Below are 57,671 nucleotides of genomic sequence, written 5' to 3' on the forward strand. Positions count from 1 at the left end.
ATTCGCACCTAGCGTACAATAACACATTTTTTCTTCTCGCATACGCGCGCGCGAAGCGTGCCGTAACCCCTGTAAACAAAGGACTTTCAAGAGTTTCCTTTGTTCGCTTTTTTATGCCCTTTTGTGAACCCCGTTTTAAGCAAAATAAGAACGAAATAACAGCTATTTTAATCAATGAAGTAATGAGAAAAAAGCAAGTAAAGAAGAGTTATTCTGTACCAGAGTGCATGATAATTCAAGTAAGCGAAACCACTAATTTGATGGACACGTCTTTCCCCAGTCAGCACAGAAAGGCAAACCATGCTACTGGTCCAGCTGCAGCTAAGGCAAGTCAATGGAATGATGAAGACTTAGAAGATGAAAACACATCTTCATGGGAAGACTAATAGAGAGTTATTAACAAAGAGAACAAAGAAAATGAAGAAAACAATGAAACAACACTCATTCACATCACAATTAAAGTCCTTGGCTGTTGTATTTGGCATCGCCTTGGCTTTTGCATCCTGCGCTAATGAGGATGTAGCACAGAACCCAACCAACCCAAATGATGATAACGACAAGAACCTAACGACTTTCGTAGCAGGCGACGAGGCAAAAACCCGCACGTCAATGGATTACAACAGCGGTGACTTCTTTTGGGGAGCAGGCGACTATATCTATGTAAAGGATGATAATAACGTATTACAGAAGAGTAGCAATGCCCCAACCAATAAGGTAGCTTCTTTTAAGTATAAAGTTCCAGGTAAATTTACAGACCATAGTAGCTATAAGGTTTATTACTTGGGTAAGAATAGCAACGGCAGCCAAGTGACAATCTCCAATCAACAAACTCAGACAGCCCCAGACAATACAGAACACTTTGGCACCGTAGGCGACTATGGTACTGCAACGGCAAACAAGGTAACAGGCAAGCAACAATTTGCTTTTGAATTAGAGCATCAAGCAGCTTACTTAGTCTTCCAGCCTTACACAAGTAATACAATTCTCCATAATTGTTATTTAACTAAGGTAGAGGTAACTTCTGACAATGATATTGCCGAAACATACAGTGTCAATACAACTACAGGTGCTTTGGATGCTTCTGCAGGTACAGGCAGCAAACAAATCGTCTTGACCACAAGGGGCAGTAGTAGTAATCCAAACGGCTTCCCACTGACTAACAGCGCAGCTAACGTAACAATTAACGGTGCATACATGGTGATTAAGCCAGGCACTCATACCTTAAGGATACGTTATCGGGTAAAAGACGTAGCTACCAACGTAGAGGGTACTATCACGAAGACTCTTCCTGCTACTGCATACGCTTCCAACACCTACTACGATATGACCGCACAACTTGACGTAAAGAACTACGACGGCGACAAATACTATATGTGGGATGCACAGGAACAGTACTGGAAGGGGCATGAAGGCAGTCAGCCAACGCTGACGACTCAGCCTGCCAGCAGCGACTACCCTCAGAATAGTAGCGATCCAAACAATCGTTACTACCACGAGGGCGGTGGTTTAGGTCGCTTCGATGCTACTCAGAGTTGCGCTACTCTCCCCAACGTCAACGAGATGACGTGGTACGCAAAGTTCGGCGATCCTCGTTGGGACTCAGACGAATTATGGACTACTATGGGTCATTTATATAAAGGTGGTATGTGGTTTAAGAAGAAGTCAGTCTTACTGGCAGAAGGTAATTATAACGCCGAGAAATCTGTCGACGGCAGTGATTGGCGTACAAATGAAAACGATGGTAGCTGGCTTGTATCTCAGACTCTTCCTTCCGCAGCCGATGCAAACAAATACTTCTACCTGCCCATCTTGGGTCGCTACTACTCTGGTCAGCTGTACGCCGTTGGCGCCGAAGCCTACTATTGGTCGTCAAGTGCTTACCCATTGTTCAGCCACCTCGCGTACTACCTGAGGTTCAACAATATTAGCGTCAACGTGTCCTACTACCGCCGCTACGGCGGTTACAGGGTCGGGGTATTCGAGTAGTCTTTGCGATTGCCCCTTTACAGGTATCGCCCTCTAAGAAGCCTCACCCCAGCCCTCTCCTGCAGAGAGGGAGTGCCTAACAGGTAGAACTTCTGCAGGATGCGTATTCCGCCGCTGCGCTCACCGTATCTACGTGTTGGCGGATGCGTATCTACGGACTGCTAGATACGCATTGAGCAGCTGCTAGATACGTATCTAACGGCAACGTTCACCGCATCTGTCAGAACGTGGATGCGTATTCAGCAGCAAGGTAATACGCATCTGGCAGGAGGAGGATGCTGAAAGGGTGAGAAAATGAAGCGGTGAGAGGAGGAAAATTAATTAAGAAAATAGAATAGGGCAGTATGAAGATGCAAGAAGAAAGATGCGGAAGCGTACTGCCCTACGCTATGATAAACAATAGTTATTTAATAATTTAAAAACCTAAGAATCATGAGATTTAAATTAGTTCAGAAGAAGAATCCGCAGAAGCGGGAGGAAGTGAAGTTTTATGCTAACCCTGTAAACGTTGGGCATAAGTCGCTGGATGATATTGCACGTGACATTGCAGGGCGTTCATCCTTGACTCGTGGTGATGTATCGAACGTGTTGTATAACTTCATTGATTGTTTGCCACATTACCTCCGTGACGGTTTTAGCATTCAACTGGGTAATTTCGGCTCAATGCGTGTCACTCTGTCGAGCAAAGGAGCGGAAACAGAAAAAGCTTTTAAGACCGAGACAATTAAGCCTCGTGTGGTCTTCACACCAGGAACAGAATTGAAGCGCGAGTTGGCTGCAAACTCCTATGAATCGTTGAGGAAGAAAGAAGAAGAGACAGATAATAAAAAGGAGAAAAAGAAAGAGGAAGAAAGTGGACCACAGGCAGGGTAGGTGAGGCTTCCTATACCACGGGAGCATTTTCAAAGATTGATTCAGGGTATCAATCGTTCTGTAATAAGACAATCGATTATATTAATTGTGAAATTAATGTCTTTCAAAACTAGTGTATTAATTTGGTTCTCTCGCTTCCGTGGTACGGCCTCACCCCCAGCCCCTCTCCTACAGAGAGGGGGGCGCCTAACGGGGTGGGGCTTTTGTATGAGACAGAGGTACATAGGATTTTGAGACATAGTAACATACGAACATAGTGACTTTTCCTGATTTGACTAGACACTTGGTCTTTATTGGATACGCAGATCTTGTGGCTTGGCTTGTGTGGTAAAACTGGATGCCCCTCGATGGAGATTTCCCTCCAAAGATGATGGACAATCAGAAAGATGTAACAGCCGCCACGCTGAAGAAACCGAAGATTGTCTTTACTCCTAAGAATAGGATGCGTGAGGCTGCAAATGCTGTGGAGGTGTCAGTGGATAATCCAGCTAGGAAGAAAAGCCTCACCCCCAGCCCCTATCTGAAAGGAGAGGGGAGTGAAGAAGAAGGAAGACCAGTGGCAGGATAAGATGCCTCCCCAAGCCCCTCCGGAGGAGGGGATGTGCCTACGGGGGCTAGTTAGGATAGGCTGGTGAGAAACCACAAAGTAGGGACAGATGCCTTCGTCTGTTCGCATAAGAGGATGTATTTCACTAAGAAGTAGAGATGTTAGAGCGGACAGACGAGGGCGTCTGTCCCTACTTTAGTACGATAAGGGGCTATGAAGAATAGAGTCATTCTCTCAAGACTTTGAATCTTATACAAGCAAAAGGTTCTGTGTATTCTCTTGTACCTTTAGGTACTCTGTACTAATTTTGTGTAATCGATTTATTCTGTGCGCTCTGTGTTGAGGATGGTTCCTAGAAGAACATGTTATTGATGATATGTCGTTATCTTATGTCTTTAAAAACACATTGTATAATATGTCTCTAGGGTCTTCTTTAAGGCTCTTTACTTTGTCTCTCAGAAACGGAAATCGGGTAAGAACGTTGGAGATACATCTCCTGTTGTTCTTACCCGATTATTAAATTCAGAGAAGGTATAGATTATGTGATTTACTTAATGAACTTCTGTTTGTTCTGAATGTAGATGCCATGTGGTAAGGCATTTCTGTCTGTTCCAACATAACGACCATCAAGCGTGTAGATGCGGTTATCAGATATTGTTAGCTCTGTAACTGTTGTGTTATAGATGCCTGTTGTTATTCTATCTCTAAAGTCGAAACTAACATACCTATTTTCGGTATTTGCACCATCTGTTTCTACAATATTAAATATAGATCTGTCAAGTGTTGCCTCATTAAACATCTTGAAACCTTTAATTGAATCCACACCATTATATGGATAGAGGTCTTCATTATGTTGTGTTATATATGTATCCCAAGAACCTCCTGCATTCTGAGCTGATAATACCTTTCCATCTGCAGGAACTACAATTACACGTGGTTTGCCTTTGACATTATTAGGGAAATCAAATACGTTTACTTTGTTAAATGCGTATGATATTCGATAAACAAGTAATCCCTTTGGATAAGAACCATTCCCCCAACCTTGGTACCATCCTCCCTTTTGAATACTTTGTAATACTATATATTCATTTGATGCTGAAGGATTAAGGATTTTGTAAGCCTTGCCACCATTATCTATCGTCTTTAAATTAGCTATGTGGCAATCAGTTGTTAATGTATCTATGCTCATCCAACCCATAGCCTCACGTTCCCAAGCAAGATAAGGTGAAGGGACTCTGCCACCTTGCACTTCTGTACCACCATCCATAAGGTCCCATAGTTCCATACCTTGATCATTTTGGTCTTCTGCATTAGTCTTGTATGCATAGATATCTGGTAGCCCAAGTGTATGAGAGAACTCATGGCAGAAGAGCCCTATACCATTAATTGTTTCCTTTTCTTTCTTTTTGTTCTCTCTTCCTGCAAGTTCATTACTTACGCCATAACGACGAATACTTTTACCATCAAAAGTCTTAGATAATATTGTCGTTCCTGATTTAGGCCAAATGTCTGTAGAGGCATTCCCTCTATAGTTGGCAGAGTGACCTGCGTAAATGATATAAACTAGATCAACCAATCCATCGCCGTTTGCATCGTATTGTGAGAAGTCTACTTCATTATCAACAGCATTACAAGCATCAGTCATCAAGTCTGTTATATTATCATTCCCAGCTCCATAATAAGTCTGTGGTTTTGGTAACTTTATAGGACCAACAACATCAAATGTAGGGGTGAATTGTCCATAACTACAATCCTTAAAGTATCCACGTACACCTTTATAGTTCCTGTTTTGTGCATAGGCAGCCTCTGTAAAATGACCTTCGTTCATCAAGTAATTAGTAAATACTTGCTTTGTATTTTGAATCGTGAAGGTTGTATCAGCAAACTCTGCGAGGATAACAAGAGCTTTAGGGCTTCCTGTGTGAGGAAAGTAAGGTACACCACCATAACCTGAATCTACTGTTACTCGTGTTAATGGTCTGTTATTGTATGAGTTTTCTGACAGCTCTGCAACCTTAGATACATAAGAGTAGAACTTATCCTTATCTTGCTTACGAATGAGATTAGTCTCTGTGCTAGAACGCCATGCTGCTTCGTGTGCGAGTTGTTGAGTCGCAATGAGACGCCCATCCTTAGTTACCTTTCCTACGTAATAGCTATTGTCAGCTGCCTGCACAAGCAATACACCATCAAGCGTGGTGTACCAGTTGATGTGTTCATCACCACGTAGTATCACGGTGATAGTTGTTCTATCCGCTTGTCTGACTTGTATTGGAATTGAATTTGCCTTAGCCCCCCAAACGCCTATGGAACTTAAACATAGGCATGCACTGAGACATATTCGTTTAAAGTTGAATGTCATATTCGTTATTAATTAATTTAAATATTCTCTTTTACTTTGTATCTATTATAGAAGTACTGCCCCTTCTTCACTGTACGCTTGCCATATTCTATAGCATGATGTGGACAATGATGGTAACAGGCGAAGCAAGTGAGGCACTTCTTGTTGTGCAACCATTCGGGTTCGTAACCTAAGCCGCCTTTTATATCAGCAACAGGACAGACGTTAGCACAGATACCGCATTTGACACAACGTTGATGATCCACATGAAAGGGTTTGTCTGTGATGAGGAACCGCTCAAAGAAACCACCTACAGGGACAGAGAAGAACCACGGTAGTGGACCAACCATGAGTTCCTTCCAACCATAAGGCTTATAATCATCCTCTTTCTGTTTCTGAATGATCTTCTTTCCGAAATCTCTTAGATAGACTTCTGCTGCTTGCTTCTTTTCGAGTTCTTTCTCCTTTGTGTCAACATCCATACCTGGTAAGCCCACATACGACTCTGGCATGATGACGGAACCAACAAGGTCAAGGTCTAACATCTTCCCAATAGGGACTTCATACAGGTGCTGTTGGAATCGCTCCATAGCTTTGGCTATTGTGTCTCCTGCGGTCATTAAGCAGAAACAATGATGCTTTAGTGGTTGATCCTCTTCATCTGTAAGTTTAAGCTTCTGTAGGAATACCCTAACGATGCGTGGCACTCTCCATCCATGTACAGGAAAGACAAAACCAACTTGCTCGCCCTTCTTTAATCGAAACGTGCAATCGGTTTTAATGATTTTAGCGATAGAATATAACTCATCCTGGGTTTGTAAAGCTAACGTCTTCGCTGCCCATTGACTATTACCTGTACCAGAGAAATAGAAAATCATGTGGCAAAGGTAGTCATTATTTATAAATCTAACAAGATTAATAATAGCTAACTAGCACATTTACTTTGTTTTTTCATAATAATTGCCTATATTTGTGAGCAATACATGAAGTAGCACACTATGAAGGAGAAAGTAGACTTAAAGATGTATCCCTTTGTTAAGTTGCTTATACCATTTGGATTCGGAATCTTTATGGGACAGTTTGCGAGCAATTCTATCACACTATATTATTGGTGTGGTTTCCTATTGTTTGCAATCATTTTGACAATGCTATCATGGCGTTGGAAATACATTCAAAGTGCATTGCTTCTGCTTTCTATCTTCCTATTGGGGGCTACCTTCTTCACGGCGAAAGAACGAGTTAATCATGTCAGTTTACCACAAAGCGAGATAACCTTTGAGGCTGTTTTACTAACAGAGCCTGTTGTGGTGGGGAAGGTTATCCAGGCAGACTTGTTAGTAGTTAGTCAGTCAAAGCCCATGAAGATAAAAGCAAGAATATTACGTGATAGTTTGACAAATAATTATAAGCATTTACATGTAGGTGATGGTATTATTGCTTCCGCCCGTCTTACCGAGCCAACGAATCTTTTAGGTGGGAGTTTTGATTATGCTAGATGGTTAAGACTGCATGATTATATTGCCGAGACATTCATTTACTATAACCAATGGCAAAAGAAACAAATTCGCCTTGATAAACTCAATTTGTCCCAGCGACTTTCTATTGCTTTCCGACACTATCAACATAAGGTGTTAAGCCAATTAAAGAAGAATCTTAAAGGTGATAATTTGGCTATAGTTACGGCAATGACTGTCGGAGATAAAACGCTATTAAACAAGAACTTAAAATATGATTACTCAATAACTGGCACAAGTCATGTGTTAGCCTTGTCGGGCTTACATCTAACAATTATCTATGGCATGCTTGTTCTTATAATGAGTTGGTGTAGTAGGTTGTTTTCCTTCTTGCGTAGTAAGTTTACAACGGAGCCTATCATCCTTTTTGGCGTTTGGCTCTTCGTTATGTTAGTGGGTGCTTCTCCCTCCGTTGTACGTTCTGCAATTATGCTATCTATCTATTCGTTTGTCACCCTCTTAAATAGGGAGCGTCTATCAGTGAATGCCCTGTCATTGACAGCCTTTATCATGCTTGTTATCAATCCTTATAATTTGTTTGACATAGGTTTTCAGTTATCTTTTGCTTCAGTTTGGAGTATCATGCTATTCTATCCACTCATGATAGCAACGTTCCGAAAAGGAAAACTTCTGCGCTTTACTATCATGCGATGGCTATGCTCAATGATAGCATTATCCGTAGCAGCCCAGTTAGGAAGCCTACCTTTAATTGCCTATTACTTTGACAGAGTGTCACTCGTCTCACTTCCTTGTAGTTTGATAGCAGTGCCCTGTACAACTCTAATCATTTACATGACAGGTTTATTGTTCTTATTTGCTCCATTATCCTCTTTATCTTTGTTTATTAGCAAGTGCCTTTCCATAACTATCGAATGGTTGAACAACACTCTACATTGGATTGCCTGTCTGCCAGGTGCGAGTATGGAGCAAATTCATATTTCCACTCTTCATATTATTCTTTATTATGTGGCATTGTTGACAGCTTGGAGATTATGGAGTTTTTATATTGGCAAGACAGAGTTTAGCTAATTTTTGTGTACCTTTGCACGCAATTATGCAGCGATATTTTATAACACTATCCTATGATGGGACAGCCTATCATGGTTGGCAAATACAACCTAATGGTATATCTGTCCAAGAAGTACTGGAACGTTCTCTGTCAACTCTTTTGCGTGAAGAGGTTAGTATAACTGGGGCAGGGCGTACTGATGCGGGTGTACATGGACGGATGATGGTTGCTCACTTTGATACAGATAAGACTATAGATTGCCAGCAACTGGTTTATAAACTCAATCGATTGTTACCCCGTGATGTCTCTGTTAGTCAGATTGTGCCTGTGAGTGAAGACTTACATGCACGATTCTCCGCAACATCCCGTACCTATCATTATTATGTACATACAACGAAGCAGCCCTTCTCACGCCAATATTCATGTGAGATTCACTATCCGTTGGACTTTGATAAAATGAATGAGGCAGCTGACTATCTGATAGGAGAAAAAGACTTCAAATGTTTTTGCAAGACAGGTGCGGATGTAAAGACAACCATCTGTAATCTGACAGAAGCACGTTGGATACCATGTAAGGCGGAACAAGCATTAGTAACTTCTGATAAGGTCACTAATTGGTGTTTCGTTATATCGGCTAATCGCTTCTTACGCAATATGGTACGTTCTGTGGTTGGAACTTTAGTTGATGTTGGAAGAGGAAGGTTATCCTTAGAGGAGTTTCAAGCTATTGTAAATAATGGGTCAAGAAGTGATGCGGGTGAGAGCATGCCAGGCAATGCCCTTTTCTTGTGGGATATAAAATATTAAAGTAGACTTTTATGTGGATTATCTTAGCATTTGTCTCTGCAACTTTGCTCGGATTGTACGATACCTCAAAGAAGTATTCTTTGAAAGGTAATGATGTCATCCCCGTCTTATTTCTTAACACATTATTTTGTTCCCTCATCTTCATCCCACTTATATTGCTCTCACTATATACGAACTTATTAGAAGGGAGTGTTCTGCAAGTTGGTGTAGGAGGATGGGGAATGCATAAGTGGATCATACTAAAGAGTGTAATCGTTTTGTTGTCTTGGGTATTCGGTTATTTTGCCATAGCCCATCTCCCCTTAACGATTGTAGGTCCTATTAATGCCACACGTCCGGTTATGACATTAGTGGGAGCTATGGTTGTGTTTGGTGAACGTTTAAATGTATGGCAATGGATAGGTGTGATATTTGCTATTATCTCCTTATTCCTTTTGGCTCGAAGTGGTAAGAAAGAAGGTATAGACTTCAAGCATAATAAGTGGATACTTTTCTTATTATTAGCTGCTTTAATGGGTACTTGTAGTGGCTTGTTAGACAAATACTTAATGGAAAGTCCAGAGAGTGGTGGAGTGGGGATGGATCGTATGTTGGCACAAAGTTGGTACAATATTTACCAATGCTTGATGATGGCAATCGTACTCCTTATCTACTTATACAAGCGCAAGGGCGGGACTGATACTCAAGTTAAGTTCTCTTGGAAATGGAGCATCTTACTCATCTCTATCTTTTTGTCGATGGCAGACTTTGCTTATTTCTATGCCCTCTCCTTACCAGGCGCAATGATTTCGATCGTATCTATGGTTCGTCGTGGTTCCGTTATAGTGTCGTTCCTGTGTGGAGCATTACTCTTTAGAGAGAAGAACTTGAAGGCAAAAGCACTTGATCTTTGCCTTGTCATTCTCGGTATGATCTTCCTCTGGATAGGTTCTTATTAGTATGCTTTTGACGTTTAAGTTAAAGTACGATTGAGGTTTAAGTTAAAGTACAATCGACGTTTAAGTTAAAGTACGTTCATCGTTTAAGTTAAAGTACAAACATGGTCTAAGTCACCTATAAAAGGGCAATTCATTTCAGTAACAAAGGTAAGATAAAAAGGGAAATCCTTTGAAGAATGGTAATTAATTATTATATTTGCAACAACATTGAAATTATCTCTTAGACCATATATAGGATATAAGCTACAATATACTTAGCATTGGCGGGTAATTGTAGAAGGTCTCTTTAAGACAGTTTTACTATGCAGAATGTTTTTCATGGATTAGGTATAGCCTTAATTACTCCCTTCAAAGAAGATGGTAGTATAGATTATGACGCACTTGTGAGTCTAGTTGAATATCAATTAGCTAATGGTGCTGATTTCTTTTGTATTTTAGCGACAACAGGCGAGGCTCCTTGCTTGACTCGTGAGGAAAAGGATGAGTTGACACGTGTTGTAAAGAAGGTGGTTAATGGTCGTGTACCTATCTTGAAGTATTGCGGTGGGAATAACACTGCAGCTGTTGTAGATGAGATAAAGACGACAGACTGGCAGGGGATTGATGGTATTTTAAGTATCTGTCCTTATTACAACAAACCAAGTCAAGAGGGGCTTTATCAGCACTTCAAGGCTATTGCGCAAGCCAGTCCTTTACCCATCGTCATGTATAATGTGCCAGGTAGAGTAGGTGTGAATATGACGGCAGAGACAACTGTACGTATTGCGTCAGAGTTTGATAACGTGGTTGCTATTAAAGAAGCGTCAGGGAATTTAGAGCAGGTTGATGAGATTATCAAGAATAAGCCTAAGCACTTCGAGGTTATTAGTGGCGATGATGCTTTGACATTCCCAATGATTGCCAGTGGTGCTGTTGGTGTTATCTCGGTTATTGGCAATGCACTTCCTAAGGAGTTCTCTCGTATGATTCGTCTTGAGTTTAATGGAGAGTATGAGCCAGCAAGAAAGATACATCATCAGTTCACAGAGTTATATAAACTTCTCTTTGTAGATGGTAATCCTGCTGGTTGTAAGGCTCTGTTGAATGATATGGGAATGATAGAGAATGTGCTCCGTCTTCCTTTGGTTCCAACGCGCATAGAGACAAAGCAGAAGATGAATGAAATTTTGAAGGGATTGAGAATATAAGTTGATCGACTTAACGATAAAAAGTAAAAAAGAGATAGAACATTATCGTTCTATCTCTTTTTTATTATACTATCAAAGTGAGTAGGGATTGAAGTCTGTAACAAGCTACTTGATAGTATGTTTGTAAATGTTATTCAACTTGCTATTGAAAGTTCGTTAGCTTTTTTGTTGAATCCTTTTGGTCTTTATGCTAGCTTATTTAATAGCTTCTAACTCGATAGCCATTTCTTGTTGCAACTCCTTTGCTTTCTGGGCTGCCATCTCAGCAAAGTCTTTGTCCTTGCCAGCGTAAATGATACCACGAGAAGAATTGACAAGTAAACCGCAATCCTTTGTCATTCCATATTTACATACCTCTTGCAGGCTACCACCTTGTGCACCGACGCCTGGTACTAAGAGGAAGTGGTTAGGAGCTATACGACGAATGTCCTCAAACATTTTGCCTTGTGTTGCACCAACTACATACATGAGGTTCTCTGTAGTTCCCCATTCTTGCGACTTCTTTAATACCTTCTCAAAGAGTCGTTCGCCTTGTTGATCTTCTGTTAATTGGAAGTCGTGACTACCTTTATTGCTAGTGAGTGCGAGAAGGATAACCCACTTACCATCATACTCAAGGAAGGGCTTCACACTGTCTTCACCCATGTAAGGGGCAACCGTGACGGAATCAAGGTTATACTCCTCAAAGAAGGTCTGGGCATACATCTTAGAGGTGTTGCCAATGTCACCACGCTTTGCATCGGCAATGATAAAGTGATTAGGGTGATTCTCCTTTAAATACTTGATCGTCTTTTCGAAAGCAACCATACCTTTGAGGCCGTAGCACTCATAGAAAGCAAGGTTAGGCTTATAGGCAACGCAATAAGGTGCTGTTGCATCGATGATTGCCTTGTTGAAAGCAAAGATAGGATCCTCCTCCTTTTTCAAGTGTTCAGGGATTTTATTGATGTCAGTGTCCAGTCCGACACACAAAAAAGTCTTCTTAGAGAAGATCTCGTTGATTAGTTGTTGTCTGTTCATATTAGGTGTTTAATTAATTATCATGAGGAAAGAAAAGAAACCCTCGTTAGTCCCACACAATTTATCGTGTTTCGGACAAACGAGGGTGTCTGTCCCTACCTTTATCTCTTCTTATCTTGTTTGATTCACTATTTACTCTTGTTCTAATGGCTTAGAAGTAGAAGTGGAAACATGCCATACGCCAAACAATATACCAAGTAAAGATGCAACGACTGTAGATATCATCATCGTTTGGTTTATACTATCTGCAAAATGAACCACAAGGAATGTTGAACCACATAAGATGATTGCAGCAATAATTGCACATATAATTGATGCAAGTTTCTTCTTAGCTCTTGCTACTGGTGTTGTTGCAGTCATTGCCACGACAAGCATAGCATACTTTGCTAATAAGAAGAAGCAATTAACGATGATACTAACAGTACTTGCTTCATCGAAGTTTGATAAGATACGGCGAACAATGAACCCATAAGCAAGCTGGATGATGAGCATAGCTATAAGTCCTGCTGGCAATGTGAGTAGCCATCTAAGTGCAGGGTTCCATGTTTTGACCAATCTTAAATCATAGTTTTCATCAACGTCTAACTTACCTGGCTTTTTTTGTTTTGTCTCCATTCTGTAATGTTTTAAAGTGTTTTATAATTCGTTCTCTTTTAACTTCTCTGCGTTCTCTGCAACAGTCAGTGCATCGATCATCTCTTGAATCTCACCATTCATGAATCCTTGTAAGTCGTGAGTCGTGAAACCTATACGATGATCGGTGACACGTCCTTGTGGGAAGTTATAAGTACGTATCTTGGCACTACGATCACCAGTAGAAACGAGAGTCTTGCGACGTGAAGCAATATCGTCAATATATTTTTGGTGTTCGTGATCATATATATAGGTATAAAGGCGACTCAAAGCACGCTCTTTATTCTTTGGCTGGTCGCGGGTCTCAGTACATTCAATAAGAATCTCCTCAACCTCACCAGTATTAGGATTCTTCCATGGGTAACGCAAGCGCACACCAGACTCAACCTTATTGACATTCTGACCACCAGCACCACTCGAACGGAAGGTATCCCACTTGATATCTCCTTCGTTAATATTAACTTCAAACTTATCAGCTTCAGGTAACACAGCTACTGTAGCTGCTGATGTGTGCATACGTCCTTGTGTCTCTGTCGCTGGTACACGTTGTACACGGTGCACACCTGACTCATACTTCAGTGTTCCGTAAACGTTCTCACCTTCTACAGCGAAATCTATCTCCTTAAAACCACCTACAGCACCTTCGGATACAGATGTTATTGATAGTTTCCAACCTTTCTTATCGCAATAACGTTTGTACATATTGAAGAGGTCGCCTGCGAAGAGTGCTGCCTCATCACCACCAGCTCCACCACGAATCTCCATCTGGACATTCTTTGCGTCTTCTGGATCTTTTGGTACAAGTAGAATCTTGATTTCTTCTTCAAGTCTTGGCTGCAGTTCCTCATTCTCTGCGAGTTCCTCACGTGCCATCTCTTTCATCTCTGTATCACTCTCGTTAGCGATGATATCCTTTGCCTCCTTAATGGTTGTAAGGCAAGTGATGTAACGCTTGCGAGCATCCATAATGTCGCCAAGATCCTTATATTCCTTTGTCAGCTTAACGTAGCGTGACTGGTCTGCTATAACACTCGGGTCAGTAATGAGTGTTGATACCTCTTCATAACGGGCTTCTAGTCCGTCAAGTTTCTGTAATATGTTGTTGTTATCGATCATAATCTTTATGGGGAATGTTAATGTAGGTTGAGCGGTTAAGAGAATTAAGTTAATGTTTGTTTGTCGCTCTTTCCTCTAAAAGATAAAGGTGTAAAGTTTAGATGTTTTAATATTCAAATGTTCCAAACTCGCTCTTAATAGTTAGGCTACGTTTCCCTTCTTCTATGTGTCCAATTACTTGTGCATCAATATTAAAGGACTTACTAATAGCAATAACCTGTTCTGCAACTTCCGGGCGAACATAGATCTCCATACGATGACCCATATTGAACACCTGATACATCTCCTTCCAATCAGTACCGCTACAATCTTTGATAGCACGGAAGAGAGGAGGAACTGGGAACATATTATCCTTGATGACACGGCAATTATCATTTACGAAGTGCAGAACCTTTGTTTGTGCACCACCAGTACAATGTACCATACCATGTACTTCAGGGCGCAACTCATCAAGTAATCTCTTGATAACAGGAGCGTAGGTACGAGTAGGAGAGAGTACTAACTCACCTGCATTAACAGGGCTTCCTTCAACAGAATCAGTCAGTTTGTATTTACCACTATAAACTAATTCCTCTGGTACTGCATGGTCATAACTCTCGGGATAATTCTCTGCTAGGTATTTAGCAAAAACATCATGACGTGCTGATGTTAAACCATTGCTTCCCATACCGCCATTATAACGTGTCTCATAGGTTGCCTGACCTGTAGATGAAAGACCAACAATGACGTCACCTGGACGAATATTCGCATTGTCGATAACATCCTTACGACGCATACGACAAGTAACTGTTGAATCAACGATAATTGTACGAACAAGGTCGCCTACATCTGCTGTTTCGCCACCAGTAGGGTAGATGCCTATACCCATCTTACGCATATCAGCAAGTAACTCATCGGTTCCGTTAATGATAGCAGAAATAACCTCACCTGGTACAAGCATCTTATTACGACCAATCGTTGAACTAACAAGGATATTATCTACAGCACCTACACAGAGCAAGTCATCTGTGTTCATGACGATAGCATCTTGTGCTATACCACGCCATACACTCAAATCACCTGTCTCTTTCCAGTACATATAAGCCAGAGAAGACTTTGTGCCAGCTCCATCAGCATGCATAATGTTACAATACTCAGGATCACCACCAAGGATATCTGGAATAATCTTACAAAAAGCTTGTGGGTAGAGTCCTTTATCAATGTTCTTGATGGCATTATGCACATCTTCTTTGGCAGCACTTACGCCGCGCATCATGTATCTGTTGTCCATATCTAAGGAATTGTCGTGTTGAGATTTATCAGTATCTTATTGTTTATAATTTGTGTAAGCTAACGTTGTTCATCACCATTCCAGAACTCCCAACTAGCAAATGCTTGTAGTAGGAGCATTTCTAGACCATTCTTTACAACTGCACCTTGTTCACGTCCTTTCGTCATGAATAGTGTCTCATCTGGATTGTAAAGTAGATCATATAATAAGGTGTGACTATCCATTGCTTCGTAGGGAAGTTTAGGGCATGAATCAACGTTTGGATACATACCGAGTGGAGTGCAATTCACAATAACATTGTACTCCTGAATAATGTCAGCTGTTATATCTTCATAACATAAGATGCCATCACGTTTCGTACGAGAGACAAATTTTGTTTCTAGTCCAAGAGATCTTAGACCATAGTCTATAGCTTTTGAAGCGCCACCAGTTCCCAGTATTAAGGCTTTCTTATGATGACGCTCTAATAAAGGTTCTATACTACGTGTGAAGCCAATCACATCACTATTAAAACCTTTCAGTTGTGTCTTCTTCCCTTTGTGGGTGACACGAATAACATTAACGGCTCCAATGGCTGTTGCTTCAGGACTAAGACTATCGAGATAAGGTATAACTTGTTCCTTATATGGGATAGTCACATTCAATCCACGTAGTTCTGGATTGGAGTCTATAACCTCAATAAAGTCTTCTATAGATGGAATTTCAAAGTTTATGTAACGAGCATTTATATTCTCATTATCAAACTTCTCATTAAAGTACCCTATAGAAAAGGAATGTCCCAAAGGATAACCTATAAGTCCGTACTTATCCATGTTTTAAACTTGTTCTATGAGTTTGTATTTTGTGAGAGAAAGCTCTATCTTCCTATTGTCTCATTTATTTTTCGGCTAAATACATCGTGCATATTCCGAATGTCAATCGTCTAAACGAGCTTTTGGCAAATCCTGCTTTGTGAAATATCTCCATCATCCGTTCACCTTGTGGGAATGCCTCAACTGTTTTGTTGAGATACTCGTAAGCACTCTTGTCTTTTGAGATAAACTTTGCATAATTGAGTAAGATGGTGTTGGAGTATATACGGAAGAGTTGTTTTATAGGGAAGCCAACGGGCGTTGTTAGTTCTACAATGCTCAAATGTCCACCTTTCTTTAATACACGACAGATCTCGGTGAGTCCTTTGTCGAGATTTTGAAAGTTACGGATGCCAAAGGCTGCAGTAACAGCATCAAATGTGTCATCAGGGAAAGATAGGTTGAGACAATCCTCCTTTTGGAAAGAGATGACATCATTAAGTCCTGCCTTTTTGACCTTCTCACGACCGATAGCCATCATACCTTCTGATATGTCTGCTCCGATAAGATGACTTGGAGAGAGTTCCTTTGCTGCAAGGATGGCAAAGTCTCCAGTACCAGTTGCAATATCAAGCATTAATTGTGGATGATAAGGCTGTAGTTGCTTAATAGCTTTCTTTCGCCACCCTTTATCAATATCCCATGAGAGTCTATGATTTAAAGTGTCGTAAGTTGGTGCAATCTTATCAAACATCTCTTCGACAAGTTTGCTTTTCTCACCTTTACCATTATAGGGTATTATCTTCTCCTGTTCGTACATGTTTTATTTGGAGGTTAAGGAATTTGGAAGGAGTTAAGGGAGTTGAAAAGGTTAATGCCATATGCTTTATTGATAGGCATAGGAAGTGTTAGAGATTATCTTTTCCTTTCTTAACTACCTTAACTCCTTTCTTTCCTCAATTAGTTACTTTCTAGAAGCTAGATATTCTTTAACGTTCTTCTCGATACGTGCAGCAATATCACCTTCTTCAGCTGCTTTATCAAACTTCTCACCAGTGATATGCTCGTAAAGCTCAATGTAACGTTCGCTGACGCTCTCGGCATATTCGTCTGTAATCTCTGGCATAGTTTGACCTGGTTCATTCATGAAGTTGTGTTCGATAAGCCACTGGCGTACAAATTCCTTTGAAAGCTGCTTTTGAGGTTCGCCCTTCTCAAACTTCTCTTCGTAACCTTCTGCGTAGAAGTAGCGGCTTGAGTCTGGTGTGTGAATCTCATCAATGAGGTAGCACTGACCATCACGCTTGCCGAACTCATACTTTGTATCAACGAGTATCAAGCCCTGCTTTGCAGCAATCTCCTGACCACGTGCAAAGAGTTTGCGTGTCCAGTCTTCGATGATTGCATAGTCTTCTGCTGATACAATACCCTGCTCAATAATCTCTTCCTTAGAGATGTTCATGTCGTGACCTTCGTCAGCCTTGGTAGTTGGAGTTACGATTGGTTCTGGGAAACGCTCATTCTCACGCATACCATCAGGTAACTTTACACCACAAATCTCACGGCATCCATCTTTATAGGCACGCCATGCAGAACCAGTAAGGATGGAGCGGATAATCATTTCAACACGAAAGCCTTCACACTTCAGACCAACGGTTACCATTGGATCAGGTGTTGCTAACTTCCAGTTAGGGCAGATATCAGCTGTCAAGTCAAGGAACTTGCTTGCAATCTGATTCAGAACCTGTCCTTTGAATGGTATTCCTTTTGGTAATACGACATCGAATGCAGAGATTCTGTCGGTAGCTACCATGACGATGAGGTCGTCGTTGATGTCATACACATCACGTACTTTGCCGTGATACACACTCTTCTGTCCATCAAAATGGAATTCAGTTTTTGTTAATGCTTTCATTGTTTTTATGTTTATAGAGTCCTATCTCTTGTCCGCCTTATCGTGTGCTTCATAAGCATTGACGATACGCGTAACTAGTTTGTGTCTAACAATATCTTTTTTATCGAGATTGATAACAGATATACCTTCTACATGATTTAAGATAGAGAGAGCTTCTTTCAATCCACTCTTCTCAGCGTGTGGCAAGTCTATCTGTGTCAAGTCACCTGTAATAATCATCTTTGTATTCCATCCCATACGAGTAAGGAACATACGGATTTGAGCAGGTGTAGTGTTTTGCGCTTCATCGAGAATAACTACAGCATCACTCAGTGTTCGACCTCGCATAAAAGCTAATGGCGCAATCTGAATAATATGTTTATCCATCATATCTTGTAGCTTAACTGCAGGGATCATATCCTCCAAAGCATCGTATAAGGGCTGTAGATATGGATCTATCTTATCCTTCATATCACCTGGTAAGAATCCTAGTTTCTCACCAGCCTCAACTGCTGGACGTGAAAGAATAATCTTCTTTGCAGCCTTCTCCTTTAGTGCTTTAACAGCTAAGGCAATGCTTAGATACGTCTTACCTGTTCCAGCTGGTCCAACGGCAAATATCATATCATGTTTATCAAAGGCATCTATTAGCTGTTGTTGATTTTCGGATCTACCTTTGATAGGTCTACCTGCTACAGAATAAACAAGGACGTCCTTCACCGCATCAGCCTTCGTTTTCCTACCTTTCACGATGTCAAGGATGTCCTCTTCTGTAATGGTATTATACCTTACAATATGCTTGCGCATAGTCTCAATGTCCTCTTCTATTTTCGCCATCTCTTCCTCGTCGCCCAAGATACGGATAACATTATCTCGTGCAACGATTCTCAACTTAGGGAAGAGGGACTTAATCATTTGGAGATGCCCGTTGCTAACTCCATAGAAGACTACAGGGTCTATGTCCTCAAGAACTATATGCTTTTCTATCAATGCTGTCTGTTTTATATATTATGGTGACAAAGTTACTATAAATTAGTGATACCTGCAAATAATTCTTAATTCATAATTAGGATAGCTTACATTCTTATTTGCTTTCCTCTTTTCTTATTACCTTTGTAGCAATGAAAAGGAAATCAAAGATTAATAAAAGGCGTTTATTAGTAGTATTCATAGGGATAACACTCTTTTTTATTACCATTAAGTTATTGTTCCCATCTATTATTCCGTTTGGGCATAAGACGGAGAATGTGAAAAATGGTAAGATGACGGAAGAAGAGCGTAGGAGAGCTGATTCAATCAAAATAATATCCCAATCTACTCCCGATAGGATGAAGTTATCTTCGTTTTATAAGTCGGGTGGTGCGTTGAAGAAGAATAGGATAGTTGGTGTAAGAGATTATGACGAGAGTTTCCCCGACTCCCAATCTTTGCAATTAGCCTCAGCCTTCCATTATGGTGTTCGACCTGTTGCTAATCGTCAAGATGCGGAGAAACGTAAGAACGAGTTAGTATATATAGGAAGTAATCCTTACTATGATTTAAAGAAACTCAATAGCAGTGTTCCTTATCTTGTGCCCCGTGCGGCTGTTTTACTTCAAGATATAGCGCGCACCTTCATGGATAGCTTGCAAGCCAAAGGTGTTCCTATCAATAAAATATTAGTATCTAGTGTGCTACGAACGAAAGAGGATGTTGATAAACTGCGTCAGCATAACCATAATGCAACCTCTAATAGTTGTCATTTATATGGTACAACTTTCGATATAGCCTATAATCGCTACGCTACTGTCACTCGTCCGGTGAGGAATGATACTCTGAAATGGGTGTTAAGTGAGGTACTTAATGACTTACGTAAGCAAGGGCGATGCTATATTAAGCATGAGAAATTGCAAGGATGTTTCCATATTACGGTGAAATAGCTTGTACCTAACAACATACGAGAAGGCGCCTTTCAGAGACATAGAAAGGCGTCTTTTACGTTTTATAAGTCATGGATGTATTATAAGTTCATTATCCGCATATAGGGATGATATATATAAGGTAATGATTCTTTTTTAATTGTAGGAATAAGGAGGGGTAAAGAGGGGAGAAATGTGAGTAGGTTTTAGGAAAATATATTTTACATATTTCTTTTCTGTCCTATCAAATTCTAGCGAACTTACTGGCATCTCAATGAGATGAATTAAGCGATTTATTGAAATCGTACCTCCATTTTGTGCAAATCATACCTCTGTTTTTAGTAAAACGAACCTCTATTTCCGATAAAACGATAGTACTTTTTGCCTAAAACGATACTACTTTTCACTTAAAACGATAGTACTTTTTATCCAGAAATAAGCATCGTTTTTGTAATTATCTGTATATCAGTAGTTTATAAGATACTATCGAAATTCTCTATTTAAGCGCATATTTGAGGGCGAATAGAGCCTTCTATCAGAAAAACGCAATTAGAGATAGGGAAAATGATAATATTCTATTACAAATATAGCTCTCACTGATTCCTTTAAAATCAGATTAGAAATAGGGCGAATTATACTTGTTTTAAGGGAACAGAATAGGAAGTAAAACTTGATTTACTAGTGCGATTTTAGATATTTCAACCACGCATAAGGTTTGCGAGTCGCTAGGTAATGAAGGTTATTCATATTAGAATACGCCTCTCGTTCGAATGATAAATTCATATATGCACGACCTGGTAGGGGGATTCGAATGAGCCACTCAATGAAATACCATAGATAAAAGGGCAAAACGAGCATTTCAATCATTTGGTGTGTATGGATTTTTTCATGATTGATAAGCTCCTTTGTAAGTTTTACTTCAGGATGAACGAAAAGAAACCCAAGAATATTGATGGCATCATAATTCTTGGGTGGTAAGTATTTTGTTCTGATTATTTTCATTACTCCATCTCGATTGATTCAACATGAGGCTTAGGCGCCGATGGTGAAGGGGTAGGATTTGGCGAAGTTGAAGGAGTTTCCGGCTCGTTGTTCCCCTCATTTGTTGAGCTTGAAGCCTCACTATGACTGCGATTGTGGCGGACGTGACTGCGTCCTCGAATACTATTATATACCTTTTCAGCCTGCTGTTCCTCAAGTTTGTCGGTTGAATTAGTCTTTGCAGTATCTATCGCAACCGTATCAAACTTAGCCTTGTTTGTCTCCGCTAAGTTAGAATCAGGCTCAATCGCCGTTTGCGTATATTCGGGATCATTCTTGTGCTGGGCGTAATAGATGAATCCAAAAGCCACAAGGAATATTGTTCCTAAGACGATAAAGGCAACCATTCCTCTGCCAAGAGTAGGTTCGTCTTTGTCTTTATTCGGCATAGGTTTGCCATTTTTTATATCATTTTGCTCCATCTTGTTGCCTTCATTATTATTTTCAGAACTATTCATATCCATTGTTTTACTTGTGATTTTGGCAACAAAGGTAAGTGAAAAGGTAGAGATTCCAAAACGATTTAGGTTTTTATTCATTTGTTCTTTTCTTTTTTGTACCTTTGCAATCGAATTTAGAAGATATCATACTGGAAAAAGATATGAAGAAGTGGTTAGTAATTATTTGTTTCCTTACCTGTTGGCTGGGTGCATCAGCGCAAAATTTGCGTGATGTTTGGATAGATATGCCTGATACAATCTCTCCTTATTTGAATAAGAGTTTGCGTACAGAGCTAGCTGATTATGTAAAAATGGGCGTTGATCCTGCCGTGAAAAATCTATTGGATGATACGACACGGATAGAACGCATGACAAAAAACTATATGCTTGTTCAGTTGAGCAAGGCTAGTTCTTTGGAAATAAAGTTATTAGATAATTCAACTATTGCGTTGGTTCAGACTTGGAAAGGTCCTGTCGCTGAGAGTAAACTAAGTCTGTTTAATCAGCAATGGCAGGCACAAGCAATGGTGATTCTCCCTCAAGAAACGATAGAAAAACCTGACACAATTAGTGAAATGGAGTGGAATGATATAAAGTCGTTAATGACTCCTCGCCTGAAAGAATTACATCTTAACGCAGATGATAACTCTCTGTTGGTGAGTTTTAACTATCCGCTCTTATCGAAAGAAGATAGAAAGCGAGTGGAACCTTATATAAAACCGATGGTTTTGCATTGGACGGGTAAGGATTTCCGTTAGTAAAAATGATTTTAAGATTTGGTGGTTTCTTAAAAAGTTACTACTTTTGTCGGCACAAAATTAATAGCTGAAGACATGAATTTGAAGGTACGTTTGGCCTTAATGAACTTCTTGGAGTTCGCAGTTTGGGGAGCCTATTTGACCTCTATGGGTCGTTATTTGGGTAATATTGGTATAGGTTCGGAGATTGGTTTGTTCTATTCTATGCAAGGAGTTGTATCAATTTTTATGCCTGCATTGATGGGAATTGTCGCAGACCGATGGATACCAGCCCAAAGACTCTTAGGTTTCTGTCATTTACTTGCAGGAGTTTTCATGTTTGCCACGGCAGGTTATGGTTTGAGTGTAGGTGAGCATGCCAACTTTACCACTATCTTTACCCTTTATTCTTTATCAGTTGCCTTCTATATGCCTACATTGGCTTTGTCAAATTCAGTTGCATATAGTGCGTTGACTAATGCGGGAATGGATACCGTGAAGGACTTTCCACCGATTCGTGTATTCGGAACGATTGGTTTTATCCTTACAATGTGGCTGGTTGATATTATGGGATTCCAGAGCAATCAGAACCAATTTATCACATCAGGCATTGTAAGTATCATTCTTTTCCTTTACACTTTTACGTTACCGAACTGCGCAGTTAGTAAAGGTACGGAGCAGAAAAGCTTCATTGATGCCTTCGGATTGCGTGCCTTTTCCCTCTTTAAGCAAAAGAAGATGGCAGTGTTCTTTGTCTTTTCTATGCTTTTGGGAGTAAGTCTTCAGATTACGAATAGTTTTGCAAACCCCTTCTTATTTAGTTTTGGAGCTCAACCCGAGTTTGCCGATACATTCGGAGTGCAGCATGCGAATATCCTAATCAGTCTTTCTCAGATTAGTGAAACCTGCTGTATTCTATTGATTCCATTCTTTATGCGCCATTACGGAATAAAGAATGTGATGTTGATTGCCATGTTTGCTTGGGTATTGCGATTTGGATTGTTCGGCGTTGGTAATCCAGGCTTCCCTGGTATTTTGCTATTTGTCCTTTCAATGATTGTATATGGAGTAGCTTTCGACTTCTTTAATATCTCGGGTTCATTGTTCGTTGATAATAGTACGGAGCCATCTCTTCGTTCATCTGCACAAGGATTATTCATGTTGATGACAAATGGTATAGGTGCAACAATCGGAACGCTAGCTGCTCAAGCACTTGTAAATTCATACACTTATCCCAAGGTGGTGGGTTCGGATACATTGACCGTGGGTGATTGGTCATCTTGTTGGTTCATCTTTGCAGGTTATGCCTTTGTTGTAGGTGTTTGTTTTGCATTGATATTCCGTCCTAAGAAAGCATAAACTTTTTGGACAATATATAGATGGGTAAAGTTCAATTAATACATGTTGGTGTTTCTCAGATTGTAGGAGGTTCTGAATTTGGACTTCTCGTTCTTTCAGATATGTCAGAGAGTCGGCAGATAGCTATTGTCTGTGATGAGCACATGGAGTATCAATTTGGACTTAGAACAGATGAAAAGATAAATACGGAGCGGCTATTACCAGAGGTGCTTTGCAGTATTAATCCGTCTATGACAAGCGAGCATTATGAGATTCTGTTTAATTCAGTTTTGAATGGGCAATATAAAGCCTTACTTGTAAATAAGGACGATTTGAGTCTTACCCCTATGCGTGCTTCTGATGCTATCCTTTTAGCTCATATAGCTAAATTGAATCTCTTTATGGAAGAAAATCTCTTTAATCGGCAAAGTGTTCCTTGTGGTCCTTCTAAGAATAGGTTGGCAGTTCCCATTAATACCTTGACTTTGGAGATGTTGAAGAAAGCATTAGACAAAGCTATCGAAGAAGAGAATTATGAGTTAGCTTCAATGTTAAGGGATGAATTAAATCAAAGAGATAAGAGTAATAATGAGGGGTAATGCTCTTTTTATTCCTTAAAGGTTGAAAACAAGGATAAGATAAGTAGGAGAAGTCATATATAAATAATGAAAGAAGTTAGATATTTCTTTGTTCCTAATGCTAATGTGGAGAAAGAACTTCCAACAGAGGAAGCGATTCATGCTTTGCGTGTGCTTAGATTGAAAGAAGGTGATGAGATATTCTTGATGGATGGTGAGGGATGTTTCTATCAAGCTGAGGTTTCATTGGCTACATCAAAGAAATGTTTCTATACAATCAAACAAATATTAAAGCAAGAACCTACTTGGCATGGGAGAATTCATTTAGCTATTGCACCAACGAAAGACATGGGACGCATGGAATGGATGACAGAGAAAGCCACAGAAATCGGCTTCGATGAGATTACCTTCTTAAATTGTAAGTTCTCTGAGCGAAAGGTTTTGCGTACTGATCGCATAGAAAAGATAGTGGTATCTGCTATGAAACAAAGTCATAAGGCTTGGAAACCTATTGTAAATGATATGACTCCTTTCTGTAATTTTATTGATAATCATACCTGTGATGGGCAGAAGTATATTTGTCATTGTTACTCAGAAATATTGAAAGATGACTTCTTTTCTCTTATTAATAGCTCTTCTGAAAGTACCCACTTGGTGTCTGAAGACGACCATTCTCTCAATAATGATATTACTGTTTTAGTTGGTCCAGAGGGTGATTTCTCTATAGAGGAGGTTCGTTATGCTATTAATCATGGGTTCAAGAGCGTAACTTTAGGTAATAGTCGTTTGCGTACGGAGACCGCAGGGCTTAGTGCCGTAATAATGTCACAGCTTGCACGAAGAGTGTAAGCTGTTTTTGTTTATAATAGGAATGTATATATTCCTTTTAAAAACGTATGATAATAATAGATGAAAGTAAAGAATTAGAATATTAAAAGGTTATGATTAGCAATATAGTAAGATAGAGAGCTTCATGGAAATAACTTCTCCGTGATATAGACTTAAAAACAATTTCACATTTCTCATGTAAGTATCAATTATTTTATTTATATTTGCAACATATTTTAAATATCGTTATTATTTCATTTTAATCTCTTAGCAAACTATGCAAAAAAGATTACTTTTCTTGGTTACGTTGTTGCTAGCAATGACAACTACTGTTATGGCTCAGATAACGACATCAGGAATCAGTGGTAGAGTGACGTCTCAAGGTGAAGACGTAATTGGGGCAACTGTTACAGCTACGCACCTACCATCAGGAACTATTTACCGGGCTGTAACTAACATTGATGGTCGCTACACTATTCAGGGTATGCGCGTTGGTGGTCCTTACAAAATTCAAGTGGCTTATATTGGTCAAAAGACTAAGACATTTGAAAATGTAACGCTTCGTCTTGGTGAGACGGAGGATCTTTCTTGTTCACTTCAAGATGATTCTAAGGAACTTCAAGAAGTTGTTGTAACTGGTAATGCGGGCGTCAATGGGACGAAGACGGGAGCAGCACAGAGTATCTCGTCTAAGCAAATTGCAGACATGCCAAGTATTACTCATGGTATTGCTGATGTAGCTCGTCTTAATCCTCAGCTTACGACATCAAGTAATGGTGCCATGTCATTTGCAGGTGCTAGCAATCGTTATAATTCATTTATGATTGATGGTGCAATGAATAATGACGTGTTTGGTTTAGCAGCTGGTGGTTCTAATGGTGGTCAGGCTGGCACACAACCTGTATCAATGGAAACAATTGAGCAAATCCAAGTAAATGTTGCTCCATTCGATGTTCGTCAGAGTGGTTTCACAGGTGGTTCAATCAATGCTATTACTAAGTCTGGTACTAACCAGTTCCATGGTAGTGTCTATGGATTTGGTAACAACCAAAGTCTCATAGGTCATCATTATCCATACTCTGATGGAACAGGTTATGCGCCAAAATATCAGAAACAGGAGCAGTATCAATGGGGTGTAACATTGGGTGGTCCTATTATTAAGAACAAGTTGTTCTTCTTTGTAAACTATGAGAATGCAAATAAGACTTATCCAAATCTTAATGGCTATCGTCAAACAGGCTCACGTGTAAATCCAGATGAAGCTGATGATGTTCTTCAGAAGGTTAAGGATATGGCTCAACGTCAAGGATTATCGTATGATGGTACCTTCGCAAACCCTGATATCTACACGAAGAGTAATAAATTAGGTGCAAAGATTGACTGGAATATCAATGACTTCAATAAGTTCTCTTTCCGTTGGAGCTATGTAGATGCTAAGCAATTGAATGTTGTAAGTTCTTCTTCTTCTCTTAATGATGATCATTATTACTTCCCATTTACTAGTAAGACGAACTCTTTCACAGCAGAATTACAGAGCCGTATCTCTCCTACAATAAGTAATGAGGCACGTGTAAGCTATGTACGTGTTCGCGATAAGCGCAATGTTGCTTCTGCATTCCCTATGATTTCTTTGCAAGTAACTGGTGGATCAGTAAATATTGGTAACGAACGCTCTTCAATGGCTAACTCTCTTGACCAGGATATCTATACTGTAGAAGATAACTTGACTTGGTATAAGGGTAATCATACCTTTACTTTCGGTACTCATAATGAGTTTTATAAGTTTGCTAACCTATTTATCCAGGATGCAAATGGATCTTATAATTTTACTGATAAGGCGCATTTCGATAAGTATTATGCAGACTTTGTGGCTGGTACAATTGATCCAAACTATAACTACTTCCGTCAGTATCGTTATGGTGTAGCAAATGTTGATGTTACAGGTGACCCACGTTGGAAGACGCCTTTCTCTGCTGGTCAGCTTGGTTTCTATGCACAAGATAAGTGGCATATTACTCCATCTTTTCAATTGACTTATGGCTTGCGCATGGAGATTCCTCTCTTCTTCAAGACTCCAACGGCCAATGAACCTTTCAATACTTATGCTGCACAGCATAATTGGGACGTTCGTACAAATCATAAACTTTCTAGTACTCCTTTGTGGAGTCCACGCGTTGGTTTCCGTTGGGATATTAATAAGGATCGTCAGTTTATTCTCCGTGGTGGATTGGGTATCTTCACAGGACGTATACCATACGTATGGATTAGTAACAACTTCGCAAAGACTGGTTTGCAGATGCAGACCTATTCTGTAAATAATCCTAAGGGATTGGAGCTTATTCTTAATCCTAATGGGCAAGAAGCTAATGCTACTCGATTGAGAGCTGCAGGTAGTCAGGAAGTAAATGTGTTTGAAGATAAGTTCAAGTTTGCCCAGACTCTGAAAGCTAACTTAGGCTTTGATTTCCATCTTCTAGGTATTGATTGGACAGCAGAAGCCCTTTACTCAAAGACTTTGAACGATATCTATTATAAGAATCTTGCTGTTGATAAGACTGGACAAACATTTGCGCAGGTTACTGGTTATGAATGGGATAATCGTCCAATGTATGAACGCACAACTACTGGAAGTCCTTTCTCTTATGTTTATGCACTCTATAATACAAGTAAAGGTTACACAACTAGTCTTTCATTAAAGGGTGAGAAGCACTTTAACTTTGGGCTCGATCTTATGGCAAGTTACACATGGACTCGTTCTATGAGTGTTAATAGTGGAACTTCATCAGTTGCTGGTAGTAACTGGATGTATAATGCAACTTATCGTGATGTTAATGATCCTGAACTTAGTCTTAGTGCATATAACGTTCCTCATCGTCTTCAAGCAAGTGCTTATTATCATATAAACTATGGTGTACAGAAACAGTGGGAGACAACTATCGGTTTGATTTATCAAGGTCGTAGTGGATCTCCTTATGTGATTGAAGTTTATGGTGACATGAATGGTGATGGGGCTAATGGTAATGACTTGATGTGGATACCAACAGATGCTCAAATCGATCGCATGAAATTTGCGAGTGGTGTAAAAGTTAATAATAGTAAGGATATTTATCCATTGATTACAAAAGTACTTGGTTCTGGCTTCAATGGAACTCTCACAGAGGCACAGCAACGCTCTTTGATGAAGCAATGGATAGCAGATGACTCTTATATGAATCATCATCGTGGTGAATATTTCAAGCGTTATGCTGATAACCTTGCTTTTGAGAATCACTTTGACGTACACCTCGCACAGAAGTATAGCTTCAAAGTTGCAGGTCAAACTAATTCTCTTGAATTAAGTTTGGATATTATAAATATTGGCAATCTCTTGAATAAAGATTGGGGACATACTTATGGCGACGAGTTTGGTCGTTACTTTAGTCCTTTCAATTATGAAGGTAATGGAGTATTCAAATTTGATGGTACACACGTTGCACGAAACTATGATACATATTATAGCCGTTGGCGTGGTCAGCTAGGCTTACGTTATACCTTTTAATTAAGAGTATTCAATTCTTGTAATTTGTTAGCGACTCTCCTAGTAATCATCTAGCGACTTCCTAACAAATTGCACATTCTTTCTAGTGCTAATCCCCCAATAACTTCCCAGCAAAAAGTACATTTTACTCCCCTCTCCATTCGGAGAGGGGTTGGGGGTGAGGCTTTTTCTTTTGTTTTTATTTGGCTAGTTAATTTATTCTTCTTACCTTTGCCGCCGTGAAAGAATTAGCAATGACATATCAAATGAATGAAGTACTGCAAAGAATTATTCGATTCTTTGCATCTTTTTGCACTTTATCTTTGGTCAATCCAAATAATTTGCTAACACACACACACAATATGCGCACCTAGCGTCTAATAACACATTTTTTCTTCTCGCATACGCGCGCGCGAAGCGTGTCGTAACCCCTGTAAACAAAGGACTTCTAGGAGTTTCCTTTGTTCGCTTTTTTATGCCCTTTTGCGAACTCTATTTTGAGCAAAATAAGAACAAAATAACAGCTATTTTAATCAATAAACAAGTAGGATACGCTGACTACGTATCCCTTAAAATTAAACGAAATGATGGTAATTGAAAGAAAGATTTATCAAAAGCCCCAGTGCAACATTGTTTGTACGGAGACAGAAGCTCTCTTGGTTCATGCCAGTGGTAATGCCGGTACAATTCAACCTGGTATAGTAACAGGCGATGCAAAACGTAATTTTTTTAACGATGAAGAGGAAGACCAAGGTGGGGACTTCTTGGAATAGTACGGAAAACGATTAAGAATTATCAGAAAGGAAAAGAAATGAATAAGTTTATGAAGAGAACGACTATAGGTTCAGTAATGCGAGGTATATGTTACGGCTTCGCAGCTTTATTGTTTGCTGCCAGCTGTGCTAATGATGATGTTGCACAGGATGAAAAGCAGAAGAAAGATAATATTTCAGCTGGTACAACTGTCTTTACAGGTACGTCTCAACCAGATGCAACAACACGTACAGCCATCCTTAACCATACAAAGGGCACAGGTGCTTCCGTAAATTGGAGCAGTACGGACAAGATATGGGTAAAAGATGATGGAGGAAATTGGCAGCAGAGTGCTACGGCGACAATACCTTCGGCAGCAAACTTGTCTTTTGCTAAGTTCTCGTTGTCTGGCACATATACAGGGGCTTCACATGATATTATTTACACCAATACGGCTGTTACAGGCTCACAACCACAAGTAGAGATTAAAGCAACACAAACGCAGTCTGCCCCAAATAACTTTGATCATGCTGGGGAATCGGGAGATTGCGGAATAGCAACAGGTAATAAAGCTGGTAATGATTATACATTCACACTTAACCATAAAGCTTCCTATCTTTGCTTAATTCCTCGTACAAACAACGAATATGTAAAGCGTAGCAAGTTGATTAAGGTTGAGATTATGAGCGATGATGAGATTGCTGGAACTTACAATATGGCTGCTGATGGCACACTTACGCTTGCTTCAGGTGGTTCTAAGACGATTACTGTAACAACTGGTTCGGGCTTCGCAATAGATAATGCCGCTGATGATATGAGCAAGAATGCTACTTATGCAGTCGTTGCTCCTGGTACTCACACTTTCCGTATTCGCTACTGGCTTCGCAATACAACTGATAATCCAGACGGAACGATAGAGGGAACGGTATCAAAGATTGTTACCCTTAACTGTACAGCTGGTTCTATCCATGATATAACCGCTAATCTTGATCCGTTTGATTACGATGGCGATCATTACACCGAATGGGATGCACAGGAACAATACTGGAAAGGGGATGAGTGGAATAAAGGTGGTAGTCAACCAACAATAAATGGAAATGGCAATTATCAAATTCACATCTCCCCCGACCCTCGCAGTTTTCATGGAGGGGATCATAATGTAGTAGCAACAAATTTATGCTCAATTGCACCTAATGCCAATGAGATCTCTTGGTACTGTATGCATGGCGACCCCCGTTGGGATGCAGATGAATTGTGGACAACTATGGGACACTTATACAAAGGTGGTATGTGGTTCTTAAAGCATGATAAGATATCTGGCTATTCGAAGACGCTGGCTTACAATGGAAGAAATGATTTATATAGCATAAGTAACACGCATCTAATTCAAAATCTTCCTTCTACTACTAATGCAAAGGATTATTTTTACTTGCCGGCTTTGGGTTACTATTCTAATGGAACATTGTATGATGTTGGTAAGCAAGGTTATTATTGGTCTTCTAATATTGTGGATTTTGATGAAACAACTGCATTCCTGTTGAATTTTAGTAATACTAGTGCTGATGTTAATCCCTATTTCATGCGTCAAGCAGGATTAAGGGTAACGGCATTTGAGTAATCCTTGCGATTGAACTTCTTAAGAAAGCATCATTTTAGCCCTCTCCGTTAGAGAGGAGTGCCTAATGAGGAGAATTTTAGCAGAATGCGTATTCCGTCGCTGCGCTCACCGCATCTACACACAGGCGGATGCGTATCTACGGACTGCTAGATACGTATTGCGCAGTTGCTAGATGCGTATCTAACGGCAACGCTCACCGCATCTGACAGCACGTAGATACGTATTCGGCAGTAAGGCAATACGTATCTGGCAGGAGGGGGATGCTGAAAGGGTGAGAAAATGAAGCGGTGAGAGGAGGAAAATAAATTAAGAAAATAGAATGGGGCAGCATGAAGATGCAGCGAACAGAAGCAGAGGCGTGCTGCCCTACGCTATGATAAACAATAGTTATTTAATAATTTAAAAACCTAAGAATCATGAGATTTAAATTAGTTCAGAAGAAGAATCCGCAGAAGCGGGAGGAAGTGAAGTATTATGCCAATGCAGTAAACGTTGGGCATAAGTCGCTGGATGACATTGCACGTGACATTGCGGGGCGTTCGTCCTTGACACGTGGTGATGTGTCGAATGTGTTGTATAACTTTATTGATTGTTTGCCACATTACCTCCGTGATGGTTTTAGTATTCAGCTAGGTAATTTCGGTTCAATGCGTGTCACGTTGTCGAGCAAAGGAGCGGAAACTGAAAAAGCTTTTAAGACCGAGACGATTAAGCCTCGTGTGGTCTTCACGCCGGGAACGGAATTGAAGCGTGAGTTGGCTGCAAACTCTTACGAATCGTTGAGGAAGAAAGAAGAAGAGGAAAAAAGCCTCACCCCCGCCCCCTCTCCAAAAGGCGAGGGGAGTGAAGACCACACAGGACCACAGGCAGGGTGAGTTATGATATGTACCACGGGAGCATTTAAGATTGATTCAGGATATCAATCGTTCTGTAATAAGACAATCGATTATATTAATTGTGAAATTAATGTCTTTCAAAACTAGTGTATTAATTTGGTTCTCTCGCTTCCGTGGTACACTGCCTCACCCCCAACCCCTCTCCCGAGGGAGAGGGGAGTGCCTAACGGGGTGCAGTTAGGAAGGAGGACTTAATAGGATGAGGGTGTGTCAAAAAAGCATTTGCATTTTGGTACACTCTTCTTTTTTAGTACCTTTGCATCATAATTAAAACTCAAACATTATGATTATTGATTTCGATAAGATTGTTGAAGAGCATATAGAAGGCTTCAAAGGTGGAAAAGGGAAACTTGATATGCGTGCGTTTGTTGATGATAAGGCTCGTATCATGTATTCAACATTACGACCTGGTGCATGTAGTGGAAAGCATCAACATGTTGGTACTTTTGAAGCGATGTTTGTTATCAGTGGCGAATTAACTGTACATTATGATGATTGTATGGAGGTTGCAAGGGTGGGGCAGTTACATTATTGTCCAGAGGGACACTTCCATTGGTTTGAGAATTGTACAGATCATGATGTTGTATATCTTGCTATTGTACCAACATTGGGATAGTAATTGCTAGTAGGAGTATAAAAACAATTAGCGGCAGACAATAATGTCTGCCGCTAATTGTTTTTATCTTTCTTACTTTTATCATCTCTCCATTACACCTTCAATATACAATCGGGTCATTTCATTTTTACCATTGGTGCGCACGGTGATACTCTTCTTAAAGTGTCCTGCAAATTTTCCAGTACCATTGTAGGTTACGTCAATACTACCTTTTTGTCCAGGAGCGATAGGACGCTTGTCATAGCGTGGGATAGTACATCCACAGCTTGCAATAACTTGATTGATGACTAGCGGCGCATTACCAATATTTGTGAAAGTGAATGTTGTTTTTTGTACGGGACTACTCTCCTTAAATGTTCCGAAATCATGAGTTACCTTATCAAATTTAATCTCAGCTTGATTCTGTGCAACTGCAAAAGTTACTCCCATAACTAGTAGGAGTGTCATTAATAAGAGCTTTTTCATATTATATATCCTTTAGTTGTTTCTTATTATTATGGTGCAAATTTAGTTAGAAAGTTTATAGTTTCCATGAAGTTTCACAATAATTAAGTAGGAATTATTAAATATTAGTCATCAAATTGGCATTAGGACTGAAAGTTTTGTTTGCATTCTTATATTTTTATAAGGTAACTCCTGTTTCTCATTTAAAGTTAGTATCTTTGCATAACTTTATAGTTCAGAGGATAAATATAATCAACATAATCAATTATGTATAGAACGAATACTTGTGGAGAGCTGCGCCTTTCGGATGCAGGCAAGGAAGTAACCCTAGCTGGCTGGGTACAGCGCTCGCGTAAAATGGGAGGTATGACCTTTATTGACCTCCGTGATCGCTATGGTATTACTCAGTTGGTTTTTAATGAAGCAGATGATGCTAGTCTGTGTGGTGAAGCCAACAAGTTGGGACGTGAATATTGTATTCAGGTAAAAGGTATTGTTAGCGAGCGACAGAGTAAGAATAACAAGATTCTTACAGGTGATATTGAAATTATAGCAAAGGATTTGAATGTATTAAGTCCTTCTTTGACACCTCCTTTCACCATTGAGGATAATACTGATGGTGGTGATGATTTGCGAATGAAGTATCGCTATCTTGATCTTCGTCGTGAAGTTGTACGTAAGAATCTTGAGTTACGTCATAGAATGACAATCCTTATCCGTAACTTCCTCGATTCACAGAAATTTATGGAAGTGGAAACTCCAATTCTTATTGGTTCTACGCCAGAAGGAGCTCGCGACTTCGTTGTTCCATCACGTATGAACCCTGGACAATTCTATGCTTTACCACAGAGTCCACAAACTTTGAAGCAATTATTGATGGTAGCAGGTTTCGATCGTTACTTCCAAATTGCAAAGTGTTTCCGTGATGAAGACTTGCGTGCCGATCGTCAGCCAGAGTTTACTCAGATTGATTGTGAGATGTCGTTTGTAGATCAAGATGATGTTATCAATCTGTTTGAGGAAATGGCTCGTCATCTCTTCCGTGAGATTCGTGGTGTTGAACTTCCTAAGCTAGAACAGATGACATGGCATGAGGCTATGAAACGTTTTGGTTCTGATAAACCAGACTTGCGCTTTGGTATGGAGTTCGTTGAATTGATGGATGAGTTGAAAGGTACTGGATCTTTCTCTGTATTCGATGAAGCTAATTATATTGGCGGTATCGTCGTTCCTGGTTGTGCTGATTATAGTCGTAAGCAGCTCAATGAACTTACAGATTTTGTTAAGCGTCCACAGGTTGGAGCACATGGTCTTGTGTTTATCAAGTATAACACGGATGGAACTGTTAAGAGCTCTATTGATAAGTTCTATACACCAGAGCAATTAAATAAGGTAAAGGAGACAACTGGTGCCAAAGATGGTGATCTTGTTTTGATCTTATCAGGTGATAATGCAAATAAGACACGTGTTCAGCTCTGTTCTCTACGTCTTGAGATGGGTGATCGTTTAGGTCTTCGTGATAAGAATGTATTTAAGTGTCTTTGGATTGTTGATTTCCCATTGTTTGAGTGGAGCGATGAAGAACAAAGACTTATGGCAACCCACCACCCATTTACAATGCCTAATCCTGATGATATTCCATTGTTGGATGAGCATCCAGAGCAAGTACGTGCTAAGGCTTACGACTTTGTTTGCAATGGAATTGAAGTTGGTGGAGGTTCACTCCGTATTCATGATACTCAATTACAAGAGAAGATGTTTGAGGTTCTTGGCTTTACTCCAGAACGTGCAGAAGCACAATTTGGTTTCTTGATGAATGCCTTTAAGTATGGAGCACCACCTCATGCAGGTCTTGCTTTCGGTCTTGATCGTTTCGTAAGTATTCTTGCTGGTCTTGATTCTATTCGTGATTGCATTGCCTTCCCTAAGAATAATAGTGGTCGTGATGTGATGTTAGATGCTCCTTCTGCTGTAGATCAGAAGCAATTAGACGAATTGGAGATCAAGCTTGACATAAAAGATTAGTCATATTGTTGATTTATATCAATAAAATCAATGTTGTTGAAATTAATCCATTCGTATCAGCTTACTTTTTGTAAAATGTATTTAAGACTTTAGGATATTTGATGTATCTTTGTAAGCAAATACTAATAAATAGTGATTTGGTCAAAAAGAATGAGACTTTAATTTTGTAAGATTATGACAGAAAAGAAAGAAGTTAAGTCTGCTCCTAAGGCGGCAGCAAAGAAAGCCACTACCAGAAAGTCAGCTTCAAAGGCTACAGCCATTGCTATCAACGAAGTAAATGTTGGTTACCGAGCAGGTGATGTTTACAATGCGCTTGCAGCTGAAGAAAAAGCTCTCAGTGTAGCAGAGATTGCAAAGGCAGCTAGTATTTCTACCGAAGAAGTTTATTTGGGTATTGGTTGGCTTTTAAAGGAAGGAAAAGTTAAGGACGAGGGCAATAAAGTTACACTTGCCTAATCGAATACATTAACATTAGAATAGAAAGGGAGCCGTATGAAAGTGTATTGACTCCCTTTTTTATATGCAATACGATAAAGAAATAATCCGCGTGCTTGTTGAAGCTGGTGAAGAGGGGCTTTCTGTTTGGAAAATCTCCCATCATGTTTATAATGCTTGCAATTCTCTTTTCCATCCAATAATACAAGACGATGTACGTAAATATGTGCAAGGTTATCTCTTGAAGAATAGTAAATTACCCAGTTCTTTGATAGAGAGAGTTAGGAAAGGCATCTATCGTCTCAATGCAAGTAATAGCTTTTCACAGCAATTCATTCTTCAATTTCGTGATGAGAAAGAGGATTCTACGATAGAAAAGCCAACGAAAGACCAAAGTCTTTCATTATTTTAAAAACTCTATCATCTAAATGCCAGTTAAACAAGAAAAAGTCCTCATAAGCTGGTCATTATATTTTTTATTTGTATATTTGCAAATATATTAATTTCAGACACAATCTATGGCACAATCGGATAATCATCTTGTTATTATGGCTGGCGGCGTTGGTAGTCGATTCTGGCCAATGAGTACAACAGAGCACCCTAAACAGTTTATTGATGTCTTAGGAGTTGGGAGGACTCTTGTGCAATTAACTTATGATCGTTTTGAGGGCGTGGTTTCTCCAGATAATGTTTGGGTAGTAACCAATCAGAAGTATGTCGACTTAGTTCATGAGCAACTGCCAGAGATACCACTGAATCACATTCTAAGTGAGCCTTGCCGTCGTAACACAGCTCCCTGCATTGCCTATGTTAGTTGGCGTATTAAGAAAGAAAATCCTAAGGCTAACATCGTAGTTTCTCCAAGTGATCATATTGTTATGGACAATACGGAGTTCAGACGTGTTGTTACGAATTGTATGAAGTTTACAGCGGAAACAGATGCTATTGTTACGTTGGGAATGAAACCAACACGTCCAGAAACAGGTTATGGTTATATTCAGGCTGATCTTTCAAATGCTTCTGCACGTAACAAGGAGATTTATCGTGTTGATCACTTCCGTGAGAAGCCAGACCTTGAGACGGCTGAACAATATATTCGTCAAAATAATTTCTTTTGGAATGCTGGTATCTTCATTTGGAGTGCATCAACAATCGTAAATGCTTTCCGTATTTATCAGCCGAGTGTCGCCCGTGTGTTTGAGAGGATTATGGATGTGCTTGGCACTGCTGAGGAGCAACGTATCATTGATGAGGTATATCCTGAATGTGAGAATATTTCTGTTGATTATGCCATTATGGAGCGTGCTGAAGAGATTTTTGTCTGTCCAGCATCTTTTGGATGGAGCGACTTAGGCACTTGGGGCTCTCTTCTTGCGCAGAGTCAGCATGATTTATATGGGAATGCGACCATTGGTAAAGAGATACATCTCTTTGATAGTCGGAATTGTATCGTCCACACAACAGAGGAACGCAAAGTGGTGATTCAAGGTTTGGATGGCTATATTGTTGCGGAACAAGGAGGTAAATTACTGATTTGTAAACTCTCTGAAGAACAAAGATTGAAGCAATTTACGGGGGAAGGATAAGGTTTTTATCTTCCCACCATATATTTGAAAACTTATATCCACATAGTATGTGTAATATCTTTTGAAGCACATAATATGTGGATATATTAGTAAAATGAGTTGAGCAACAGAATTATTTTACGAATTTAGAATAAGCGTTTTAAGTCTTTATATCATTTGATTATTCGTCTTTATGGGTTTAATGAAGTTACTTCCAAAGATTGTTTTTTTCATTTCTGTAAATCTTTCTTGTCCATTAATAGCACAGGTTCCAACGTTAGTAAGAGTCAATCCTCAGCATTATTTCCATCAAAATTTGCCGAAAGGTAATTATAGTGGTCTGACATGGTTAGGTGGTAATTCTTATGCCGTGGTATCTGATAAGGCAGAGAAAAGTGGCTTCTTTATTTTTCATATACAACTTGATAGTATAACCGGCGATATTCGCAATATAACTTCTGATGGCTTTCGTGCATCTTCCGATGGAAATCATGATGAGGAGGGGATTGCTTTCTTACCAAAAGATAGTACAATTTTTATTTCTAGAGAGGCTGATAATAGTATTTTAGAATATGATTTGCATGGACAGCTAACTGGTAGACGTCTCAAAGTACCCTCTATTTTCAATGGTTCTACGGCACAATATGGCTTTGAAGCACTTACTTATAACAAGAAAACCCACTTGTTTTGGACCACTTCAGAGAGTACTTTACGATGTGATGGTGCGCAGGCTAATCCTCAAAATCAAGTTTGTAATCGCTTACGTCTACAAAGTTTTGATGAAAACCTACTGCCTCAAACTGAATATGCCTATCGTATGGATAGTCCAAAGACAAAGAAGAATGCCTCTAATTATGCTATGGGGGTGCCTGCTTTGACAGCTTTAAATGATGGGCGATTACTTGTTTTAGAACGAGAGTTCCTAGTAACTCAAGGTAAATTAGGTTCATTTGTCATCAATAAAATCTATTGCGTCAATCCAAACGTAGGTATTTCTGTCTCTCCCGATACAGCCCTTCAATCTGATTCGCCCTATCTTGCGAAGACATTAATAGCCGAATGGAAAACGACTTTAAGCTTATTTTGTCAAGATTTGGCTAACTATGAAGGTATGTGCCTTGGTCCTCAACTTGCAAATGGTAGTCAGGTTCTTGTCCTTTGTGCGGATAGTCAAAACCAGTATGGAGGTGTTTTGCGTGATTGGTTTCGTACGATTGTTATTCGTTAGCCGTCTGTTTTGTTTGTGAATATCCTTTACATTTACTTTTTTCAATCTAGCTTTTATAACAAGACATTATTCGTAAAAAATAAGTGCTAGGTAGCTTTTTTAAAAAACGTATATAGGTTTTTGGCAAATCGTACCTCCGTTTTTCATAAATTGTACCTCCGTTTTTCTCAAAATGTATATAGGTTTTTGCTAAAAAGTAGGTCAGTTTTCGACAAAAAGTATATACATTTTGACTAAAAAGTATAGTATTTCTGATTTGAAAGATTATACTTTTTTCCTAAGACATTGATTATTAGTTCGTTATCTTTCTGTTAAGAACTTCTCTGTAATTTGAATATTTGAGGGCGATTATAGGAGTCTTGAATAATATCGCAGCTATGGGTATTCAAATTAGCAATATTCTATTACAAAAATGATTTGAATAAAATCCTCTTATCCGCTCACCTTTACTTGTCATTTAGTTATAGAACTAACTTGGAGATAAGACAGAATTTTATTCAAATCATTGATTACAATATTGAGAATAGGGGAGTGTTGCCCTTAGTTTTCCCGTGTTTTACTTCATCTTTTTATGGAGCTTCCGCAGAGCTTTATTGCGTATTTGTCGTACACGTTCGCGCTTTAATCCCATATCTTCGGCTATTTCTGCCATTGTGTAGTGTGTGCCATTAAGCCCATAAATAGCCGATATGATTTTCTTTTCCCTTTCGTTGAGTTCGTTCAAGCCTTTTTGAATCTCAAAACTTAGTAATTCTTTGTTCAAATGCTCGTCAGTCTTTGGCGTATCCTCATTTTCTAATACGTGTTGTAGAGTGAAGTTATTGCTACTACCTACAGGGATGGGTTGGTCAATAGAGATAGCACGAGATCGTTTTTGTTCAAATTTACTCTTCTCGTCTTTAGGCAATTTATAGAGCGAAACCTGTTCTTTTATTGCCTCTTCCATAGCCTTTCTGATATAAGGTGCGGCATAAGTAACGAAGCGCACCCCTTTCGTTCCATCGAATTTCTGGGCAGCGTGCATCATTCCTATGTTACCTTCGCTGACTAAATCATCTTCTCCTAGCCCTTGATTCCTATATTGATGTGCCAGTGAGACTACAAACTTTAGATTAGCTTTTGTCAACTTTTCTAATGCTTTGGCATCACCTAACTTAATCTTAGAAGCAAGTAATTGTTCTTCCTTATCAGTTAAGAGTTGCTCTTGTATGATTTCTTCTATATATTTCTCGTTTACACTCATGATACACAATATTTAAAGTTGAAGATTTATATATATTGACAATATGGAATTACTTCTCTTGTTGGTTCTTCTTGCGTTTGATATACCATTTAACAAGGAAGTAAATGCACGCAATGAGTACTAGGACAATGAGTCCAATCTTGATATATTCTCCATATTCAAGAATCTTTTCTTCGAGTTGTTCTTCTGGAACAAACGAGTGCATATAATGACCTAATAATGCGAGAATACTATGCCATGCACCAGCGCCGATTGTTGTATAGAGAAGGAAGCGCCAATAACTCATCTTCGCAAGTCCGGCAGGGATAGAAATAAGGTGACGTATACCAGGAAGTAATCGCCCCGTGATGGTTGCTACCAATCCATGTTTATCAAAATATTTCTCGCTCTTTTCTACTTTCTCTTGATTGAGCAGGCACATGTGTCCCCATTTACTATTTGCGAATTTGTAAATAAGAGGTCGTCCGAGATACCATCCTGCGAGATAATTGATAGTAGCACCGCAATCAGCTCCTAGCGTTGCAAAGAGAATGACAAGCCACATATCAAGATTTCCGCCTGCTGCATGATAGGCGGCAGGTGCAACCACTAACTCTGATGGTACGGGGATGACCGTACTTTCTAAAAGCATCAAGAGAAAGATGGTGCCATAGTTAAGGTGTCCGAGTAGGGTTGTGATAAAACTCATAATTGTGTTCTAATTAATTAATATAATTGTTATTTCAAATGTTGATACTTGGGTAATCTTTTATATCTGTTCCTGGGGGGTAGAGGTCAGACAAAACATCTTGACATTCCCTGGTATTCCGTTCTATTGCTATTTGAAGAAATTGCTTATATTCCTCCGTTTTTTTGAGTTCATAGCAGCAACGTGCTAAATAAGCAAAACCTTCAGTCCAATCCTTCGCTGCGTTTGGTAAATAATTAATAAGAATACGATAAGTTAATTCAAAGTATCCATTATCAAATATTGAGATAGCCACATTGATAAGTGCCTGATCTTTATTTTCAGATTCGGTTATAGATTGGAAATAGAAGTCTAATGCTTCCTTAGGGTGACCAAGAATCAGATAGAGATGACCAATGGTGACATCAATAATACTGAAGTCAACATGGTGACAAGTCTGCCGATATTGTTGGTAATATTTCAGTGATTCAACAAAATTATCCAGAGAGAAAAGTCCATTTGCTTTGTTAAGTAAGGCCTCTTCATCATTAGGATTTATAGCCAGTGCGTATTCGCTGGATGTAATGGCTCCCTGAACATCATTGCGCAGGAATTGTATTTGGGTAAGTTGATTCCAATACGCACAAGAGTAAGGATTGCCGTCGATGAGTTCGTTAATAAGGGTTTCGCTAGCTTCATATTTACCTTGCCCTTTAAGAATACGAACTTTAATCTCTTTGTATTCATCCTCATTAATCATAGTAGATTGATTCAGCCATTTCTCAGCATAATCAATCTCTTCATAATCAGCGAAAAGAGCCGCCGCATCTATTACAAACTCCTCATGATCATCCTCGTCTATTACATTATCATATTGCTCTTGCAGATATTGGTCGGCTTTGCTCACCTGATTATCCGCAATCATAATTTCAGCTTTTAGATAGAGATAGTCTAAATCACTCTTATCGACGATTGTTTCTGCAATTTCATTTGCAAGTGTTGGATTATTGTAAGTGAGTAGAGCCATTCTCGCTTTAAATGCTAATGGCGCAGTCGCTGTGGGATAAAGGTGATTCGTGTAATTAGCAGTCTCTAGTGCTTTTTCATCTTGTCCAATGGAATAATAATATTCAGCAACATCAGTGAGATCCTCGGAATCAAGGAACTCACTGATGTTATTGTCTCGCAACTCTTCATATCTTTGAAGAAGTCGTTTGAACTTTTTGCTTTGATAATATATATCCAAATTACTTTCTAATGAGTGTTATGCTTTTGCCTTCTTGGTCCAGGTATCTTTTAGCCCTACAGTCTTGTTGAATACAAGGTGGTCTGTAGTAGAATCTGGATCAAGCATAAAGTAACCTGTGCGTTGGAACTGGAGATAATCTCCTGGTTTCTTCTCTGCAAGGAACTTTTCTACATAGCATTCAGTGCGTACTGATAGACTTTGAGGATTTAATAAATCACGGAAGTCACGCTCATCGGCAGATGGATTCTCTACGTTGAAGAGACGATCGTACTCACGAACCTCAGCCTTTAAGCAGTGGTCTGCGCTTACCCAATGGAGAGTTCCCTTTACTTTACGATCAGAACCAGGCATACCGCTCTTGCTGTTCTCATCATATTCTGCCTGAATCTCAATGATATTACCTTCGGCATCCTTTGTACAACCTGTACATTTAATAATATAAGCGTTCTTTAAACGTACTTCCTTACCAGGGGTCATACGGAAGAACTTCTTAGGAGCATCTTCCATGAAGTCTGCACGCTCAATCCAAAGATTCTTTGAGAATGTGATAGTATGTTTACCATCTGCCTCATTCTCTGGATTGTTTATAGCCTCCATCTCCTCTGTCTTATCTTCTGGATAGTTGGTAATGACAAGTTTAACAGGATCAAGAACAGCACTAACACGTGTAGCTTTCTTATTTAAATCATCACGTACAGCCGCTTCCAATAAAGCAACGTCATTGAGCGCATCAAACTTTGTATAACCAATAGAGTCAATGAAGTTGCGGATTGATTCTGGAGAATAACCACGACGGCGCATACCACATAGGGTAGGCATACGGGGATCGTCCCAACCATTAACGAGATGTTCGTCTACAAGTGTATGGAGTTTGCGCTTAGACATTACTGTATATGTAAGGTTTAAGCGGTTAAACTCAATCTGCCTTGGACGATTGTCATGTAGATTGTCTGCTGTTCCGTCACATTCTTTGAGGAAGTCTACAAACTTATCATAGAGTGGGCGATGTGGTACAAACTCGAGTGTACAGATAGAGTGGGTGACACCTTCGAAGTAATCACTCTGACCATGTGCAAAATCATACATTGGATAGCAATGCCATTTTGTACCAGTTCTGTGATGTGGTATCTGGATGATTCGATAGATAATAGGATCACGGAAGTGCATGTTAGGGTTAGCCATATCTAACTTTGCACGTAACACCATACTTCCTTCTACAGCTTCTGGGGTATTCATCTTTTCGAATAGGGCAAGGTTTTCCTCAATTGGACGATTTCGATAAGGAGAAGCTGTACCAGGTGTTGTAGGTGTTCCCTTCTGTTCTGCAATCTGCTCAGCTGTTTGTTCGTCTACGTATGCTAAACCTTTTTTTATCATCCAGATGGCAAAGTCCCAAAGTTTCTCAAAGTAGTCACTTGCATAATAGATATTGCCCCATTTGAATCCGAGCCAACTAATATCATGGAGGATATTCTCTACATATTCATTATTCTCTTTACTTGGATTGGTATCATCAAAACGTAGATTACAAACACCATTATAATGTTCTGCAACACCAAAATCCATGCAAATAGCTTTTGCATGTCCTATGTGGAGATAGCCGTTTGGCTCTGGTGGGAAACGAGTTTGAATGCGTCCTCCGTTCTTACCTTCTGCAAGATCTTCCTCTACCAGTTGTTCTACAAAGCTTAAACTTCGCTTCTCTTCATTGGTGTTATTCTCTATCGTAGTCATATTTTCTTGTTTATTATTTAGTTGCAAAGTTACTTATTTTTTCTCGTTTATGATAATGTTTCCTAGAAATTAATAAAGTCGAAATAAGCATTTATTTATATTGTTCGATACAAATATCCATTTTGTCGTTATGCTCTTTGATTGTATATAGAAAATTATTAATACCTTGTGTTAATTATCTGATATGTAATAAAAAAATAATATTTTATAATAAAAATAGTTGTGGAAAAGTTTGTGGGAGAAAAAAAAATACCTTATCTTTGCAATCGTTATCCTGAATACAATCTTTTTACCTTAAAAGAACTAATACCTATTGAGATTGAATGCCTGTCGCTGTGAAGCGTTAGGCATTTTTATTTTATCATTGTCCTAAAGGTGATTGTTCTTTGTATGAAATGATGGTTCATCTGTTTAATAAGCATAGATGATTACTAAGAAATTCTTTTATCAGAAATGATGTTTTTGATTGTTTATAGTGGAAAAGTTCTTTATTATATGTATGTTACGTGTAATTTAAAAAGAATTCTTTTCTTGTGAGTTGTGTTTTCTCGTATAGATAATGTAACTTTGCAAGAAACTTATTAATTATGAAGAATTTTTTTAAGGACTTGAGGCGAAAGGACCACCCACATGTATTGGGTGCCTTGGATATTTTTAAATATATTGGACCTGGATTATTAGTTACTGTTGGGTTTATTGATCCTGGAAATTGGGCAAGTAACTTTGCAGCAGGATCGGAATATGGTTATGCCTTATTGTGGGTTGTTACCTTATCAACTATTATGTTGATAGCATTACAGCATAATGTTGCGCACTTGGGCATTGTGACGGGTTTATGTTTGAGTGAAGCTGCTGTGAAGTATGCTCCTAAATGGGTGGGGCGACCTATTATTATTAGTGCGATTCTTGCTAGTATATCGACATCGCTTGCCGAAATACTAGGTGGAGCAATTGCTTTGCAGATGTTATTCGGAATGAGTATTCCAACAGGTTCCGTACTTACTACTGTGGCTGTTCTTATCATGCTCTTTACAAATAGCTACAAGAAGATGGAACGTGCCATTATTGGTTTTGTATCAATGATTGGACTTTCATTTATATATGAGTTGTTCTTGGTTGACATTCATTGGCCGTCAGCAATCGAAGGAGCTTTTGTGCCAACTGTTCCTCAAGGATCCCTCTTAATTATTATGAGCGTATTGGGAGCCGTTGTAATGCCTCATAATCTTTTTCTCCATTCCGAGATTGTTCAGAGCCGTGAGATACATTTAAAAGGTGACGAGCGCATTCTGCATATGTTAAAGTATGAGTTTGTTGACACCTTATTTTCGATGATAATAGGTTGGGCAATCAATTCAGCTATGATTTTATTAGCGGCGACAACCTTCTTTTCACATGGTCAGCATGTAGAAGAACTCTCTCAAGCACAAGCAATGTTACAGCCTCTATTGGGTAATAATGCAGCAAATATTTTTGCTATAGCCTTGTTATTGGCTGGAATCTCTAGCACAATTACAAGTGGAATGGCAGCAGGTAGTATCTTTTCTGGCTTGTTTGGTGAGTCATATAATGCAAAAGATACACACTCGATCTTAGGAATTGTTTTGTCATTAGGCGTAGCTCTTTTGATCATATTCTTTATTGGCGATCCTTTTAAAGGTTTAATCATCTCGCAGATGTTCCTATCAGTGCAACTTCCTTTTACTGTTTTCTTACAAGTGGGCTTAACATCTTCTAAGCGTGTCATGGGTAAATATGCCAATAGCAAAATCAATATGATCTTCTTGTATTCATTGGCAGGCATTGTTACATTATTGAATATTTGGCTATTGTTTGAGAGTGTATAGAGTATGTGGTGTAAGCAAGTAACTATTTTGAAATTTTATTTTATAGTTAAAAGTGTAACTGATTTATTATTTTAACGATAAGACTGTTCTTCCCAATGGCAGGTATATATGGTGATTATAATGGTTATCTTGATAAGGTAGGAAGCCAAGGTGGTCGGTTAAAATTCATTGTGCTTTAACCTTTTGTTCTCTCTTGTTCTTTGATAGGTTAAGACTTCACAATTAGAATAATTGTGAATAGTTCGTGACAGATTGACTATTATTAGTTTTTGTATAAGTCAACTTTTACTAAGGATAATTATCCAAGGTTATCAACCTGAATCAGGAATTTATATAATGAATTAAGATGGGGTTAATATTCTTCGCGAACAATTTCAATATTCTTCGCGAACAATTTTGATTTTCTTCGCGAAGAATTTTATGTGCTTCTTAGTTGATTGAGTTCAAGTATATAAAAGCCCATCAACCTGCATCTTCTTCTTTATTTTCGATTGCCTTTGACGAAAGTATATTTCGTGGGGCACGGGAGTACATCTTGTGGGGCACGAAAGTATATATTGTCAATGACGAAAGTATATATTGTCATACACAGGATTCAAGGTGCATCTCTATTTGTGTATGAAAGCTTATACTAGGGAATTAAAAAAACTTCTGAAAAACCAGATGGCTGGCGTTTCAGAAGTAGAAATTATGTATAGCTAATTGTTGCGTTATTTTATTCCACGCTCATTGAGAGCTTTGGCATATTTTGCAGCATTCTCTTGATGCTCTTGATAAGTTTTTGCAAAGTTATGCGTTCCGCTAAAGTCTTCTTTTGCGCACATATAGATGTAGTCATGATGTACATAATTCAAAACGGCGTTAATGGCTGCAACAGAAGGTATGCGGATGGGACCAGGTGGTAAGCCACGATACTTGTATGTGTTGTAGGGATTATCAATGGTAAGCCACTTTTGGTATATGCGATGTGCTGTAAAGTTTTTAGTGGCAAACTTTATTGTTGGGTCAGCCTGTAGTGGCATATTGATGTGCAGACGATTGATATACATACCAGCGATTTTTGGCATTTCTGCAACATTTGATGTCTCTTCGTCAACGATACTTGCGAGTGTAATTACTTCACTCTGTGTTAGACCTGCGGCTTTCGCTTTTTCTTTCCGTTCGAATGTCCAGAACTTTTTATTTTCTTCAGACATCTTGTCTAGAAACTTGTCTACGGATGTGTCCCAATAGAAGTCGTATGTGTTAGGGATAAACATTGCAGGAATTGTTTCAGGTGTGAAGCCATATTTCTTACATGTGGCAGGTGAAGTTAGTCGTGCAAGTAGTTCACTGCGTGTAAACATCATTTTACTGCTTATCTCTTTAGCTAAATCATTAAGCGTTCTAACTGGTTTAATAGTTAGTTTGACAGGAGCTTGCAAGCCGTTTCTTATATGTCTGAATGTTTGAAGTGAACCAGCTGAACCTACAGCAAACCTACCTGTTCGGATATTATCCCCATAGCCAGTGATTTTAGCTAACTGTTTGAATACCCAAAAGGCTTGTGGAGTAGAGAGTGGTTGCAGCTTAGTGTAGACAGAATCAGTGTTATCATTCTGATCAATCAGAATATATTGCTCTTTCCCTGTTCGCGACATTCCTGAAAAGAAAAGAAAGTAAATGATACCGATTAGTACGACAGCAATAGTTGTGAGTACCAATTTCTTTTTCGATTTCTTGTTATTCTTCGATTTGTTTGCCATCTTGTTATGCTTAATTTATCAATGTTGCAAAGTTACATAATTCTCCATTAAAAGTGTTGTTGTATGTGATATAGATCGATACTTTTTTTGAAATTTAAGAGAAAAGATAGTCTGTTTTCTCTATTATTGCGTAATTTTGTCCATCGTAAAACAAGGGATAATGAAGGATTTTAATACTTATATTTTCGATTTAGATGGGACGCTGTTAAGTAGTTTAGAGGATTTAGCAGCAAGTACGAATTATGCATTGCGATGGGCAGGAATGCCAGAAAGGACATTGGAAGAGGTTCGTATGTTTGTTGGTAATGGAGTTAAACTTCTGATGGAGCGTGCTATTCCTGATGGTCAGCAAAACCCTCGCTTTGAAGAAGTGTATGCAAAGTTTCGTGAGCACTATTTGAAGCACAATCTGGATAGGACCCGTCCTTATGATGGTGTATTGGAACTTCTTGCAGAGTTAAAACGGCGTGGAAAGAAACTTGCTATAGTAAGTAATAAGTTTTATGCAGCTACACAGGATCTTGCTCATCATTTCTTTGCTGACACGATAGAAGTAGCTATTGGGGAACGAGAGAATATTCGTAAGAAACCAGCTCCTGATACAGTTCTCGAAGCACTTCGTCAGTTAGGTGTATCTAAAGACGGGGCTGTTTATATCGGTGATAGTGATGTAGATGTTATGACGGCAAAGAATAGTGGATTGCCTTGTATTAGTGTTCTTTGGGGCTTCCGAGATAAAGAATTCTTGATAGAACATGGTGCAACCTTGTTTGTGGAGTCACCACATGAGATACTGGCTAAGCTCTAAAACGATTTTTGTCATGCTGTAAATTATGAATCTATTGTTATAAGATTTAATTTACGACATGACAAAAATGAATATTTTATCTGCTTTGTTATAAAGTTCCTTTAATCATCGAGCAGTGTAGATGAACGTACACGGCTTAGCGTCTCAGGTGTCATCTGCAAATAACTTGCAATGTAAACGAGTGGTGCTCGAAGTACGACTTGTGGATTTAGTTTACACATTCTCTTGTATCGAGCTTGTGCGGTTTCAAATCGAACAAGGTCTGCGTGTATCTGTGAAATGATTAGACTCTCTTCAAGGATTTTACGATACAGAATCTGTATGTTTACATTATGCAAAGCTACTTGTTCTAGTCTCTGTTTAGGGAGAGCATAAATAAGTGTTGGTTCCAATGCCTCCACCTGTAATTTTGTTGGTTCTTCTTGGAAGAGACTTTCGATACACATTATAACACCATGATCTTCTCCAAGGTGTTCTGTTATCTCTTTACCATTCTTAAAATAGAACTGACGTACAAGTCCTTTTTCTATATAATAAAAGTGCTTGCATACTTCTCCTTCATTGAGAATCATCTGTCCTTTGCTGAATTTCATTGGTACTAGGATACTCTCGAGGACATCTAATTCCTCGTGAGTCATAGTACTATATTTGCGTGCTAATTCACGTGCAATATCTCTAGTATCATTTGCTAATTCTTTCATTTTCCTATCCTTTCTTTTTCTTATCCTTTAGTCTAATTTCAATACAGCAAGGAATGCTTTTTGTGGAACCTGTACATTCCCTATCTGTTTCATACGTTTTTTACCTTTCTTCTGTTTCTCCAAAAGTTTACGTTTACGGCTAATATCGCCTCCATAACATTTAGCGGTAACGTCCTTTCGTACCTGCTTAACAGTCTCTCTTGCGACAATCTTAGCCCCGATAGCAGCTTGTATTGCAATGTCGAACTGTTGGCGAGGAATCAGATCCTTTAGTTTCTCACACATTCTTCTCCCGAATGTGACTGCGTTACTCTCGTGTGTTAATGTAGAAAGAGCATCTACAGGCTCGCCATTTAACAGTATATCGAGCTTTGCTAGTTTGGATGGGCGGAAAGAATCTATATGATAATCAAACGAGGCATAACCTTTTGAAATACTCTTTAATTTGTCATAAAAATCAATCACAATCTCACCAAGAGGAATCATGAAGATTAGTTCAAGACGATTACCACTTACATAGTTCTGACTTACTAATTCACCACGTTTATCAAGGCACAAAGTCATGATAGGACCAATATAGTCACTTGAAGTGATGATAGAAGCCCTTATAAAAGGTTCTTCAATATGATCGATCATGGTTTGATCTGGTAAACCTGAAGGATTATGAACTTCCTTCTCGTTGCCTTGCTTGTCATAAACCATGTAGCTAACATTCGGAACTGTGGTAATTACGTCCATATTAAATTCACGATCTAATCGTTCCTGCACAATCTCCATGTGCAGTAAACCGAGGAATCCACAACGGAATCCAAATCCTAGAGCCTGTGAACTTTCTGGTTGGAATGTAAGTGAGGCATCGTTAAGTTGTAATTTCTCTAGAGAGGCACGAAGATTCTCATAATCGTTTGGATCAATAGGGTAGACGCCTGCGAAAACCATAGGCTTTACTTCTTGGAATCCCTCGATAGCATGCTTGCAAGGAGCATCAATGTGAGTAACAGTATCACCAACCTTTACCTCCGTTGCATTTTTTATGCCAGATATAATATAACCCACTTCACCTGTCGAAAGTTGTTTGGTGGGTACCATATCCATTTTCAATACACCCACTTCGTCAGCAGTATATTCCATCCCCGTTTGAACGAACTTTACTTTATCGCCCTTCTTTATGACACCATTGTCGACCTTGCAAAGGGTAATAATACCACGGAAGGAGTTGAAAATAGAATCAAAGATAAGAGCTTGTAAAGGAGCATTTACATCCCCTTTGGGAGATGGGATACGTTTAATAATTGCCTCAAGTATCTCAGAAACGCCTTCACCTGTCTTTCCGCTTGCCCTAATAATATCTTCAGGATCACAACCAATCAAGTCGACAATCTCATCTTCAACTTCTTCTGGCATTGCGTTAGGCATATCAATCTTATTGATGACAGGGATAATCTCTAGATTGTGGTCGATGGCCATATAAAGATTTGATATTGTCTGAGCCTGTACACCCTGAGTCGCATCAACAATGAGTAAAGCCCCTTCGCAAGCAGCAATACTACGTGACACCTCATAAGAAAAGTCGACGTGTCCTGGAGTATCAATAAGGTTTAATACATATTTCTCCTTATCGAAAGTATATTCCATTTGAATGGCATGACTCTTAATCGTGATGCCACGCTCACGCTCCAAATCCATGTCGTCAAGCATCTGTCCTTCAGTAATCTTGATTGTTTGGGTGTATTCAAGAAGGCGATCGGCCAAAGTAGATTTACCATGGTCAATGTGGGCAATAATGCAGAAATTTCTTATATGATCCATCAGTTCGTTCTATAATTTGAGATGCAAATATAATCATAAATTCTGAGAATGTGGAATGATAAATTAGGAAATTAGCTATTTTTTGTTATCTTTGCAAAGAATATTTGATAGAGAATTATGCTCGTTGGGAATCTACTTTATGATATATTCCAATGAAATAATAATAAAAGAATTAATTATGAAGCGTTTATTCTATTTTGCTTTAATGGTGGCACTTTGTTCTTCTTGTCATAGGAGCTTAGAAGATAGAGCAGCTCAGGAATGTAAAGAATATACAGAGAAGAAATGTCCAACTCCAGTAGTAGATAATGTACGGTTGGATAGTATGGTCTTTGAATCGACTACTCGAACCATTCATTATTATAATACGCTTGTTGGTACAGCTGATAATAGATTGGTTATTGATAAACAACAAGGTAAATTACGGCAAGCCTTGAAAGAAGGGTTAAGATCAGATGCAGGAACGAAAGCTTATAAAGATGCAGGCTTTAATTTCCAATATACCTACCATTCTGAAAAGAAGCCTTCAGAAGTGTTGTTTGATGCAACTTATACTACAAAAGATTATCAATAGATAGATTCTTTATTAAATTCAGGATAATTGATAGTGCAGACATCATGTGTTCCACATTCAAAGACTTATATTGCCATAGATCTTAAATCGTTCTATGCCAGTGTGGAGTGTGTTGAGCGTGGCTTGAATCCTTTGACAACTAATCTTGTCGTCGCAGATGTCAGTAGAACGGAAAAGACAATTTGTTTAGCTGTATCACCTTCTCTTAAATCTTATGGTTTACCAGGGCGTGCACGTTTATTTGAGGTTGTTCAACGTTTGCGCGAAGTCAATAATAAACGTAAGGAAGAATTGTTAGAAGGAGGCTTTACTGGTAAGTCTTCCAATGCAATTGATTTAGAACAACATAAGGATTGGGAAGTTGATTATATCACGGCAGTCCCAAGAATGGCGCATTACATTCAACATAGTGCCAAGATATATAGTATCTATTTGCGATACGTAGCACCAGAGGATATACATGTGTATTCGATAGATGAGGTTTTTATAGATGCCACACCTTATCTTTATAGTTCTAAACTATCAGCCCATGATTTTGCAATGAAGATGATTCGTGATGTTCTTCGTGAGACAGGGATAACAGCTACGGCGGGTATAGGAACTAACTTATATCTTTGTAAGGTGGCGATGGATATCGTGGCAAAGCATATACCTGCTGATAAGGATGGAGTTAGAATTGCAGAATTAGATGAACATAGTTATCGTAAAAATCTATGGAATCATAAACCACTTACAGACTTTTGGCGTGTAGGGCATGGTATTGCCCAACAATTATATCCTTATGGAATTGACACTATGGGCAAGATAGCTCGTTGGTCTCTTGAACATGAAGAATTATTTTATAAGCTCTTTGGCGTTAATGCAGAATTATTGATAGATCATGCTTGGGGCTGGGAACCATGTACAATGGAAATGGTAAAAGTTTATCGTCCAGAATGTAATTCTATGAGTAGTGGGCAAGTATTACATGAAGCTTATACTTTTCAGAAAGCAAAAGTTGTTGTACAAGAGATGGTTGATGCCTTATCTTTAGATTTAGTTGAGAAACGTTGTGTTGCAGATCAACTTGTTCTTTATGTTGGATATGATAAAGATAGTTTGATATCAACGAAGGTAAATGATTATACTGGTCCGATATCTAAAGATTGGTATGGACGTAAAGTTCCTAAACATGCTCATGGTTCCGCTACTTTTCCTCATTTTACTTCTTCTTCACATATAATGACTCAAACAGTTTTAAAACTTTATGAAGAGATTGTTGATAGAAGATTGCTTATTAGACGAGTAAATATTTCATTGAATCATGTACTTCGAGAAGAATTTATCAATAATAGAACTCCAGAACCTGTTGAGTTGGATCTTTTTGCAGATAATGATACCTTAATAAAGAAGCGTGAAAAAGAAAGGAAAGAACTAGCACGTGAACGGAGAATGCAAGAAACGATATTAAATATTAAACAACGCTTTGGTAAGAATTCACTATTGCGAGGATTAAATTTTGAAGAAGGTTCTACGGCACGTGAACGTAATAAACAAATTGGAGGACATAAAGCATGACAGATAAGTATGATGACATAATCAATCTCCCTCATCATGTCTCTAAACGACATCCACGGATGAGTCTTTATAACCGAGCCGCACAATTTGCGCCTTTTGCTGCGCTTACTGGATATGAGGAAGCTATTGCGAAAGTTATTCGTGATACAAATACAAAGAAAGAAGATAATGAGATGGATATATAGTGCTATGCTTTATATCGAAGACTTACATTATTAAGTTTATCTCTTTGTGAATCTTATATTATCATACCCTACAAGTTTATCTGTCCTTCCTCCTTGTGGGCGGAAATAAATAAGAGCTTGATAGCTATTCTCTGTTTGATAATGACTATTATCAATAGTAAAGGGCACTAACTCTCCTTGATTATTTACTGCTATGAATTGATAATTGTAATAACCCAACTTCAAAGGTAAGGCGGTTTCATAGCATTTCTTTGTAGGGTTATAGGTCATTTCATATTGCGGTAATAAGCGACTGTACGTCCAATCACCATTTAAAAAGATATGATAAGGAGCTGGTTCTGGTACATTTAGTTGGAAATGCGTGATAACATAGTCACTTGTTGTATTGCTTTCTATATTATTTGAATTACGGATAAGGAAAGCGCCATCAGCATCCTCTTCGTAGATATAATTTAATAATGGTGTTGTGATAAAAGGATAAGCATGGAAATTACTACCATCCCAAGCCACATGATCTATTCCCATTGACGCAACATCGGTCGAAAGAAGTTCAAATTTACGATATTCGTTGCCTCCCCAGAAGATATAGTCCTTATCATGTATCCATTGTAAACCATTATTCATTACATATTGTGGTTTACTATTCCATCTAGCATCTAGCCAGTTACGGTTTTGTAATACAACAGTTTTAATTTGTTGTTGTGGATTAGAGACTATGTAATTCCCATAATTTACAGCCATTTCAACCTGCTGATTTGCATCATTAATTGTGGCATCCGTTTGAGTTGTCACACTCAGTTTAACGCCCATTGCGTTTTCGGCAGGCTCAATAAGCATAAAGCATGCAGTCAACAAAGGCTTTTTGTTATCATCAAAGACCGTTAATCTGTAATTACCTGAAATCTTTGGTTGACAATCCTTGTTTGGAATTTTCAGATGATAATGTGTGTATAAGGTGTTAGTTAAGGTAGACTCTTTAACATCGTCTATTAAATTATCATTGAGGAATCCGTCGGCAATATCACTATCAAAGAGATTTTCTGATATTTTCCAGTCAGCTTCACAATGTTCTATACTATAAGTCATCCGTCGATAAGTATGCGTAAGATCATCAAAATCAATACTAATCTTGCCGCCGTTTAGATACATTATAGGTAATGTTAGCCAATTCTGATTAGCAACGACCTGCAATGACCGAATATTATTATCGATAATCTCGTGTCTCTGTGCGGAGATACTTATAGGAAGGAATGATAATAAGAGATAATAGGATGTAAGGAGCAGCTGTCTCATGCGTCTTCTTCCAAAATATTTTGAAGGAAACTATCTAAGTCCTTGTCTAGTCCTTGCATAAGATCACCGCCAATGATTCCTAAATCATCATCAACAAGATACAATTCCGTTATACAATTCTTATCATCATCTTCCAAGACAAAGCTATAAGGCTTCATAATAGAAAGATTCTCTATTATATCTTTAACACGATTCATCTCAGAACGTAGTACTAATGCTATCTCTGGATAAAAGTTATCGCTCTTATTATCAATCCATTCTTCGATAACACAACGAGTAATTTCGTTGTCATTATCATCAAATGCCATCAGGTCGCCACTATCTTGAGAAGCGCGTAAATGGAGATCAGTCATAGACAGGTTACAATCACAAGCTGTGAATTTCTGTGCGATTTTCTTTAAGAAACGTTCAATTTGTTGCTGTGTCTGTTCGGTTACATTCATCGTTTGGTATGATATTTATTTATGGGGGCAAATATACAAAAAGTTTTCTGTTTTATATTATCTCGTTGTTTTTTTTACGTTCTTTTTTTGTTGATAATGAAAAAAGCGTTATCTTTGCAACGAAACTTATGGTTTTATTAACCTAAATAGAAGGTAATCTTAAAAAGCAAATGAAACAAACAATTCTTGTTACAGGTGGTACTGGTTTCATTGGTTCTCATACAAGTGTTGAACTGATAGAAGCTGGTTATGATGTCGTTATAGTAGATGACTTATCTAACTCTAAGATTGAGGTATTAGATGGTATTGAAAAGATAACGGGTGTGCGTCCTGCTTTTGAACAGGTAGACCTTCGTGATCGCGAAGCAACAGAAAATGTATTCCGTAAGTATCCTAAGATTGAAGGTATTATCCACTTTGCTGCCTCAAAAGCAGTAGGGGAGAGCGTACAAAAACCATTAATGTACTACAGAAATAATATTGTTTCACTGGTTAATTTACTTGAATTAATGCCAGAATATGGCGTTGAAGGAATTATTTTCTCTAGTTCTTGCACCGTTTATGGTCAGCCAAATCCAGAGAATTTGCCAGTGACAGAAAATGCGCCTCATCAGAAAGCTACCTCGCCTTATGGCAATACAAAGGAGATTAATGAGCAAATTATTCTTGACTACATCCATAGTGGGGCAAACATCAAGAGTATTGTTTTGCGTTATTTCAATCCAATTGGAGCACATCCTTCAGCATTGATTGGTGAATTACCAAATGGAGTTCCTAACAATTTGATACCATTCGTTACGCAAACAGCAATGGGAATCAGAAAAGAATTAACCATCTTCGGTAATGATTATAATACACCTGATGGCACATGTATCCGCGATTATATCTATGTTGTTGATTTAGCCAAGGCGCATGTTGCGGCGATGAAGCGTATCTTAGATAATAAATCAGATAATATTGAATATTTCAACATTGGAACTGGTCACGGCAATACCACTCGTGAGATTGTTGAAACCTTTGAGAAAGCCACGGGCGTGAAGGTGAATTGGAAGTTTGGTACTCGTCGTGAAGGGGATATTGAGAAGATTTGGGGAGATTGCACCAAGGCTAATACTGTATTGGGTTGGAAGGCTGACACCCCTTTATCTGATGTTCTTGCATCTGCCTGGAAATGGCAAGAGAAGCTAAGAGCAGATGGAGTGATGTAATTAAAAGAAAAGATACTGAATTAATTAATTATAATTTTCATATACAATAATTGCGGGGAAACCTGCTTTATTTTGTGTTTGTGTTGTTGTTATCCCTCGATGTGAATCGGGGGATAATTTTGTTTTCTGCTGTAATATCATCAAGTGATGAGGCTATTTGAGGTATCAATAAACTACATTTTCCCAAAAATGAATACGCCACGAGCAAATTGCTCGTGGCGTATTGTTTCTAAGGAATGAGATTTAGCCAACTACTGGTCCATTCTCTTCGTGCTCGTTTTTCTCCTCTTTCATCTTCTTCTTGCTTTTAGGTTTCTCCTGCGCAGCTACGCGGAAGAACTCTACATCCTTGAGTCTTCGGAAATCGGCGGTTGGAGTGAAGAGAATTTGCGTTTTGGAAATACATTCCGAAGGCTTGAAATCTTCTTCTTTCAGCACAGATTTTGAGGTGAATGTGGGTCGGAACGTACCGATTGGTCCCCCGTCGACAATGTAACCTCTCGAACAAAGTTCGTTTAACACTTTGCGGAAACGATAGAATACAGCCGCAATGTCAGCTTGACCAACGGTTGAATCGTCCGCCATGCGATCACATAGTTCATCAAAAGTGATGTGATGTTTCTGACAAACAGGGTGAGCAACGAAGACTTCCTGATTTTTCTTTGTGCCAATACTAACCTTGCGCTTTGTTAATGAGAAATCCATAAGCTAAATGGTTTTTTAATGTGTTTTAAATAAATTAGAGTGGGGTATCTGCACACTTCACAGTACTTACACTCAGATTGTATGCCGCAAATATAATGAAATTATTTGAATAAATAGGCAAAGGAGACATATAATTTTATCTTGTTTTGTAATCCATTTTTCAGAAACCAATATTTAATTTTGAGTGATCGTATATTCATTTCTAAGAAATCGTATATTGGATTTACTAAAAACGTATATACATTTTCGATAAAACGTATATACGTTTTCATCAAAATGTATATACGTTTTTTCTGAATTTATTATTGGTTTTGTATCTCGCTGATAATCAGTAGCTTACGAAGGCATATAAAATGGACTAAAAATGGGTGATTTTCGTGTGCAGAATGACAAAAAAAGAGAGTAGGAATTAAGCCTGCTATTCGCTAATAAGCCTAATTCCTACTCGGATATTGTTAGGTAAAATTAGTTTACTTTTTCCTCAATTCCTCCAAACTTGCTTTGAGAGCTGCAATCTTTTCTTCGGAATCGCTTTGCTTTTTGCGCTCACGTTCGATGACTGCCGCAGGGGCATGAGAAACAAAATTCTCGTTAGATAGCTTCTTCTTGATGCCAGCGAGGAAGCCTTCCAGATGGTTGAGTTCTTTCTCTTGCTTTTCGATTTCGGCTGCAACATCAATCAAATCGCCAACAGGTACGGCAAAACTGTCCGTTCCGACCATGAAGCCTGATGCGTCGCTGGGCTTCTCTGCCACCACTTCGATTGTCTTTAAGTTCGCCATCTTATGGATTACGCTGTTGTATGCCTCGTAGTTATTTTGCCCAATGGCATTGAGTTCGAGTTCAACCTTAGGTGCGATATTCTTCTGATTGCGCACCGTTCTGACACCACCGACGATTGCTTTCACCTGTTCTATGTCTTCGATTAACCGCTCTTCGCCCTTGGTTGGAGCTGGGAGTTTCAGTTCATCGCGCATAATGCTCTCGCTGTCTTTGCGGTCATAGATGTGCTGCCATAGCTCTTCGGTGATGAAAGGCATGAAGGGGTGGAGCATCTTTAACAAAGAATTGAAGAAACGGAGCGTTGCCTCGTAGGTCACTTTGTCGATAGGTTTGCCATATTCTGGCTTAATCATCTCAAGATACCAGCTTGAAAACTCGTCCCAGAAGAGGCGATAGACGGTCATCAATGCCTCGGAAATACGATAGCTCTTGAATTGTTCGTCCATCTCTTTGTTCACAGCTTTCAGTTTGGCATCGAACCATTCAACGGCGATTCGGCTTGCTTGTGGCTGTTCAATATCGGCAGTTTGCCAACCTTGTACGAGGCGGAAGGCATTCCAAATCTTGTTATTGAAGTTACGTCCTTGCTCACAGAGCGTCTCATCGAAGAGAATATCATTGCCGGCTGGGGCTGAAAGCATCATACCCATACGGACGCCATCGGCACCATATTTCTCGATAAGCATAATCGGGTCAGGCGAATTACCAAGACTCTTGCTCATCTTCCGCCCGAGCTTATCGCGCACAATACCCGTGAAATAAACATGCTTGAATGGGAATCTACCACGATATTCATAGCCTGCCATGATCATTCGTGCCACCCAGAAGAAGATAATGTCTGGACCTGTCACGAGATCGCTCGTAGGGTAGTAGTAGTTTATTTCCTCATTATCGGGGTTGTTAATGCCATCAAACACAGAGATTGGCCATAGCCAACTTGAGAACCATGTGTCCATGCAATCGCTTTCCTGCTCTAAATCGGCTGCAGTTACGTTAGGATTCTTCTCTTTTGCGAGTTTCAATGCCTCGTCTGCGGTCTCTGCAACGACTGTTGCGTTCTTACCTTCTGCGTCCTTGAAATAGTAAGCAGGGATGCGATGACCCCACCAAAGTTGGCGACTGATACACCAGTCTTTGATGTTTTCAAGCCAGTGGCGGTAGGTATTTTTATATTTCTTTGGATAGAACTCTATCTCATCGTCCATGACTGGAGCGAGCGCAATGTCGGCAAAGT

The 57,671-nt window shown here is 39.1% G+C and carries 53 protein-coding genes (1 of these 53 running past the window's edge); 29 read left to right on the forward strand and 24 right to left on the reverse strand.

The features are described from left to right. The first annotated feature begins 182 nt into the window (after positions 1–182). The 4 genes from O3603_RS08210 (at position 183) to O3603_RS08225 (ending at position 3,427) form a co-directional block, all read left to right on the forward strand. On the forward strand, positions 183–386 hold the full coding sequence (locus tag O3603_RS08210) for a hypothetical protein (RefSeq protein WP_371522110.1): 204 nt from the start codon (positions 183–185) through the stop codon (positions 384–386). Between the two features lie 31 nt (positions 387–417). Next, entirely contained in the window at positions 418–1,986 is a 1,569-nt protein-coding gene (locus O3603_RS08215) for a hypothetical protein (protein ID WP_371522112.1), read from the forward strand. Between the two features lie 432 nt (positions 1,987–2,418). Further along, on the forward strand, positions 2,419–2,859 hold the full coding sequence (locus tag O3603_RS08220; protein WP_371522114.1) for an HU family DNA-binding protein: 441 nt from the start codon (positions 2,419–2,421) through the stop codon (positions 2,857–2,859). A gap of 337 nt (positions 2,860–3,196) precedes the next feature. Continuing rightward, on the forward strand, positions 3,197–3,427 hold the full coding sequence (locus O3603_RS08225) for a hypothetical protein (protein ID WP_371522116.1): 231 nt from the start codon (positions 3,197–3,199) through the stop codon (positions 3,425–3,427). Between the two features lie 526 nt (positions 3,428–3,953). Here the strand turns inward: O3603_RS08225 and O3603_RS08230 are convergent. Both O3603_RS08230 and O3603_RS08235 read right to left on the reverse strand, forming a co-directional pair. Beyond that, positions 3,954–5,768, reverse strand: coding sequence for a M6 family metalloprotease domain-containing protein (locus O3603_RS08230; protein WP_371522118.1), 1,815 nt, complete (start codon positions 5,766–5,768; stop codon positions 3,954–3,956). A gap of 17 nt (positions 5,769–5,785) precedes the next feature. Further along, a complete protein-coding gene (locus O3603_RS08235; protein ID WP_371522120.1) occupies positions 5,786–6,625 on the reverse strand; it encodes an EFR1 family ferrodoxin in 840 nt (279 codons plus the stop codon). A gap of 120 nt (positions 6,626–6,745) precedes the next feature. Between O3603_RS08235 and O3603_RS08240 the strand changes: the two genes are divergently transcribed. The 4 genes from O3603_RS08240 to dapA all read left to right on the forward strand — a co-directional run bounded on the left by O3603_RS08240 (position 6,746) and on the right by dapA (position 11,202). Further along, on the forward strand, positions 6,746–8,290 hold the full coding sequence (locus tag O3603_RS08240; RefSeq protein ID WP_371522122.1) for a ComEC/Rec2 family competence protein: 1,545 nt from the start codon (positions 6,746–6,748) through the stop codon (positions 8,288–8,290). Between the two features lie 25 nt (positions 8,291–8,315). Continuing rightward, positions 8,316–9,077 (forward strand): tRNA pseudouridine(38-40) synthase TruA, encoded by a 762-nt coding sequence (truA, locus tag O3603_RS08245; RefSeq protein WP_314867397.1) that lies wholly within the window; start codon positions 8,316–8,318, stop codon positions 9,075–9,077. A gap of 11 nt (positions 9,078–9,088) precedes the next feature. Next, the gene (locus tag O3603_RS08250; protein WP_371522124.1) at positions 9,089–10,015 is read left to right on the forward strand and encodes an EamA family transporter; all 927 of its coding nucleotides are present in this window, start codon (positions 9,089–9,091) and stop codon (positions 10,013–10,015) included. 302 nt (positions 10,016–10,317) lie between these two features. Continuing rightward, a complete protein-coding gene (gene dapA, locus O3603_RS08255; RefSeq protein WP_009435096.1) occupies positions 10,318–11,202 on the forward strand; it encodes a 4-hydroxy-tetrahydrodipicolinate synthase in 885 nt (294 codons plus the stop codon). Positions 11,203–11,397: 195 nt separating this feature from the next. Here dapA and pyrF read toward each other — a convergent pair whose 3' ends face one another. The 8 genes from pyrF to O3603_RS08295 form a co-directional block, all read right to left on the reverse strand. Further along, on the reverse strand, positions 11,398–12,222 hold the full coding sequence (gene pyrF, locus O3603_RS08260) for an orotidine-5'-phosphate decarboxylase (RefSeq protein WP_004383524.1): 825 nt from the start codon (positions 12,220–12,222) through the stop codon (positions 11,398–11,400). Between the two features lie 132 nt (positions 12,223–12,354). Beyond that, positions 12,355–12,837, reverse strand: coding sequence for a flagellar biosynthesis protein FliQ (locus O3603_RS08265; protein WP_155716253.1), 483 nt, complete (start codon positions 12,835–12,837; stop codon positions 12,355–12,357). A gap of 21 nt (positions 12,838–12,858) precedes the next feature. Further along, complete coding sequence (gene prfA / locus O3603_RS08270; protein WP_288952532.1) at positions 12,859–13,971, reverse strand: peptide chain release factor 1; 1,113 nt, start codon at positions 13,969–13,971, stop codon at positions 12,859–12,861. Between the two features lie 106 nt (positions 13,972–14,077). Then, positions 14,078–15,241, reverse strand: a complete 1,164-nt coding sequence (locus tag O3603_RS08275; protein WP_371522127.1) for an AIR synthase-related protein — start codon at positions 15,239–15,241, stop codon at positions 14,078–14,080. Positions 15,242–15,300: 59 nt separating this feature from the next. Continuing rightward, a complete protein-coding gene (locus O3603_RS08280; protein ID WP_155716251.1) occupies positions 15,301–16,053 on the reverse strand; it encodes a shikimate dehydrogenase in 753 nt (250 codons plus the stop codon). A 64-nt stretch (positions 16,054–16,117) separates the two neighbouring features. Next, positions 16,118–16,852 (reverse strand): bifunctional demethylmenaquinone methyltransferase/2-methoxy-6-polyprenyl-1,4-benzoquinol methylase UbiE, encoded by a 735-nt coding sequence (ubiE, locus tag O3603_RS08285; protein ID WP_371522129.1) that lies wholly within the window; start codon positions 16,850–16,852, stop codon positions 16,118–16,120. A gap of 144 nt (positions 16,853–16,996) precedes the next feature. Then, positions 16,997–17,947, reverse strand: coding sequence for a phosphoribosylaminoimidazolesuccinocarboxamide synthase (locus tag O3603_RS08290; protein WP_371522131.1), 951 nt, complete (start codon positions 17,945–17,947; stop codon positions 16,997–16,999). A gap of 21 nt (positions 17,948–17,968) precedes the next feature. Beyond that, on the reverse strand, positions 17,969–18,916 hold the full coding sequence (locus O3603_RS08295; RefSeq protein WP_155716249.1) for a PhoH family protein: 948 nt from the start codon (positions 18,914–18,916) through the stop codon (positions 17,969–17,971). Positions 18,917–19,047: 131 nt separating this feature from the next. Between O3603_RS08295 and O3603_RS08300 the strand changes: the two genes are divergently transcribed. Beyond that, a complete protein-coding gene (locus O3603_RS08300) occupies positions 19,048–19,845 on the forward strand; it encodes a DUF5715 family protein (RefSeq protein WP_371522133.1) in 798 nt (265 codons plus the stop codon). A gap of 657 nt (positions 19,846–20,502) precedes the next feature. Here O3603_RS08300 and O3603_RS08305 read toward each other — a convergent pair. Further along, on the reverse strand, positions 20,503–20,826 hold the full coding sequence (locus O3603_RS08305; protein ID WP_287316877.1) for a hypothetical protein: 324 nt from the start codon (positions 20,824–20,826) through the stop codon (positions 20,503–20,505). After that, entirely contained in the window at positions 20,826–21,404 is a 579-nt protein-coding gene (locus O3603_RS08310; protein ID WP_315441397.1) for a zinc ribbon domain-containing protein, read from the reverse strand. Before O3603_RS08310 ends, O3603_RS08305 begins: the two co-directional genes overlap by 1 nt. Positions 21,405–21,466: 62 nt before the next feature. On the opposite strand from O3603_RS08310, the gene O3603_RS08315 reads away from it, so the two are divergent. The 9 genes from O3603_RS08315 to O3603_RS08355 all read left to right on the forward strand — a co-directional run bounded on the left by O3603_RS08315 (position 21,467) and on the right by O3603_RS08355 (position 32,186). Next, a complete protein-coding gene (locus tag O3603_RS08315) occupies positions 21,467–22,063 on the forward strand; it encodes a DUF3256 family protein (protein WP_371522135.1) in 597 nt (198 codons plus the stop codon). 75 nt (positions 22,064–22,138) lie between these two features. After that, positions 22,139–23,401: an MFS transporter gene (locus O3603_RS08320; RefSeq protein WP_273540606.1), complete on the forward strand. Its 1,263-nt coding sequence runs from the start codon at positions 22,139–22,141 to the stop codon at positions 23,399–23,401. Between the two features lie 20 nt (positions 23,402–23,421). Further along, positions 23,422–23,979, forward strand: a complete 558-nt coding sequence (locus O3603_RS08325; RefSeq protein ID WP_009435097.1) for a UvrB/UvrC motif-containing protein — start codon at positions 23,422–23,424, stop codon at positions 23,977–23,979. Positions 23,980–24,045: 66 nt separating this feature from the next. After that, complete coding sequence (locus O3603_RS08330) at positions 24,046–24,807, forward strand: 16S rRNA (uracil(1498)-N(3))-methyltransferase (protein ID WP_371522137.1); 762 nt, start codon at positions 24,046–24,048, stop codon at positions 24,805–24,807. 256 nt (positions 24,808–25,063) lie between these two features. Continuing rightward, complete coding sequence (locus O3603_RS08335) at positions 25,064–28,324, forward strand: carboxypeptidase regulatory-like domain-containing protein (protein ID WP_371522139.1); 3,261 nt, start codon at positions 25,064–25,066, stop codon at positions 28,322–28,324. A gap of 563 nt (positions 28,325–28,887) precedes the next feature. After that, positions 28,888–29,076 (forward strand): hypothetical protein, encoded by a 189-nt coding sequence (locus O3603_RS08340; protein ID WP_371522141.1) that lies wholly within the window; start codon positions 28,888–28,890, stop codon positions 29,074–29,076. 38 nt (positions 29,077–29,114) lie between these two features. Continuing rightward, positions 29,115–30,674 carry a hypothetical protein gene (locus O3603_RS08345; protein WP_371522143.1) on the forward strand — a complete coding sequence of 520 codons (1,560 nt, stop codon included), beginning with the start codon at positions 29,115–29,117 and terminating at the stop codon, positions 30,672–30,674. Positions 30,675–31,090: 416 nt separating this feature from the next. Continuing rightward, positions 31,091–31,549, forward strand: coding sequence for an HU family DNA-binding protein (locus O3603_RS08350; RefSeq protein WP_371522145.1), 459 nt, complete (start codon positions 31,091–31,093; stop codon positions 31,547–31,549). A gap of 304 nt (positions 31,550–31,853) precedes the next feature. After that, positions 31,854–32,186, forward strand: a complete 333-nt coding sequence (locus tag O3603_RS08355) for a cupin domain-containing protein (protein WP_371522147.1) — start codon at positions 31,854–31,856, stop codon at positions 32,184–32,186. Positions 32,187–32,267: 81 nt separating this feature from the next. Here the strand turns inward: O3603_RS08355 and O3603_RS08360 are convergent, their stop codons facing one another. Then, entirely contained in the window at positions 32,268–32,651 is a 384-nt protein-coding gene (locus O3603_RS08360) for a DUF1573 domain-containing protein (protein WP_009435289.1), read from the reverse strand. Between the two features lie 246 nt (positions 32,652–32,897). Here O3603_RS08360 and aspS point away from each other — a divergent pair, with 246 nt between their 5' ends. From aspS to O3603_RS08385, 5 genes are all read left to right on the forward strand, one after another. Then, positions 32,898–34,655 (forward strand): aspartate--tRNA ligase, encoded by a 1,758-nt coding sequence (gene aspS / locus O3603_RS08365; protein ID WP_371522149.1) that lies wholly within the window; start codon positions 32,898–32,900, stop codon positions 34,653–34,655. A 174-nt stretch (positions 34,656–34,829) separates the two neighbouring features. Then, positions 34,830–35,114 carry a winged helix-turn-helix domain-containing protein gene (locus O3603_RS08370; protein WP_009435287.1) on the forward strand — a complete coding sequence of 95 codons (285 nt, stop codon included), beginning with the start codon at positions 34,830–34,832 and terminating at the stop codon, positions 35,112–35,114. A gap of 64 nt (positions 35,115–35,178) precedes the next feature. Continuing rightward, positions 35,179–35,505 (forward strand): hypothetical protein, encoded by a 327-nt coding sequence (locus O3603_RS08375; protein WP_371522151.1) that lies wholly within the window; start codon positions 35,179–35,181, stop codon positions 35,503–35,505. Positions 35,506–35,611: 106 nt separating this feature from the next. Next, entirely contained in the window at positions 35,612–36,679 is a 1,068-nt protein-coding gene (locus tag O3603_RS08380; RefSeq protein WP_009435267.1) for a mannose-1-phosphate guanylyltransferase, read from the forward strand. Positions 36,680–36,851: 172 nt separating this feature from the next. Then, a complete protein-coding gene (locus tag O3603_RS08385) occupies positions 36,852–37,886 on the forward strand; it encodes an esterase-like activity of phytase family protein (protein WP_371522153.1) in 1,035 nt (344 codons plus the stop codon). Between the two features lie 556 nt (positions 37,887–38,442). On the opposite strand, the gene O3603_RS08390 is transcribed toward O3603_RS08385, so the two are convergent. Genes O3603_RS08390 through O3603_RS08405 form a run of 4 tightly spaced genes read right to left on the reverse strand, consistent with a single transcriptional unit; the run spans position 38,443 to position 42,779 of the window. Further along, the gene (locus O3603_RS08390) at positions 38,443–39,129 is read right to left on the reverse strand and encodes an RNA polymerase sigma factor RpoD/SigA (protein WP_009435291.1); all 687 of its coding nucleotides are present in this window, start codon (positions 39,127–39,129) and stop codon (positions 38,443–38,445) included. A gap of 49 nt (positions 39,130–39,178) precedes the next feature. Next, entirely contained in the window at positions 39,179–39,817 is a 639-nt protein-coding gene (locus O3603_RS08395) for a DedA family protein (protein ID WP_314868789.1), read from the reverse strand. 34 nt (positions 39,818–39,851) lie between these two features. Further along, a complete protein-coding gene (locus O3603_RS08400) occupies positions 39,852–41,042 on the reverse strand; it encodes a hypothetical protein (RefSeq protein WP_371522156.1) in 1,191 nt (396 codons plus the stop codon). A gap of 18 nt (positions 41,043–41,060) precedes the next feature. Further along, entirely contained in the window at positions 41,061–42,779 is a 1,719-nt protein-coding gene (locus tag O3603_RS08405; RefSeq protein ID WP_371522158.1) for a glutamine--tRNA ligase/YqeY domain fusion protein, read from the reverse strand. 587 nt (positions 42,780–43,366) lie between these two features. Here O3603_RS08405 and O3603_RS08410 point away from each other — a divergent pair. Further along, positions 43,367–44,626: an Nramp family divalent metal transporter gene (locus O3603_RS08410; RefSeq protein WP_371522159.1), complete on the forward strand. Its 1,260-nt coding sequence runs from the start codon at positions 43,367–43,369 to the stop codon at positions 44,624–44,626. 710 nt (positions 44,627–45,336) lie between these two features. Here the strand turns inward: O3603_RS08410 and mltG are convergent. Next, the gene (gene mltG / locus O3603_RS08415; RefSeq protein WP_371522161.1) at positions 45,337–46,371 is read right to left on the reverse strand and encodes an endolytic transglycosylase MltG; all 1,035 of its coding nucleotides are present in this window, start codon (positions 46,369–46,371) and stop codon (positions 45,337–45,339) included. Between the two features lie 160 nt (positions 46,372–46,531). Here mltG and O3603_RS08420 point away from each other — a divergent pair, with 160 nt between their 5' ends. Continuing rightward, positions 46,532–47,179, forward strand: coding sequence for an HAD family hydrolase (locus tag O3603_RS08420; protein ID WP_371522163.1), 648 nt, complete (start codon positions 46,532–46,534; stop codon positions 47,177–47,179). 101 nt (positions 47,180–47,280) lie between these two features. On the opposite strand, the gene O3603_RS08425 is transcribed toward O3603_RS08420, so the two are convergent. Together O3603_RS08425 and lepA are read right to left on the reverse strand one after the other, a co-directional pair. Then, positions 47,281–47,880, reverse strand: coding sequence for a Crp/Fnr family transcriptional regulator (locus O3603_RS08425; protein ID WP_155716229.1), 600 nt, complete (start codon positions 47,878–47,880; stop codon positions 47,281–47,283). A gap of 27 nt (positions 47,881–47,907) precedes the next feature. Further along, positions 47,908–49,689, reverse strand: a complete 1,782-nt coding sequence (gene lepA, locus O3603_RS08430; protein ID WP_371522165.1) for a translation elongation factor 4 — start codon at positions 49,687–49,689, stop codon at positions 47,908–47,910. 178 nt (positions 49,690–49,867) lie between these two features. Between lepA and O3603_RS08435 the strand changes: the two genes are divergently transcribed. Genes O3603_RS08435 through O3603_RS08445 form a run of 3 tightly spaced genes read left to right on the forward strand, consistent with a single transcriptional unit; the run spans position 49,868 to position 52,005 of the window. Next, positions 49,868–50,263: a hypothetical protein gene (locus O3603_RS08435; protein WP_371522167.1), complete on the forward strand. Its 396-nt coding sequence runs from the start codon at positions 49,868–49,870 to the stop codon at positions 50,261–50,263. 33 nt (positions 50,264–50,296) lie between these two features. Further along, positions 50,297–51,820: a DNA methylase gene (locus O3603_RS08440; protein WP_371522169.1), complete on the forward strand. Its 1,524-nt coding sequence runs from the start codon at positions 50,297–50,299 to the stop codon at positions 51,818–51,820. Beyond that, complete coding sequence (locus tag O3603_RS08445; RefSeq protein WP_371522171.1) at positions 51,817–52,005, forward strand: hypothetical protein; 189 nt, start codon at positions 51,817–51,819, stop codon at positions 52,003–52,005. Before O3603_RS08440 ends, O3603_RS08445 begins: the two co-directional genes overlap by 4 nt. A 36-nt stretch (positions 52,006–52,041) precedes the next feature. Here O3603_RS08445 and O3603_RS08450 read toward each other — a convergent pair whose 3' ends face one another. Together O3603_RS08450 and O3603_RS08455 are read right to left on the reverse strand one after the other, a co-directional pair. Next, a complete protein-coding gene (locus tag O3603_RS08450) occupies positions 52,042–53,298 on the reverse strand; it encodes a DUF5103 domain-containing protein (RefSeq protein ID WP_371522173.1) in 1,257 nt (418 codons plus the stop codon). Next, on the reverse strand, positions 53,295–53,741 hold the full coding sequence (locus O3603_RS08455) for a hypothetical protein (RefSeq protein ID WP_371522175.1): 447 nt from the start codon (positions 53,739–53,741) through the stop codon (positions 53,295–53,297). The genes O3603_RS08450 and O3603_RS08455 overlap by 4 nt, the downstream gene beginning before the upstream one ends. Before the next feature lie 170 nt (positions 53,742–53,911). Between O3603_RS08455 and galE the strand changes: the two genes are divergently transcribed. Further along, positions 53,912–54,949: a UDP-glucose 4-epimerase GalE gene (gene galE / locus O3603_RS08460; protein WP_371522177.1), complete on the forward strand. Its 1,038-nt coding sequence runs from the start codon at positions 53,912–53,914 to the stop codon at positions 54,947–54,949. Positions 54,950–55,192: 243 nt separating this feature from the next. Here galE and O3603_RS08465 read toward each other — a convergent pair whose 3' ends face one another. After that, a complete protein-coding gene (locus O3603_RS08465) occupies positions 55,193–55,654 on the reverse strand; it encodes a DNA-binding protein (protein WP_371522178.1) in 462 nt (153 codons plus the stop codon). Between the two features lie 470 nt (positions 55,655–56,124). After that, positions 56,125–57,671: the 3' portion of a valine--tRNA ligase gene (locus tag O3603_RS08470; protein WP_371522180.1), read on the reverse strand. Its footprint extends 1,147 nt past the window's final position; the window shows 1,547 of its 2,694 coding nt (coding positions 1,148–2,694); the start codon falls outside the window, past its right edge; its stop codon occupies positions 56,125–56,127.

This window comes from Prevotella sp. 20925_1_30 (assembly GCF_041433025.1).
Classification (GTDB): Bacteria; Bacteroidota; Bacteroidia; order Bacteroidales; family Bacteroidaceae; genus Prevotella; species Prevotella vespertina.

What these genes read in the sequence shown, in the direction of transcription:
- O3603_RS08210 (WP_371522110.1), top strand. Translation starts at nt 183, where the DNA reads ATGAGAAAAAAGCAAGTAAAGAAGAGTTATTCTGTACCAGAGTGCATG.
- O3603_RS08215 (WP_371522112.1), top strand. Translation starts at nt 418, where the DNA reads ATGAAGAAAACAATGAAACAACACTCATTCACATCACAATTAAAGTCC.
- O3603_RS08220 (WP_371522114.1), top strand. Translation starts at nt 2,419, where the DNA reads ATGAGATTTAAATTAGTTCAGAAGAAGAATCCGCAGAAGCGGGAGGAA.
- O3603_RS08225 (WP_371522116.1), top strand. Translation starts at nt 3,197, where the DNA reads ATGCCCCTCGATGGAGATTTCCCTCCAAAGATGATGGACAATCAGAAA.
- O3603_RS08230 (WP_371522118.1), bottom strand. Translation starts at nt 5,768, where the DNA reads ATGACATTCAACTTTAAACGAATATGTCTCAGTGCATGCCTATGTTTA.
- O3603_RS08235 (WP_371522120.1), bottom strand. Translation starts at nt 6,625, where the DNA reads ATGATTTTCTATTTCTCTGGTACAGGTAATAGTCAATGGGCAGCGAAG.
- O3603_RS08240 (WP_371522122.1), top strand. Translation starts at nt 6,746, where the DNA reads ATGAAGGAGAAAGTAGACTTAAAGATGTATCCCTTTGTTAAGTTGCTT.
- truA (WP_314867397.1), top strand. Translation starts at nt 8,316, where the DNA reads ATGCAGCGATATTTTATAACACTATCCTATGATGGGACAGCCTATCAT.
- O3603_RS08250 (WP_371522124.1), top strand. Translation starts at nt 9,089, where the DNA reads ATGTGGATTATCTTAGCATTTGTCTCTGCAACTTTGCTCGGATTGTAC.
- dapA (WP_009435096.1), top strand. Translation starts at nt 10,318, where the DNA reads ATGCAGAATGTTTTTCATGGATTAGGTATAGCCTTAATTACTCCCTTC.
- pyrF (WP_004383524.1), bottom strand. Translation starts at nt 12,222, where the DNA reads ATGAACAGACAACAACTAATCAACGAGATCTTCTCTAAGAAGACTTTT.
- O3603_RS08265 (WP_155716253.1), bottom strand. Translation starts at nt 12,837, where the DNA reads ATGGAGACAAAACAAAAAAAGCCAGGTAAGTTAGACGTTGATGAAAAC.
- prfA (WP_288952532.1), bottom strand. Translation starts at nt 13,971, where the DNA reads ATGATCGATAACAACAACATATTACAGAAACTTGACGGACTAGAAGCC.
- O3603_RS08275 (WP_371522127.1), bottom strand. Translation starts at nt 15,241, where the DNA reads ATGGACAACAGATACATGATGCGCGGCGTAAGTGCTGCCAAAGAAGAT.
- O3603_RS08280 (WP_155716251.1), bottom strand. Translation starts at nt 16,053, where the DNA reads ATGGATAAGTACGGACTTATAGGTTATCCTTTGGGACATTCCTTTTCT.
- ubiE (WP_371522129.1), bottom strand. Translation starts at nt 16,852, where the DNA reads ATGTACGAACAGGAGAAGATAATACCCTATAATGGTAAAGGTGAGAAA.
- O3603_RS08290 (WP_371522131.1), bottom strand. Translation starts at nt 17,947, where the DNA reads ATGAAAGCATTAACAAAAACTGAATTCCATTTTGATGGACAGAAGAGT.
- O3603_RS08300 (WP_371522133.1), top strand. Translation starts at nt 19,048, where the DNA reads ATGAAAAGGAAATCAAAGATTAATAAAAGGCGTTTATTAGTAGTATTC.
- O3603_RS08305 (WP_287316877.1), bottom strand. Translation starts at nt 20,826, where the DNA reads ATGAAAATAATCAGAACAAAATACTTACCACCCAAGAATTATGATGCC.
- O3603_RS08310 (WP_315441397.1), bottom strand. Translation starts at nt 21,404, where the DNA reads ATGAATAAAAACCTAAATCGTTTTGGAATCTCTACCTTTTCACTTACC.
- O3603_RS08315 (WP_371522135.1), top strand. Translation starts at nt 21,467, where the DNA reads ATGAAGAAGTGGTTAGTAATTATTTGTTTCCTTACCTGTTGGCTGGGT.
- O3603_RS08320 (WP_273540606.1), top strand. Translation starts at nt 22,139, where the DNA reads ATGAATTTGAAGGTACGTTTGGCCTTAATGAACTTCTTGGAGTTCGCA.
- O3603_RS08325 (WP_009435097.1), top strand. Translation starts at nt 23,422, where the DNA reads ATGGGTAAAGTTCAATTAATACATGTTGGTGTTTCTCAGATTGTAGGA.
- O3603_RS08330 (WP_371522137.1), top strand. Translation starts at nt 24,046, where the DNA reads ATGAAAGAAGTTAGATATTTCTTTGTTCCTAATGCTAATGTGGAGAAA.
- O3603_RS08335 (WP_371522139.1), top strand. Translation starts at nt 25,064, where the DNA reads ATGCAAAAAAGATTACTTTTCTTGGTTACGTTGTTGCTAGCAATGACA.
- O3603_RS08340 (WP_371522141.1), top strand. Translation starts at nt 28,888, where the DNA reads ATGATGGTAATTGAAAGAAAGATTTATCAAAAGCCCCAGTGCAACATT.
- O3603_RS08345 (WP_371522143.1), top strand. Translation starts at nt 29,115, where the DNA reads ATGAATAAGTTTATGAAGAGAACGACTATAGGTTCAGTAATGCGAGGT.
- O3603_RS08350 (WP_371522145.1), top strand. Translation starts at nt 31,091, where the DNA reads ATGAGATTTAAATTAGTTCAGAAGAAGAATCCGCAGAAGCGGGAGGAA.
- O3603_RS08355 (WP_371522147.1), top strand. Translation starts at nt 31,854, where the DNA reads ATGATTATTGATTTCGATAAGATTGTTGAAGAGCATATAGAAGGCTTC.
- O3603_RS08360 (WP_009435289.1), bottom strand. Translation starts at nt 32,651, where the DNA reads ATGAAAAAGCTCTTATTAATGACACTCCTACTAGTTATGGGAGTAACT.
- aspS (WP_371522149.1), top strand. Translation starts at nt 32,898, where the DNA reads ATGTATAGAACGAATACTTGTGGAGAGCTGCGCCTTTCGGATGCAGGC.
- O3603_RS08370 (WP_009435287.1), top strand. Translation starts at nt 34,830, where the DNA reads ATGACAGAAAAGAAAGAAGTTAAGTCTGCTCCTAAGGCGGCAGCAAAG.
- O3603_RS08375 (WP_371522151.1), top strand. Translation starts at nt 35,179, where the DNA reads ATGCAATACGATAAAGAAATAATCCGCGTGCTTGTTGAAGCTGGTGAA.
- O3603_RS08380 (WP_009435267.1), top strand. Translation starts at nt 35,612, where the DNA reads ATGGCACAATCGGATAATCATCTTGTTATTATGGCTGGCGGCGTTGGT.
- O3603_RS08385 (WP_371522153.1), top strand. Translation starts at nt 36,852, where the DNA reads ATGGGTTTAATGAAGTTACTTCCAAAGATTGTTTTTTTCATTTCTGTA.
- O3603_RS08390 (WP_009435291.1), bottom strand. Translation starts at nt 39,129, where the DNA reads ATGAGTGTAAACGAGAAATATATAGAAGAAATCATACAAGAGCAACTC.
- O3603_RS08395 (WP_314868789.1), bottom strand. Translation starts at nt 39,817, where the DNA reads ATGAGTTTTATCACAACCCTACTCGGACACCTTAACTATGGCACCATC.
- O3603_RS08405 (WP_371522158.1), bottom strand. Translation starts at nt 42,779, where the DNA reads ATGACTACGATAGAGAATAACACCAATGAAGAGAAGCGAAGTTTAAGC.
- O3603_RS08410 (WP_371522159.1), top strand. Translation starts at nt 43,367, where the DNA reads ATGAAGAATTTTTTTAAGGACTTGAGGCGAAAGGACCACCCACATGTA.
- mltG (WP_371522161.1), bottom strand. Translation starts at nt 46,371, where the DNA reads ATGGCAAACAAATCGAAGAATAACAAGAAATCGAAAAAGAAATTGGTA.
- O3603_RS08420 (WP_371522163.1), top strand. Translation starts at nt 46,532, where the DNA reads ATGAAGGATTTTAATACTTATATTTTCGATTTAGATGGGACGCTGTTA.
- O3603_RS08425 (WP_155716229.1), bottom strand. Translation starts at nt 47,880, where the DNA reads ATGAAAGAATTAGCAAATGATACTAGAGATATTGCACGTGAATTAGCA.
- lepA (WP_371522165.1), bottom strand. Translation starts at nt 49,689, where the DNA reads ATGGATCATATAAGAAATTTCTGCATTATTGCCCACATTGACCATGGT.
- O3603_RS08435 (WP_371522167.1), top strand. Translation starts at nt 49,868, where the DNA reads ATGAAGCGTTTATTCTATTTTGCTTTAATGGTGGCACTTTGTTCTTCT.
- O3603_RS08445 (WP_371522171.1), top strand. Translation starts at nt 51,817, where the DNA reads ATGACAGATAAGTATGATGACATAATCAATCTCCCTCATCATGTCTCT.
- O3603_RS08450 (WP_371522173.1), bottom strand. Translation starts at nt 53,298, where the DNA reads ATGAGACAGCTGCTCCTTACATCCTATTATCTCTTATTATCATTCCTT.
- O3603_RS08455 (WP_371522175.1), bottom strand. Translation starts at nt 53,741, where the DNA reads ATGAATGTAACCGAACAGACACAGCAACAAATTGAACGTTTCTTAAAG.
- galE (WP_371522177.1), top strand. Translation starts at nt 53,912, where the DNA reads ATGAAACAAACAATTCTTGTTACAGGTGGTACTGGTTTCATTGGTTCT.
- O3603_RS08465 (WP_371522178.1), bottom strand. Translation starts at nt 55,654, where the DNA reads ATGGATTTCTCATTAACAAAGCGCAAGGTTAGTATTGGCACAAAGAAA.